The organism is Aeromonas sp. Y318-1 (assembly GCF_027706125.1).
Lineage (GTDB): Bacteria > Pseudomonadota > Gammaproteobacteria > Enterobacterales > Aeromonadaceae > Aeromonas > Aeromonas hydrophila.
In genome coordinates, this window is the sequence record NZ_JAPDCM010000009.1 from 166853 (window position 1) to 219491 (window position 52639).

74 protein-coding genes, 1 tRNA gene and 1 pseudogene (1 of these 76 only partly in view) are annotated in these 52639 nt (G+C 59.6%); 49 read left to right on the top strand and 27 right to left on the bottom strand.

Features of this window, described 5'->3' with window-relative positions; genetic code table 11:
* Positions 1–46: 46 nt before the first annotated feature.
* Positions 47–823 carry a TatD family hydrolase gene (locus OKB87_RS14955; RefSeq protein ID WP_270827859.1) on the bottom strand — a complete coding sequence of 259 codons (777 nt, stop codon included), beginning with the start codon at positions 821–823 and terminating at the stop codon, positions 47–49.
* 40 nt (positions 824–863) lie between these two features.
* Between OKB87_RS14955 and tppF the strand changes: the two genes are divergently transcribed.
* Positions 864–1478, top strand: a complete 615-nt coding sequence (tppF, locus tag OKB87_RS14960) for a type IVa pilus pseudopilin TppF (protein ID WP_233270757.1) — start codon at positions 864–866, stop codon at positions 1476–1478.
* On the opposite strand, the gene OKB87_RS14965 is transcribed toward tppF, so the two are convergent.
* The 20 genes and pseudogenes from OKB87_RS14965 to OKB87_RS15060 all read right to left on the bottom strand — a co-directional run bounded on the left by OKB87_RS14965 (position 1447) and on the right by OKB87_RS15060 (position 20068).
* Entirely contained in the window at positions 1447–1629 is a 183-nt protein-coding gene (locus tag OKB87_RS14965) for a DUF5363 family protein (RefSeq protein WP_270827860.1), read from the bottom strand. The genes tppF and OKB87_RS14965 overlap by 32 nt on opposite strands.
* A gap of 148 nt (positions 1630–1777) precedes the next feature.
* Positions 1778–3130 carry a 23S rRNA (uracil(1939)-C(5))-methyltransferase RlmD gene (gene rlmD, locus OKB87_RS14970; RefSeq protein ID WP_270827861.1) on the bottom strand — a complete coding sequence of 451 codons (1353 nt, stop codon included), beginning with the start codon at positions 3128–3130 and terminating at the stop codon, positions 1778–1780.
* Between the two features lie 324 nt (positions 3131–3454).
* Positions 3455–4891 (bottom strand): ammonium transporter, encoded by a 1437-nt coding sequence (gene amt / locus OKB87_RS14975; RefSeq protein ID WP_016351995.1) that lies wholly within the window; start codon positions 4889–4891, stop codon positions 3455–3457.
* 1445 nt (positions 4892–6336) lie between these two features.
* A complete protein-coding gene (locus OKB87_RS14980) occupies positions 6337–6627 on the bottom strand; it encodes an addiction module antidote protein (RefSeq protein ID WP_270827862.1) in 291 nt (96 codons plus the stop codon).
* Positions 6624–6923: a type II toxin-antitoxin system RelE/ParE family toxin gene (locus OKB87_RS14985; RefSeq protein WP_270827864.1), complete on the bottom strand. Its 300-nt coding sequence runs from the start codon at positions 6921–6923 to the stop codon at positions 6624–6626. Before OKB87_RS14985 ends, OKB87_RS14980 begins: the two co-directional genes overlap by 4 nt.
* A 510-nt stretch (positions 6924–7433) precedes the next feature.
* Complete coding sequence (locus OKB87_RS14990; protein WP_270827865.1) at positions 7434–10337, bottom strand: DUF927 domain-containing protein; 2904 nt, start codon at positions 10335–10337, stop codon at positions 7434–7436.
* Positions 10324–10608: a hypothetical protein gene (locus tag OKB87_RS14995; RefSeq protein WP_270827866.1), complete on the bottom strand. Its 285-nt coding sequence runs from the start codon at positions 10606–10608 to the stop codon at positions 10324–10326. The genes OKB87_RS14990 and OKB87_RS14995 overlap by 14 nt, the downstream gene beginning before the upstream one ends.
* Positions 10605–10901 (bottom strand): hypothetical protein, encoded by a 297-nt coding sequence (locus OKB87_RS15000; protein WP_270827867.1) that lies wholly within the window; start codon positions 10899–10901, stop codon positions 10605–10607. The genes OKB87_RS14995 and OKB87_RS15000 overlap by 4 nt, the downstream gene beginning before the upstream one ends.
* Positions 10898–11173, bottom strand: a complete 276-nt coding sequence (locus OKB87_RS15005; protein WP_270827868.1) for a hypothetical protein — start codon at positions 11171–11173, stop codon at positions 10898–10900. Before OKB87_RS15005 ends, OKB87_RS15000 begins: the two co-directional genes overlap by 4 nt.
* Positions 11170–11343, bottom strand: coding sequence for a hypothetical protein (locus OKB87_RS15010; RefSeq protein WP_270827871.1), 174 nt, complete (start codon positions 11341–11343; stop codon positions 11170–11172). Before OKB87_RS15010 ends, OKB87_RS15005 begins: the two co-directional genes overlap by 4 nt.
* 412 nt (positions 11344–11755) lie before the next feature.
* On the bottom strand, positions 11756–12457 hold the full coding sequence (locus OKB87_RS15015; RefSeq protein ID WP_270827872.1) for a hypothetical protein: 702 nt from the start codon (positions 12455–12457) through the stop codon (positions 11756–11758).
* Positions 12458–12461: 4 nt separating this feature from the next.
* Positions 12462–13889, bottom strand: coding sequence for a GPO family capsid scaffolding protein (locus OKB87_RS15020; RefSeq protein ID WP_270827873.1), 1428 nt, complete (start codon positions 13887–13889; stop codon positions 12462–12464).
* A gap of 31 nt (positions 13890–13920) precedes the next feature.
* Positions 13921–14175: an ogr/Delta-like zinc finger family protein gene (locus OKB87_RS15025; protein WP_270827874.1), complete on the bottom strand. Its 255-nt coding sequence runs from the start codon at positions 14173–14175 to the stop codon at positions 13921–13923.
* 2 nt (positions 14176–14177) lie between these two features.
* On the bottom strand, positions 14178–14417 hold the full coding sequence (locus OKB87_RS15030) for a helix-turn-helix transcriptional regulator (RefSeq protein WP_270827875.1): 240 nt from the start codon (positions 14415–14417) through the stop codon (positions 14178–14180).
* Between the two features lie 126 nt (positions 14418–14543).
* Positions 14544–15488 carry a hypothetical protein gene (locus tag OKB87_RS15035; protein WP_270827876.1) on the bottom strand — a complete coding sequence of 315 codons (945 nt, stop codon included), beginning with the start codon at positions 15486–15488 and terminating at the stop codon, positions 14544–14546.
* A gap of 36 nt (positions 15489–15524) precedes the next feature.
* Positions 15525–16739 (bottom strand): tyrosine-type recombinase/integrase, encoded by a 1215-nt coding sequence (locus tag OKB87_RS15040; protein ID WP_270827877.1) that lies wholly within the window; start codon positions 16737–16739, stop codon positions 15525–15527.
* A 387-nt stretch (positions 16740–17126) separates the two neighbouring features.
* Positions 17127–18179, bottom strand: a complete 1053-nt coding sequence (locus OKB87_RS15045) for a site-specific integrase (protein ID WP_103858631.1) — start codon at positions 18177–18179, stop codon at positions 17127–17129.
* Positions 18176–19423 carry a BRCT domain-containing protein gene (locus OKB87_RS15050; protein WP_270827878.1) on the bottom strand — a complete coding sequence of 416 codons (1248 nt, stop codon included), beginning with the start codon at positions 19421–19423 and terminating at the stop codon, positions 18176–18178. The genes OKB87_RS15045 and OKB87_RS15050 overlap by 4 nt, the downstream gene beginning before the upstream one ends.
* Positions 19424–19518: 95 nt before the next feature.
* A pseudogene (locus OKB87_RS15055) lies at positions 19519–19674 on the bottom strand (LexA family transcriptional repressor); the annotation flags it as partial.
* 13 nt (positions 19675–19687) lie between these two features.
* The gene (locus tag OKB87_RS15060) at positions 19688–20068 is read right to left on the bottom strand and encodes a hypothetical protein (protein ID WP_010673014.1); all 381 of its coding nucleotides are present in this window, start codon (positions 20066–20068) and stop codon (positions 19688–19690) included.
* Between the two features lie 31 nt (positions 20069–20099).
* Here OKB87_RS15060 and OKB87_RS15065 point away from each other — a divergent pair, with 31 nt between their 5' ends.
* Together OKB87_RS15065 and OKB87_RS15070 are read left to right on the top strand one after the other, a co-directional pair.
* Positions 20100–20408 carry a hypothetical protein gene (locus OKB87_RS15065; protein ID WP_270827879.1) on the top strand — a complete coding sequence of 103 codons (309 nt, stop codon included), beginning with the start codon at positions 20100–20102 and terminating at the stop codon, positions 20406–20408.
* Positions 20409–20484: 76 nt separating this feature from the next.
* Positions 20485–20751 (top strand): hypothetical protein, encoded by a 267-nt coding sequence (locus OKB87_RS15070; protein WP_010673012.1) that lies wholly within the window; start codon positions 20485–20487, stop codon positions 20749–20751.
* Here OKB87_RS15070 and OKB87_RS15075 read toward each other — a convergent pair.
* Together OKB87_RS15075 and OKB87_RS15080 are read right to left on the bottom strand one after the other, a co-directional pair.
* Positions 20729–21049: a hypothetical protein gene (locus OKB87_RS15075; RefSeq protein ID WP_010673011.1), complete on the bottom strand. Its 321-nt coding sequence runs from the start codon at positions 21047–21049 to the stop codon at positions 20729–20731. The two genes, OKB87_RS15070 and OKB87_RS15075, sit on opposite strands and share 23 nt — an antisense overlap.
* Positions 21050–21107: 58 nt before the next feature.
* Positions 21108–21797, bottom strand: a complete 690-nt coding sequence (locus OKB87_RS15080) for a LexA family protein (protein WP_270827880.1) — start codon at positions 21795–21797, stop codon at positions 21108–21110.
* A gap of 100 nt (positions 21798–21897) precedes the next feature.
* On the opposite strand from OKB87_RS15080, the gene OKB87_RS23605 reads away from it, so the two are divergent.
* The 19 genes from OKB87_RS23605 to OKB87_RS15175 all read left to right on the top strand — a co-directional run bounded on the left by OKB87_RS23605 (position 21898) and on the right by OKB87_RS15175 (position 30286).
* Positions 21898–22194, top strand: coding sequence for a Cro/CI family transcriptional regulator (locus tag OKB87_RS23605; RefSeq protein WP_333563326.1), 297 nt, complete (start codon positions 21898–21900; stop codon positions 22192–22194).
* Between the two features lie 5 nt (positions 22195–22199).
* Positions 22200–22484, top strand: a complete 285-nt coding sequence (locus OKB87_RS15090; protein WP_270827881.1) for a hypothetical protein — start codon at positions 22200–22202, stop codon at positions 22482–22484.
* Positions 22485–22512: 28 nt separating this feature from the next.
* Entirely contained in the window at positions 22513–23028 is a 516-nt protein-coding gene (locus OKB87_RS15095; protein ID WP_270827882.1) for a phage regulatory CII family protein, read from the top strand.
* An 11-nt stretch (positions 23029–23039) separates the two neighbouring features.
* The gene (locus tag OKB87_RS15100; protein WP_223956158.1) at positions 23040–23339 is read left to right on the top strand and encodes an ogr/Delta-like zinc finger family protein; all 300 of its coding nucleotides are present in this window, start codon (positions 23040–23042) and stop codon (positions 23337–23339) included.
* Between the two features lie 24 nt (positions 23340–23363).
* Positions 23364–23822, top strand: a complete 459-nt coding sequence (locus tag OKB87_RS15105) for a hypothetical protein (protein ID WP_270827883.1) — start codon at positions 23364–23366, stop codon at positions 23820–23822.
* Positions 23823–23888: 66 nt separating this feature from the next.
* A complete protein-coding gene (locus tag OKB87_RS15110) occupies positions 23889–24065 on the top strand; it encodes a hypothetical protein (RefSeq protein ID WP_164882026.1) in 177 nt (58 codons plus the stop codon).
* A 2-nt stretch (positions 24066–24067) separates the two neighbouring features.
* The gene (locus tag OKB87_RS15115; RefSeq protein ID WP_010673004.1) at positions 24068–24241 is read left to right on the top strand and encodes a hypothetical protein; all 174 of its coding nucleotides are present in this window, start codon (positions 24068–24070) and stop codon (positions 24239–24241) included.
* Complete coding sequence (locus tag OKB87_RS15120; RefSeq protein ID WP_103858625.1) at positions 24238–24435, top strand: hypothetical protein; 198 nt, start codon at positions 24238–24240, stop codon at positions 24433–24435. The genes OKB87_RS15115 and OKB87_RS15120 overlap by 4 nt, the downstream gene beginning before the upstream one ends.
* Positions 24432–24641 carry a hypothetical protein gene (locus tag OKB87_RS15125; protein ID WP_039040893.1) on the top strand — a complete coding sequence of 70 codons (210 nt, stop codon included), beginning with the start codon at positions 24432–24434 and terminating at the stop codon, positions 24639–24641. The genes OKB87_RS15120 and OKB87_RS15125 overlap by 4 nt, the downstream gene beginning before the upstream one ends.
* Positions 24638–25066 carry a hypothetical protein gene (locus OKB87_RS15130; RefSeq protein ID WP_270817439.1) on the top strand — a complete coding sequence of 143 codons (429 nt, stop codon included), beginning with the start codon at positions 24638–24640 and terminating at the stop codon, positions 25064–25066. Before OKB87_RS15125 ends, OKB87_RS15130 begins: the two co-directional genes overlap by 4 nt.
* A complete protein-coding gene (locus tag OKB87_RS15135) occupies positions 25063–25377 on the top strand; it encodes a hypothetical protein (RefSeq protein WP_270827886.1) in 315 nt (104 codons plus the stop codon). Before OKB87_RS15130 ends, OKB87_RS15135 begins: the two co-directional genes overlap by 4 nt.
* A complete protein-coding gene (locus OKB87_RS15140) occupies positions 25374–25631 on the top strand; it encodes a hypothetical protein (protein WP_270827887.1) in 258 nt (85 codons plus the stop codon). Before OKB87_RS15135 ends, OKB87_RS15140 begins: the two co-directional genes overlap by 4 nt.
* A complete protein-coding gene (locus OKB87_RS15145; RefSeq protein WP_442866084.1) occupies positions 25628–27961 on the top strand; it encodes a replication endonuclease in 2334 nt (777 codons plus the stop codon). Before OKB87_RS15140 ends, OKB87_RS15145 begins: the two co-directional genes overlap by 4 nt.
* A 2-nt stretch (positions 27962–27963) precedes the next feature.
* Positions 27964–28455, top strand: coding sequence for a hypothetical protein (locus tag OKB87_RS15150; protein WP_270827888.1), 492 nt, complete (start codon positions 27964–27966; stop codon positions 28453–28455).
* Positions 28456–28457: 2 nt separating this feature from the next.
* On the top strand, positions 28458–29060 hold the full coding sequence (locus OKB87_RS15155; RefSeq protein WP_270827890.1) for a 3'-5' exonuclease: 603 nt from the start codon (positions 28458–28460) through the stop codon (positions 29058–29060).
* Positions 29057–29251 (top strand): hypothetical protein, encoded by a 195-nt coding sequence (locus OKB87_RS15160; protein ID WP_270827891.1) that lies wholly within the window; start codon positions 29057–29059, stop codon positions 29249–29251. Before OKB87_RS15155 ends, OKB87_RS15160 begins: the two co-directional genes overlap by 4 nt.
* Positions 29248–29601: a DUF4406 domain-containing protein gene (locus OKB87_RS15165; RefSeq protein WP_270827892.1), complete on the top strand. Its 354-nt coding sequence runs from the start codon at positions 29248–29250 to the stop codon at positions 29599–29601. Before OKB87_RS15160 ends, OKB87_RS15165 begins: the two co-directional genes overlap by 4 nt.
* Entirely contained in the window at positions 29598–29948 is a 351-nt protein-coding gene (locus OKB87_RS15170; RefSeq protein ID WP_270827893.1) for a hypothetical protein, read from the top strand. Before OKB87_RS15165 ends, OKB87_RS15170 begins: the two co-directional genes overlap by 4 nt.
* On the top strand, positions 29945–30286 hold the full coding sequence (locus tag OKB87_RS15175; protein ID WP_270827894.1) for a hypothetical protein: 342 nt from the start codon (positions 29945–29947) through the stop codon (positions 30284–30286). Before OKB87_RS15170 ends, OKB87_RS15175 begins: the two co-directional genes overlap by 4 nt.
* 441 nt (positions 30287–30727) lie before the next feature.
* On the opposite strand, the gene OKB87_RS15180 is transcribed toward OKB87_RS15175, so the two are convergent.
* A complete protein-coding gene (locus tag OKB87_RS15180; protein ID WP_270827895.1) occupies positions 30728–31801 on the bottom strand; it encodes a phage portal protein in 1074 nt (357 codons plus the stop codon).
* Positions 31801–33561, bottom strand: coding sequence for a terminase ATPase subunit family protein (locus tag OKB87_RS15185; RefSeq protein WP_270827896.1), 1761 nt, complete (start codon positions 33559–33561; stop codon positions 31801–31803). Before OKB87_RS15185 ends, OKB87_RS15180 begins: the two co-directional genes overlap by 1 nt.
* A gap of 147 nt (positions 33562–33708) precedes the next feature.
* Between OKB87_RS15185 and OKB87_RS15190 the strand changes: the two genes are divergently transcribed.
* The 26 genes from OKB87_RS15190 (at position 33709) to OKB87_RS15315 (ending at position 51239) form a co-directional block, all read left to right on the top strand.
* Positions 33709–34530 carry a GPO family capsid scaffolding protein gene (locus tag OKB87_RS15190; RefSeq protein WP_270827897.1) on the top strand — a complete coding sequence of 274 codons (822 nt, stop codon included), beginning with the start codon at positions 33709–33711 and terminating at the stop codon, positions 34528–34530.
* A 12-nt stretch (positions 34531–34542) separates the two neighbouring features.
* Positions 34543–35562 (top strand): phage major capsid protein, P2 family, encoded by a 1020-nt coding sequence (locus tag OKB87_RS15195; RefSeq protein WP_270827898.1) that lies wholly within the window; start codon positions 34543–34545, stop codon positions 35560–35562.
* A gap of 9 nt (positions 35563–35571) precedes the next feature.
* The gene (gene gpM / locus OKB87_RS15200; RefSeq protein WP_103858615.1) at positions 35572–36345 is read left to right on the top strand and encodes a phage terminase small subunit; all 774 of its coding nucleotides are present in this window, start codon (positions 35572–35574) and stop codon (positions 36343–36345) included.
* A gap of 99 nt (positions 36346–36444) precedes the next feature.
* Positions 36445–36915 (top strand): head completion/stabilization protein, encoded by a 471-nt coding sequence (locus tag OKB87_RS15205; protein WP_102949082.1) that lies wholly within the window; start codon positions 36445–36447, stop codon positions 36913–36915.
* A complete protein-coding gene (locus tag OKB87_RS15210; RefSeq protein WP_010672984.1) occupies positions 36915–37118 on the top strand; it encodes a tail protein X in 204 nt (67 codons plus the stop codon). The genes OKB87_RS15205 and OKB87_RS15210 overlap by 1 nt, the downstream gene beginning before the upstream one ends.
* A gap of 17 nt (positions 37119–37135) precedes the next feature.
* Positions 37136–37366: a TraR/DksA C4-type zinc finger protein gene (locus OKB87_RS15215; RefSeq protein WP_103858614.1), complete on the top strand. Its 231-nt coding sequence runs from the start codon at positions 37136–37138 to the stop codon at positions 37364–37366.
* 15 nt (positions 37367–37381) lie between these two features.
* Positions 37382–37744, top strand: coding sequence for a putative holin (locus tag OKB87_RS15220; protein ID WP_010672982.1), 363 nt, complete (start codon positions 37382–37384; stop codon positions 37742–37744).
* Between the two features lies 1 nt (position 37745).
* The gene (locus tag OKB87_RS15225; RefSeq protein ID WP_010672981.1) at positions 37746–38054 is read left to right on the top strand and encodes a phage holin family protein; all 309 of its coding nucleotides are present in this window, start codon (positions 37746–37748) and stop codon (positions 38052–38054) included.
* Complete coding sequence (locus OKB87_RS15230) at positions 38051–38875, top strand: N-acetylmuramidase domain-containing protein (protein WP_182926954.1); 825 nt, start codon at positions 38051–38053, stop codon at positions 38873–38875. The genes OKB87_RS15225 and OKB87_RS15230 overlap by 4 nt, the downstream gene beginning before the upstream one ends.
* A gap of 144 nt (positions 38876–39019) precedes the next feature.
* Positions 39020–39487: an Rz-like lysis system protein LysB gene (gene lysB / locus OKB87_RS15235; RefSeq protein WP_270827899.1), complete on the top strand. Its 468-nt coding sequence runs from the start codon at positions 39020–39022 to the stop codon at positions 39485–39487.
* Entirely contained in the window at positions 39381–39608 is a 228-nt protein-coding gene (gene lysC, locus OKB87_RS15240; RefSeq protein ID WP_232097862.1) for an Rz1-like lysis system protein LysC, read from the top strand. The genes lysB and lysC overlap by 107 nt, the downstream gene beginning before the upstream one ends.
* Complete coding sequence (locus OKB87_RS15245) at positions 39583–40062, top strand: phage tail protein (protein ID WP_103858609.1); 480 nt, start codon at positions 39583–39585, stop codon at positions 40060–40062. The genes lysC and OKB87_RS15245 overlap by 26 nt, the downstream gene beginning before the upstream one ends.
* The gene (locus OKB87_RS15250; RefSeq protein ID WP_102949075.1) at positions 40035–40493 is read left to right on the top strand and encodes a phage virion morphogenesis protein; all 459 of its coding nucleotides are present in this window, start codon (positions 40035–40037) and stop codon (positions 40491–40493) included. Before OKB87_RS15245 ends, OKB87_RS15250 begins: the two co-directional genes overlap by 28 nt.
* Before the next feature lie 62 nt (positions 40494–40555).
* Positions 40556–41128 (top strand): phage baseplate assembly protein V, encoded by a 573-nt coding sequence (locus tag OKB87_RS15255; protein ID WP_270827900.1) that lies wholly within the window; start codon positions 40556–40558, stop codon positions 41126–41128.
* Entirely contained in the window at positions 41125–41484 is a 360-nt protein-coding gene (locus OKB87_RS15260) for a GPW/gp25 family protein (protein ID WP_270827901.1), read from the top strand. Before OKB87_RS15255 ends, OKB87_RS15260 begins: the two co-directional genes overlap by 4 nt.
* On the top strand, positions 41481–42380 hold the full coding sequence (locus OKB87_RS15265) for a baseplate J/gp47 family protein (RefSeq protein WP_270827902.1): 900 nt from the start codon (positions 41481–41483) through the stop codon (positions 42378–42380). Before OKB87_RS15260 ends, OKB87_RS15265 begins: the two co-directional genes overlap by 4 nt.
* Complete coding sequence (locus tag OKB87_RS15270) at positions 42377–43015, top strand: phage tail protein I (protein WP_270827903.1); 639 nt, start codon at positions 42377–42379, stop codon at positions 43013–43015. Before OKB87_RS15265 ends, OKB87_RS15270 begins: the two co-directional genes overlap by 4 nt.
* Entirely contained in the window at positions 43012–44070 is a 1059-nt protein-coding gene (locus OKB87_RS15275; RefSeq protein WP_270827904.1) for a phage tail protein, read from the top strand. Before OKB87_RS15270 ends, OKB87_RS15275 begins: the two co-directional genes overlap by 4 nt.
* A 2-nt stretch (positions 44071–44072) precedes the next feature.
* Positions 44073–44477 (top strand): tail fiber assembly protein, encoded by a 405-nt coding sequence (locus OKB87_RS15280; RefSeq protein ID WP_270827905.1) that lies wholly within the window; start codon positions 44073–44075, stop codon positions 44475–44477.
* Positions 44478–44648: 171 nt separating this feature from the next.
* The gene (locus OKB87_RS15285; protein WP_270827906.1) at positions 44649–45827 is read left to right on the top strand and encodes a phage tail sheath protein; all 1179 of its coding nucleotides are present in this window, start codon (positions 44649–44651) and stop codon (positions 45825–45827) included.
* Positions 45828–45839: 12 nt separating this feature from the next.
* Entirely contained in the window at positions 45840–46358 is a 519-nt protein-coding gene (locus OKB87_RS15290; RefSeq protein ID WP_270827907.1) for a phage major tail tube protein, read from the top strand.
* Between the two features lie 63 nt (positions 46359–46421).
* Complete coding sequence (locus tag OKB87_RS15295; RefSeq protein ID WP_270827908.1) at positions 46422–46706, top strand: phage tail assembly protein; 285 nt, start codon at positions 46422–46424, stop codon at positions 46704–46706.
* 8 nt (positions 46707–46714) lie between these two features.
* A complete protein-coding gene (locus OKB87_RS15300; RefSeq protein ID WP_270827909.1) occupies positions 46715–46846 on the top strand; it encodes a GpE family phage tail protein in 132 nt (43 codons plus the stop codon).
* The gene (locus OKB87_RS15305; RefSeq protein ID WP_270827910.1) at positions 46843–49566 is read left to right on the top strand and encodes a phage tail tape measure protein; all 2724 of its coding nucleotides are present in this window, start codon (positions 46843–46845) and stop codon (positions 49564–49566) included. Before OKB87_RS15300 ends, OKB87_RS15305 begins: the two co-directional genes overlap by 4 nt.
* Before the next feature lie 12 nt (positions 49567–49578).
* Positions 49579–50070, top strand: coding sequence for a phage tail protein (locus OKB87_RS15310; protein ID WP_270827911.1), 492 nt, complete (start codon positions 49579–49581; stop codon positions 50068–50070).
* Complete coding sequence (locus tag OKB87_RS15315; RefSeq protein WP_270827912.1) at positions 50067–51239, top strand: phage late control D family protein; 1173 nt, start codon at positions 50067–50069, stop codon at positions 51237–51239. The genes OKB87_RS15310 and OKB87_RS15315 overlap by 4 nt, the downstream gene beginning before the upstream one ends.
* Positions 51240–51384: 145 nt before the next feature.
* Here OKB87_RS15315 and OKB87_RS15320 read toward each other — a convergent pair.
* Positions 51385–51469, bottom strand: a tRNA-Leu gene (locus OKB87_RS15320).
* 143 nt (positions 51470–51612) lie between these two features.
* Between OKB87_RS15320 and OKB87_RS15325 the strand changes: the two genes are divergently transcribed.
* Positions 51613–52134: an RDD family protein gene (locus OKB87_RS15325; RefSeq protein ID WP_164927748.1), complete on the top strand. Its 522-nt coding sequence runs from the start codon at positions 51613–51615 to the stop codon at positions 52132–52134.
* Between the two features lie 153 nt (positions 52135–52287).
* On the opposite strand, the gene lptG is transcribed toward OKB87_RS15325, so the two are convergent.
* A protein-coding gene (lptG, locus tag OKB87_RS15330; protein ID WP_011707420.1) for an LPS export ABC transporter permease LptG crosses the window boundary here: on the bottom strand, positions 52288–52639 show its 3' end. It continues 719 nt past the right edge of the window; 352 of the gene's 1071 nt are visible here — the last part of the coding sequence; its start codon lies beyond the right edge, outside the window; the stop codon is at positions 52288–52290.

Consider the following 52639-nt stretch of genomic DNA (forward strand, 5'->3'; position numbering starts at 1 on the left):
CCCCGTTTTTTATCATGCCGCTATCAATAGTTAATCAGCTGTTAATTTATGACTTGCCCAGTTGGAAAGCCTGCAAAGTGGATTCACGTAACACCGAGGCAACATGGGCAAGCGGTTGTTGCCGCAAATCGGCCAGCAGTTGCGCAATTTTCGGCAGGTTGGCGGGGGTGTTGGGCGCTCCCTGCTGACCCTGCAGCGGCATGTCGGGGGCATCGGTTTCCAGCAGCAAGGATTCCAGCGGCATGTCGCGCACCGCCTCTCGGGTCTTGTTGGCCCGCTCGAAGCTGATGACTCCGCCGATACCGAGCCGAAATCCCAGTTGCCAGAACGCCTCTGCCTGCTGCAGGGAGCCGCTGAAGGCGTGGATGACGCCCCCTCTGGCCGGACGCAGGCGCCTGAGGATCTTGGCCACCGTGTCGTTGGCGCGCACCGAATGGACGATCAAGGGCAGCTCATGCTCCATGGCCAGCTTGATTTGAGCCTCGAACATCTCGAGTTGCCCCTCCTGCGGCACATGAGAGCGCAGATCCAGCCCGCACTCCCCCACCGCCACCAGCCCGCGTGGACGCTCGGCCAGCAGTCGCCGCAACCGGGTCAATACCGCCGGAGTCTGGCCCCCCACATACCAGGGGTGCACACCCAGGGCATAGGAAATACCGTCGTACTCTGCCGCCAGCGCCATCACCCGGCCCCAGTTTTCCTCTCCCACGGCGGGGATGATATACTCGCTCACCCCCAGCTGGCGGCACTCGGCCAGCAGCGCCGCCCGATCGGGATCGAAGACCGGAAAATCGAGATGGCAATGGGTGTCGATCAGTTGCATGTCGCTCTCACCTGTTTGTCGTAATTAATGGGTCCATATCATGATGAAACGCACAAGCCACGGCTTTACCCTGATAGAACTGGTGCTGGTCATCATAGTGCTGGGGATCCTGGCCGTCACCGCCCTGCCCCGTTTCATCAATCTCAAGGATGATGCACTCAAGAGTACGGTCGCCACCACCGCCACCAGCTTCGCCAGCGCGGTGCAGCTGGCCCATGCCGGCTGGGCGGTCAAGGTAAAGGGAGAGCCGCTAGCGCTCTACAACTTCAGCGGCATGGGAAAACAGGATCTCGATATCAACAGCCGCGGCTGGCCGGTGGGCACCAAGGAGGATCAGGGGGGCCAAGCGCCAGACACCCCCTTCCCTGGTGGTGAGAGCGACCAGATCTCCGTCAGCAGCCCGGACGACTGCGAAAGTCTGTTCGACGGTCTGCTCAATACCGACCAGACGGTAGCTGACGAGAGAGATGCAGCCTCGACCAGCGACTATGTCTCGCGACTCATGACGGCCGATGACCAACTAGAAGGCAATCTGCGCCACGACAACTGCCGCTATACCCTGCGTGACTCCATCGGTCGCTTCCCGGCCTATCCGGCTGGCCTCTCCTTCGATTACAACAGCGTCACTGGTGCCGTGACCCGCAATTTCCAGTGAGCGCTTCCGACTCGCCCTGCAGCTCCGTCTGCGGCGCGTCATCCTGCTCGCGGCGTACCGGCACGCAGCTGCGCCGGTTCTCCGGTGTGAGTCCCCACTCTTCGCACCAGCCATCGTAGCGAGCCAGCCAGCGTAACAAGATGCCTTTCATGGTCTGTTCCTCGTCTCTGTCGTCCCCTTGCCGTTTCTGCCTATCTGCTCCGAATCCGCTAATGCCACGACTCGATACCGGAATGACAGGTATAAAAAAACGACTCCATTTGGAGTCGTTTTTATCAGAGCTATCTGGCTAATTCAATTCACGCCTGGGTGGGCAGGCTCAGGCGGGCAACCGCTTCCACGTGCATGGAGTGCGGGAACATGTCGACCGGCTGCACCTCATCCAGCACGAAGCCCTGCTTGACCAGCCAGGCGAGATCGCGGGCCAGGGTCTGCGGGTTGCAGGAGACATAGACCAGCCGACGGGGCGCCATGGCGACCAGGGTCTGCAGCACAGCCTTGTCACAGCCCTTGCGGGGCGGATCCATGACGACCACGTCAGCGGTCACGCCCTGGGCGTGCAGCTCGGGCATCAGCTGCTCGGCCTTGCCGACGTGGAATTCGGTGTGCTCGATGCCGTTGAGGGCGGCGTTGCGACGGGCATCGCTGATGGCGCTCTCCACCGACTCGATCCCCACCACCTTGGCAGCCTTGCCAGCCAGGAACAGGGAGATGGTGCCGATACCGCAGTAGATGTCGAACACCGTCTCGTTGCCGGTCAGTTCGGCATACTCGAGGGCGCTGGAGTAGAGCACATCGGTCTGGCTCGGGTTGTTCTGGAAGAAGGAGAGCGGCGAGATCTCGAACTCGAGCTCGTGGATCTTGTCGCGGATCACCCCTTCGCCCAGCAGCACCCGGTTGGTGGCCCCCAGGATGCGGTTGGTGCGTTCCTCGTTGATGTTCTGCACCAGGGTGGTAACCGGCAGATCGCTTAAGCCCGCCAGCAGCTCGGCTTCAAACGGCAGCTCCTCGCCCAGGGTCACCAGCACCACCATCAGCTCGCCGCTCTTGAAGCCCTTGCGGGTCATCAGGTTGCGTACACAGCCGGTGTGGTTCACTTCGTCATAGGCGGCGATGTTGTGCTCGCGCATCCAGTTGCGTACCCGGGCGTTCAGCTCGACGTGCAGGGAATCTTGCACCGCGCAGTCATCGGCGGTGATGAGATCGTGAGAGTGTTTGCGATAAAAGCCGATCTCGGCGCCGGCGTCGCAACCGCGCACCGCATATTGGGCCTTGTTGCGATAGGCAAACGGGCTGTCCATGCCGAGGATGGTCCTGACGGTGGTATCACCCAGCCCGGCCTGCTCCAGCGCACTCTCCACCAGCGCCTGCTTGAGCTTGAGCTGGGCCGGATAGGCCAGCGGGCGCACCTGGCAGCCACCGCATTCGGTGTTGGGGCAGAAGTCGGCGACCCGATCGGCGGAGGGCTGGAGCAGCTCGGTCACCTTGCCGTGCAGATAGTTGGGCTTGACCTCGGTCAGCTCCACCAGCGCCTGCTCACCGGGCAGCAAACCTTCGACAAACAGGGGGCGGTCGAACAGGCGTCCTTTGCCATCTCCTTTGTCGGTCAGTTCCAGGATCTCGATCTGGTGTTGATGTCCCACTAACGGCATGAGCGGCTCCAAAAGTACATATAAAAGAGGGGTGATGGAACCGGCCCGGCCAGCCCCATCAAGAAAAGGTGGCAGAGTTTAGCGGAGATCCGGCCAAATTGCAGGCATAAAACAGCAACAAGACCGAGGACATTGCCCCGCCTGGCGTTATCTGCCGAAAAAGCCGGAGTCCCCCGGCGCGATTCAGGGGTTGTCCTAATAAGAGGGCATGGTGACCACGGATGGGCTATCACCCCGACGGCCCAGATATCAAACCCCGACAATCCGACATAAAAAAGCCGCCGGCATGGCCGGCGGCAATATTGCTGACTAACAGATGGCGGATTACAGGCTGTAGGCCTTCTCGCCGTGGGTGGTGACATCCAGCCCCTCCCGCTCCGCGTCTTCTTTCACTCGCAGGCCGATCAGCAGATCCACCAGCTTGTAGGCCACCACCGAGATGATGCCGGACCAGAGGATGGTCACGCCGACCCCGATGGCCTGAATTTTTACCTGCGCCAGGATGGAGTAACCCTCCGCCACCTGGTTGGTGACGTAGTCCCACACCCCGGTACCGCCCAGATCCGGGCTGGCGAAGACGCCGGTCAGCAGCGCCCCCAGGATGCCGCACACCCCGTGCACGCCGAACACGTCCAGACTGTCATCGGCGCCCAGCAGCCGCTTGAGACCGTGGACCCCCCACAGCCCGGCAACACCGCTGATGAGGCCCATCACCAGACCACCGCCCACTCCGACGAAGCCGGCCGCCGGAGTTATCACCACCAGCCCGGAGACGGCGCCGGAAGCCGCGCCCAGCAGGGAGGGGCGACCCTTCATCACCCACTCGGCCAGGGTCCAGGAGAGGGCCGCCGCCGCCGGAGCCACCCAGGTATTGATGAAGGCCAGTGCCGCCGTGCCGTTGGCTTCCAGTGCGGAACCGGCGTTGAAACCGAACCAGCCGAACCAGAGCAGGGAGGCCCCGATCATGGTCATGGTGAGGCTGTGCGGGGTCATGGGGTCACGGCCATAGCCCAGGCGTTTGCCCACCAGGTAGGCACCGACCAGACCGGCCACCGCCGCGTTGATGTGCACCACTGTGCCGCCCGCAAAGTCCAGCGCACCGTGCTGGAACAGATAACCGGCGGTCGCGGTGGCGGCTGCCGCGGCATCGGCCGTGGTATAGGCATCCGGCCCCGCCCAGTACCACACCATGTGGGCCAACGGGATATAGGCGAAGGTGAACCAGATCACCGAGAACAGCAGCACGGCGGCAAACTTGATGCGCTCGGCGAAGGCCCCCACGATCAGACCGCAGGTGATGGCGGCAAAGGCGCCTTGGAACACCACATAGATGAACTCGCTGATGCCGACCCCCTTGCTGAAGGTGGCGGCGATGGAATCAGGGGTGACTCCCTTGAGCAGCGCCTTGCTGAAGGAGCCATAAACGCTGTTGCCCTCGGTAAAGGCCAGCGAATAGCCGTAGAGGATCCACAGCACGCAGATGAGCGAGAACAGGGTGAACACCTGCATCAGCACGCTCAGCATGTTCTTGCTGCGCACCAGGCCGCCATAAAACAGGGCCAGGCCCGGAATAGACATCAGGATCACCAGGGCTGCCGACAGCAGCATCCAGGTATTGTCCCCCTTGTTGATGGTCACAACTGCCGGTGCCGCAGCCTGCACGACCTCGGCTGAGGCGGCCACCACCTCTTCAGCCCAGCTGGGGGCGGCCAGCAAGGCGGCAAGCGCCAACAGGCCAGTCATCACGAGTCTCTTGAGCATACAGCCATCTCCTTCCCTGTCGTCCCGGCTCCCGGCCGGGTCCATTTCCTGATATGAACATCGAAACCGACGATTCACGTACATCCACATTCGCTACACACTGGTGACCACCCCGCCCATCATTCCTCGGATGAGCGGCATCATGGCGACATAAGTGCTTCAAAGCACAAAGCAGGCCAACTTAATAAATAGTTTTAAATCATTAAGTTATGCTTACCACAGCGAACTGATGCACCAGATTGGCGCACGGGACGCGCTAACTTGAGCAAGTGCGCACTTCCGCTGTGCACACACATACTGCCGCACCGAAATAGCGCAGAGGGAGGTCATGCGGGGCATAGACGAGCAAGCCGGCCTGTCGATATCAGCCAGAAAACGGAAGAGCGATGAGAAAGGGGAAAGGGGAAAAGCGGAAAAACAAAAGGCCATCATTGCTGATGGCCTTTTGTCTTGGAATTTGATGGTGCCGGGGTCTCTATCGAAACGACGATTTAAGTCTTTGTTTTTATTGCGATATGACCAGTGTAATTTTGCTTTGTGCCCCCAAAAAGGCCCCCAGACTGAATTTCATTATGCCCTAAGGGACGGCCAGCCAGAAGAACGATCATGGTCGGCAGCGCTCCAAGCACCCAAGACAACCCGCAACGCATCAGCGACCGCCTGAGAGCCCCTGAGCGGCTTCCTGCACCATCGGCCGCGCCTGATGCACATTGGATCCTGGCCGCATGGCTGCACCTCACGGAATCCACGTAAAACAGCATGCTGCCAGGTCACCATTTCTTGGTTCTCATCACTGGCTTTTGCGTCACAGTGACCAAAATCTTTTAGCCTCAAAATTTCACAATTGAAATTTTTCATCGAGAGCACAAAACCGCAACAATTTGATTTATATGGATTTTTATCAACCTCAAACACTATCCGAAACTGAACGTAAAAAATACAAATCCACGCAAAACACCAAAAACAAACTGTATATCAATAACTTAAAAGTGCTCGTGTGATTTTTACCCGTGATCGTTTTGTGCACTTTTCTTCAAAAATTGAAATTCTGTGAAATTTTGTTTTCGACCCTTCTGCCCAGGATCTGCGTGCCCTGGCGGTATGATTTGCACATTTTTAAAATTGCAAAATTTTTTTATATGAACCGCGCAGGCGGGAGCGGTTGAGCGCGGTTTCCGTGGCGTGGGCGCGTCCGTGTTGATTTCATGGCGTCTTGGGTATGGGATGCAATGCCCATAGCGTCCGATACGCTCCTGAGCGTTCCTGTGCGGTCTGTGCTAGCGCATTGGCTTCACGTATGATGCCGACCTGTCTGTGGGCCGCCTTATCATGCGGCGCCCTTCCTTGGCCATGCTCTGGCGCTCACAGGCAGACAAGAAGAGGGCCCCACAATGTGGGGCCCTCTTCGCTTGGATGCTCGGTGGCTACTCGATGATGGGGGGGGGTTATTGCGTGTGCGGCCTGGCAGTCAAATCAACGCCTAGCGCCCGCATCACTGCCAGCATGGTTTTTAGTGTCGGGTTGCCGCGCTCGCTGAACGATGTGTATAGCTGCTCTCTGGCTAATCCTGTTTCCCTGGCTAGTTCTGACATTCCCTTGGCGCGTGCTACCACGCCCATGGCCTTGGCGATATAGGCGGCGTCTCCAGTGTCCAGGGCATCCGTGAGGAATACGGCTATCGCCTCAGGACCATCCAGCGCTTGGGCCGGGTCGTACTCATAGATTGGTTCGCTCATTGCGGTCTCCACTCATGTGCCAGGCGTTTCGCCGTATCTATGTCTCTGGCCTGGCTGCTCTTGTCTCCGCCACATAGCAGGATGACGATTTCAGTCCCACGCTGCTGGAAGTAAACCCGGTAGCCAGGGCCGTAATGAATTCTCAACTCACTTATCCCTTGCCCAACGGGCGACACGTCTCCGGGCAGCCCGTTAGCCAGACGGAAGATCCGGGCGGCAATTGCTGCCTTTGCTCGCTGATCCTTCAGCTTGCTTTCCCATGCCATGAAGGTGGCGGTTTGTTTGATTTCGATCATGCATCAACTGTAGTTTATAAATCACAAACTTTCAATTCAGAACGAGCCACCCCGCAAGACGGAATGCAAAAATAAATTTCGCCAGCCAGAGAAAAAATGTATTGACCAACATCGGGGATTTTTGCTACTCGCGCACGCACCTGCGCACACCTGACTCAAAAAACCATGGGAACTGTGGGAATGTGGGAACATTGCCCTCTAGGCCGCGCCATTGCTGGGTTTCTCTGTTCCCATCCAAGGCTAGCTATGATGGGAACAAAATTAGGTGGTGGGTACACATGAATAGCTTGTTCCCATCTGTTCCCATAGTGTTCCCATCAAATGGCAGGTGTAGTGGGAACGTTGCAACACCTTATTACACAAGGCTTTCAATGGTATTTATATATAACGTTCCCACTGTACCCATTGTTTTTGTTGTTCCGTGCGGGCGGCTGTGCGCGCACGAATACATTAACCGCATATAAAAAACAAGGGCCGCATGTAGCGACCCTGATCGTTCTTCTGGCTGGCTTATTCGTCTTCCAATCCATCTGCCACATCTGCCAGCACTTGCCCGGTCAGCACATAGGCCCAGCTTGGGGCGTCCATGCCTGGCAGCCTAACTTTGCGTTGAAATCGCTTCTTGTCTTTCGACGTCAGCAGATAACCCGCCTCAAAGCACAACTGAGCCGCTCGCTTTGGATCCCGCCCCTTGGTGATCTCCGCCCAAGCCGACGGCAACACGATAAAGCTCACTATGCCCCCCTCCACCTTGCGGTAACCCACCATGTTAGCCGGGCGGTGATTAGGGTCGTACCAGTCCGCAAAGCGGCTGAACTGGTGAGCAACCATAAAGCCCCGAACCTGATCCCGTGCTGCCTTGTCTTCCTTGTTGCCCAAGTGCCCCCGCTCATCGAGCCACGCCTTGAGGCATACCCGCACCGACCTTGTAGCCTCCCCCTGGGGCCAACCGGTGATCCCCAGTTCGCTCGCCAGCTCACCCGCCGCCGCTACTAGGGCAAAGCGGTTGATGGCCCGCCCGACCTGATTACCGGCATCCTCCGGAGTGAACTCATGCGCCAAACGCTTCATATCCGCCTTCAGCCGCTCCCTGTACGCTTCCAGCCCTGCGGCCAACGCTTCGGCATAGGCACGGAATGGAGTGCCATAGTGGCGCTTACAAGCGTCATTGAGCGCGTCCGCAAAGCCTCGCCCGTCCGGCTGGCTGTGCAGCTCCTCAAACGCCCCATGCTTGCCGGTGCTGCTCGGGATCTGGATAGTCCGCACCTCCATCCCTGCCTGGGTGCGCTTGCCTGCCTCGGCGGCATGATCTTCAAGGGAAAGCTCACCGGTCGAGAGGAACAGCAGCCGCCACGCTTTGCGCTCGCGCAATTCGCCATCCTGACGGCTACGCCCCTTGCCTTGCCCGTTCGCCAGCATGTAGGCCACTTGTCCGGCCTCACGCCCATCCAGTTCGCCCAGCTCATCGAGACACAGCAGCGCATCATTACGCCGCCCAGCGATCCCCTCTATGGCGTTACCCGTTGCCCGCCAGGTGTGGCTATAGCGATCAGGCTGGCCGTAAACACTCGCTGCCGCCTTCATGATGGTTGACTTGCCATCTGTACTCTCGCCCTTGAGGTGGAACCCCCCCCCCTCAAGCCCTACCAGTGACAGCAGGGGCGCGGCAAAGGCCAAGGACAGGGCAAACCCTAGCCGACTGTTGCCAACGGCCACAGCGGCGATCTGGCGCTGCCAATCGGCCAACTCCCCGGCGCTGGTAAAGTCACTGTCCACGTAACCACCCGATTGCAAGATCACATCACCGGCATTCGGCCCAATGCCGCCGCTTGGCAGCACATACGTCCCATCATGCCAACCGGTGTGCTCAACACAGGTGATCTCGCGGCTAGGCTGGCACATCATCAGATAGCGGGTGAACTTGTTGCGCTTCTCCATGTTCACGAACCCAAGCCCGCCATCAACCAGCGACACTATCGCCGCCTCACCCCCGCGCTGGATCAGCCTTTCCATGGGCATAGCCCACTGACGCAAGCGGCCCCGGCTGTCCTGCCATTCCAGCAGCTTGCCATGACCATAGCCCCGCTCATTGGCCGTACGTGCCAGGACACGCACAACCGGCGATAACAGCACCTCCTCACGCCGTGCCTCTTCACCGCGCCCGACCCACTCAATTCCGTACAGCCCGCCATGTTTGATAATGAACCCTTCCGGCAGATCATCGTTTTCATCGTGTGCCTGCGGTGCTGGATCCTCTTGCTGATCCGGCAGGAAGCCGGGATCCCCTTCTTGCACCGCGCTTACTGGGTTTGGCTCAGTGCTCACCCCCTGTGCGCTGTCCGGGGTTGCCTGCTTGGCCGCCTGCTGGCCCTTGGGCTTCTTCTGGCTGGCCGCCTTTGGCTTGTCGGTCTCCGGCGATACAACGGGGATCACCCCCATGATCGCCGCCTTGGTGTCATCGCGCCCATAGGCTTGGTGATAGTCGTTCCAATCACCTGGGGCAGGCGGTAGCGACACCAGCCCCCCCACGGCTTGCGCGGCCTCCTCGGCCTTGACCTTGCCTGGGTTGCTCTGCTTGGCTATGTCGTTGTCACCACACACCAAGATCATCGCCTGGGGATGTTGCCGGCGAGCTGTGCCGGCAACGTTCACCAGGTTGCCGGCGTCCATCGCGCAATAGACCGTTGCCCCGGTCACCAGGTGCACAGATAGCCCGGTGGCATACCCCTCCACAACGGCAATCAGATCCCCGCCATCGATGCGGTGATAAGCCCCTTGTTTCTGACCGCCTGCCAGATAGCTCTTGGATCCGTCATGCCGGATAAGCTGCACGTTCACCAGGTAGCCGCCTTCATCGGTCAGTGGAACCACGGTTGAACCATGGGGAAAGCTCTCCTTGCCAATGGCGATCACCGTGCGCGTCATCAGCCCATGTGGCCACCTCACGCGCTTACCGACCAGATAGGGGGAATGCCCCTTCTGGCTGTCCTCCACGATGTCAGCGGCCCGCCGGGCGGCCTTCTTGCGCATCAGCTCGCTTTGCTTGCGCTCCTGCGCTTCCCTGTTCTGCTGTTGCTGCTGCAAGCGCTCACGTTCTGCAGGGTCCATCCCCGCACCATTTAGCCCCACCAGAGGGGCCACCATAGCGGCGGCCTCCTTGATTGGTTTGCCGGTTACTTTGGCAACCAAGTCCAGCCCGTCACCCGCGCCGCACTCGTTGCAAATGAACGTGCCGCGCCCCCCTTTGTCATCGAGGCGGAAACGGTCTTTACCGCCACAAGCCGGACAGGGGCCATGCTTGCGCCCGCTAGGAACATCAATGCCCAGTGATGCCAAGACGCCGGGCCAGTGCCCACAGGCCGCCGCAGCGACATCAGAGACCGCGCTCGCATGGTTGTTGTTATTCGCGCTCATGGCTTTCCCCTTGTTCTTGTTGTTTCTGTCGCTCCTCTTTGCAGATCTTGGCGACCTCAATCACGAATATCTCTGCCCGCAGAATTTGCGCATGTGTCTCAGGCTTGAAGCGCACCACGGTCTGATAGTCGCCAAAGGCACCATGATGCAGGCGATAGTCAACCGCATGGGTGAGCTCCATCAGCCAGCCAGGCAGCATTTCGACAGGAAGCGGCAGCGGCAATTTGATGGTCTGCATGGGATAGCCGTTATCTTGCTCAAATTCGATCATTGGACACCTCCTACCATCGCTTTCCGTTGCTGCTCCTGCCGTTCTTCCTGGCAAATTTTGGTTATCTCAATGGCTAACGCTTCCGCTCGGATGATTTGGTCTCCGGTCGTCGGTTTGAAACACACCAGCGATTCATTAAAACCACCTTGCTCCACGCCCCTGTAAGTCCGGATTTCATACGTGATATCCATCAGCCAGCGCGGCAGCATGTCGAAATGGACAAGAAAGGGTAATTTCAGGCCCTGCATTGGGTAGCTCGCCCCCTGTCCGTTCTGCTCATTGCTCTGTCTCATCGCTCACCCCCTGCCATCTCATCAACCAGCAGATCGACCAGTTCACGAAATGCCCGGTCATCTAAACCGGCCTTCAACTGGCGGGCCTCTTTGGCGGTCACGGCAACAGCCGCCCCTTGGGTCTTGGCAATGAATTCGGCTCGGGCTTTACGGGTAGGGAAGGCGCTCAGGCTGCCCGCTTGCGAGCGTTTGCCGGTGCGTGGATTGATAGGGCCAATGAAGCCGGGTTCGCTGGCTGCCGCCCATGCAAAGAAAGTGAATGGCATTCTCATGCGGCCACCCCCTTGTTGCTCGGGATGCGGGACATGAACACCAGGGGCAAACCCGCCAAGGCGGCGCGCGCCTGGGCTTCGTTCTGACCAAAGGCGGAAATGGTGCGGATACGGGACAGCTCCACCACGCGACAGGCGCGGGAGCGTTGGATCAGGAAGGTATAGATCATGAGGGTAATTTCCATCGAGTTTGACACGATGGCGGATCGGGTAGCCGCAAGACAGCGCCCCTCGATGGATAGGCGCAGCCGGGGCGTTTTCTTTGGCTCCCGACCCATGCCCCGAAACTGGATAAACCTCCGGCGCAGTGGCCGAAGTTTCGGGATATGAGGCATATTTTCATCGAGTGATTCTGCTTGCGGGTGTCTAATCCGCCAGCCATGCCACCACTTGTCTAAGGTGGTAGCAATGAAGATCGTACCGTGTCGCACCGTATCAGGCAAGCCCGCTTGCGAGCGAAATAGTGCTTTGGTCAGATCTTGGTCTTTGATAGAGTGCATTTTAATCAATCTCTCATCGGGTTGATTGAATAGCGGTGGGATAGTACGAAGTGAAGTGGGGGCCATGGGTTGGCCCCCATTTTTATGCGCTCATTTCGCGGCGAAAACGCTGCATCTTGCCTGGGGTGTCGCACAGGTCGAAAAGGTCAGCGGCACTCGGCGTGATGTCCATGGCCAGCAGTGCCATAGCGGCTTCGTTCTCGTCTGCATATTCCAGCATGTCACTGCCTAGCTCCTGACGAAATGCCCCCATCAATTCACCGTTTACCCAGTCATATGCCATCCCAACCCCTATAACACGGCCCTTGGTATTGGTGATGGCCGCCAGCTTCTCCAGGTGCGGCCTAAGCGCCTTGAGAATGCCCTGTGCCTCAGCATCCAGCACCTTGGCGTAACAACGCTCCACGGCCTGACGGCTTATGACAACGGCCTTATGAGCCTCATACAGCGGCAAGATAAAACGCCGCTCCTGTTGTTCTGATTGGTTAATAGCCAGTTGACCATCCGCGATAAGCTCGCCAAGCTCACGATACTCATCGTCAGTAGCTTTCTGGCTCTGTTCACCGCGCACCAGCCCATCTACCCGGCCTTGGCGGATCTCATCACGGCGCACCTGGGCCTGTGCCATCCGCTCCAGCAGTTGCTGGCGATTCTCCCGCAGCGCCTGCACCTCACGATCAATCCCCGCCATCATGTTGTGCTCACGGCGACAGGTGGCGATGCACTCATCCAGCGCAATAGGTGCCACGTCCTGTACTTCCTGGGTATGTTGTATCTGTTCCATGGGGTCACTCCTTGGTAGTGATGCTGATGTCGTCAAAGGCGGCGTAGGCGGTTTTATCGCCAAGCTCATATGTCTGGGATCTGATATACCGCAAACCCCAGCTATTGATGTCGCCAAGTTCATCTGCATTGAGGCGGTGGGTATGGCTGGCGCTGATGATTTGCAGGTTCTCTGGGAAGGTCACGGCCAGGTAGTTGCCCGGCATGCGCTGGTGCGACAGTACAGGCATATCGGCGATCTTCATCTGCTGGTCTTTGCTACGCACCTGACCAGGCTGCAAATAGGCCTGCTTGTGTGCCCGTAGCAGCTCGCCGCCCACCATGACCCGCAAACGTGGATCATTGCGATATGCCGCCGGTAGCTTGGCTATCAGGGCATAAGCCATGGTATCGAGGTCGACATAGTCGCCGGTGCCTTTGGTATCGAATGTGACAGCAGAGCGCACCACCCGTTCACCACCAGGATCGGCAGCCAAAGCAATGGCATGCCATCCCGGCATCACGTCCTCACCGTTGGGGTTCGCAACCGGGTCGGTGTTATCGGCAGCAAATTGACCGTGGAAGCCAACGCGCAGCAGATCATCACCAAAGGCAGCCAAGGCCAATGATTCCAGCAGCTCGTTGGCCTGGGTCTGGCTCAGCCCTGACAACATCTGAGCAAGCTGGCGCCATGTCCAGACGGCGCTACTGTCTATTTCATGGAAGGTCAGATCGCGCTGGCTTGGGCGTGCAGGCACGATGAAGCGCTCGCCATCCTTGCGACCTGAGCGCAGCCCGTCCGTCATAGGGTCAAAGAGCGGCGCAGTATGGTCGTCTACGTCCAGAAACGTCAGCAGTTCCAGCATAGGGGTTGCTTGCACAATGGCAGAGCGCAGTAAGCCGCTGCCGGTAGGGTCAATACGAAATTCTTTATCAGCCACCTGCATGGATAGTATGCTGATATTATTTATTAAATCTGTATAGCTTATCGGTTGATTTTTCATATATGTCTCTGCTTTGTTAGTCCAGCATTGTGACTGCCCAATAAGGGCATTATTTTTGCTGAATTTCATGTGTGTAGTGCCGACGCTCGCTGGTTCGTCGGTAACTCCTAGTGCTGGCAAATACCATTTACCAGTGCCAGCGAAATCAGGCTCTGGCTCGATGGAACAAAACATATAACGGGATGCCTTGTTATATGTGATAAGTTCAAGCGATGGCTTGATGATGGCAAACAGCTTGACGATACCATTCACCACTTCTGATTTGAGTGCATCGACACTGCCAAGCGATTTAACGCGGTAATGGTCAGGCCATAGGCACGCTGTATAAAACTCCTTATTATAGGTTGCGGCCATTTGGGTTAGCCATTCAGGCTTTATCTCCCGTCCATCAATGGTTTTGCCAGCCGTGGCGATACATACCCAGTCTGTTTTTAATTCAGATGTACTCATTGAAAACCCCAAGTATTGTTATGAGAAAGCACTATTTTGCTTTTGACAACTCGATAATGATTTGTTTTTTATCCTCAGGTGACAACGAATCTATGAGCTGCAATATCAATGCACTAACCTTATTAGCAGATGGCCTTATCGTATGTTTATATGCGAGCACAGAAACCCAGGTATGCCCACAATCATCCGATTTGCATCGACAATACAAATTAGAGACGTTTTCAGACATTCGATCAGTCTTGGTGATAACACCAACACCACCACAATGATGGCAGAGCACGCGCATTGCTATGAGTTTGCTTGGTTACTGACAGGTTGATTGATGGTAGCGCTTTTCGCTGCAATCCAGGCACGCACTTCGGCGACAGGCCAACCGGTAACTTTGCCAGAAATCTTGACCGGCTTAGGGAACTTGCCAGCCGCAGACCAGCGCCAGACAGTTCCGATGGAAATGTTCAGCGTGTGGGCTACTGTGGCAACCCTTACAAAGCCTTCTTGCGGTAATGCATGGGGGGATGTGGTTTTCATGGCGTGTAGCTCCAATGCGTGGCTTTACGTGTTGGAGCTATGAAAACATAGATTTGCTGATTTTCAGCGGCAGGTAGCGTCTACCTGATGTTGGGTAGCGTCTACCTGACGTTGGTTAGGCGCGGGCTACTTGCTCTTATGCACCTTTCCCGTATTTATTGCAGCACCTAAAAGTTTTGATATTTTTTCACGGCTAAGGATCGGATTATCCGACCCAAAAAGAAACTGAGAATGGTTACATATAGCCTCTGTTATTTTATTTGCAGCAACTCCCTGTAGCTGCTCACTGTTGACACCAAGTTCATCAGACCAGTTAAATAATGCATAGAATGCGGCAGCGTAAATTTCCTCTCTCTTTTCCTCATGATGATTACGTTTATTTTTATGCATTTTTTCAAATGGTGACAATTCCGATGCGTCACAATCAAATTTCTTGCCGCGCACGATATGATATTGCAGCTTCTTTACCTCTTCATATTCAATGACCAATGAATTTAATAACTCTCTGCCATCCATCGATAAAGTGAAATGCGCAAAATTTGAATCAGCTACACTAACCCCATCTAGATAGGCACCAATATAAAATTCATCAACACATTCACCTTTAATTAAATGATTAATACCTTTATTGTCGATGAGGGCGAAAAAATACCCAAATGGGGAAATTTCTCTTTTTGGCTCTAAATGGTCATAGCAAGGATCTTTAGTAGAACGAATGAAAATATCAACAATGGAATACCCACCTCTTCCTATCCATTTCATTTTTTCGTCACGGCAAGTCATTCCGAAAATATGTATTGATTTATTTAATTCATTTTCCGCATGCCATTCAGATAAAATGCCAATGACGTCTTCCCTTGTGTTTACTCCTTCACAAACATTAAAAGGAATATTATTTGTTTCGGCACTAATTAATTTGTAGCGTCTTCCTGTTTCATGGAATATTATGTTCAAGTGAGTAGCACCTGTAAGATTCCAATGAAGAATATCTTCAATTTCGCATCCTAATATATCGGCTGCCCTGTCAATTTTAAAATATTCAAGTGGTGGTATAGTACGCAATTCAACCATAATTAGTATTACCTCACTGTTATCTACAAAATGCGATTATCCTGCTCTGTTAAAATTAATAGGCCGTACATTGCCACCCTGTTGTGACTCGTAGAAATCGGCCAGCCACTGCAACAACTTGCGACGGTCGTCCAGGTATTCGGCACGGTGATACGCTGCCCTCACCTTGTTGCGCTCTGCATGGGCTAATTGGCGCTCTATCACGTCAGGGTTAAAGCCCTCTTCGTTCAGTGTTGTAGAAGCTAGCGCCCTGAATCCATGCGGTGTGGCTGTCCCCTTGTATCCCATGCGGCCCATGGCATAGCTCAATGTGTTCTCACTGATTGGGGTAGTCAGACGGCGCTCACTGGGAAACAACAGCTCACAATGCCCCGTCAGGCCGCGCAGCTCATCGAGCACGGCCAGCGCCTGGCGGGATAGGGGAACGAGGTGCGGGGCTCGCATCTTCATACGCTCAGCGGGGATCCGCCATTCTGCCCGCTCGAGATCGAACTCATCCCAACGGGCAAAGCGCACCTCACCTGGGCGGGTCATGGTCAACATCAGCAGATGGAAGGCGAGGCGGGTTGCCTGATTCATTGGCTCAGCGGCCAAGCGCCGATAGAACTCCGGCAGCTCAGCCCTGGGCAGTGCGGGGCGGTGCTCTTTCTTGGCGGCTACAAGCGCCCCCTTGAGGTCTTGCGCTGGGTTGCTGCTCGCTCGTCCTGTCTGAATGGCGTAGCGCATCACGGCGCTGATCCGCTGCAACACGCGTCCGGCGGTTTCAGACGCGCCGCGCTTCTCCACCTTGCGCAACGCATCGAGCATCATGGGGGCTGTCAGTTCGGTAACGGGTACAGCACCGAGATCAGGGAATGCGTCAGCCTCCAGTGACTCGATCACCCTGGCGGCGTGGCTTGGGCTCCATCGCGCCAACTGGCCTTGATGCCACTCCCTGGCGAGCACTTCAAAGCAGTTCTCCCTGACTATCTGCCCGGCGATCTTGTCCTGCTTGCGGGCAAGGCCAGGATCAACACCTTCAGCGATAGATCTCCGGGCGTCGTCTCGCCTGGCTCGCGCCTCTTTTAGCGACACCTCAGGGTAGACCCCAATGGCTAGTTTCTTCTCCTTGCCAGCGAATCGGTATTTCAAGCGCCAGTACTTGCCTGACTTGTTGACCAGCAGGAAAAGCCCCTTCTCATCGGTCAGCTTGTCCCCACTTGGTTTGCCGCTCCATTTGGCTTGTCTTGCTGTGATGTCGTTCAAAGGCATTGGGGGCCTAAATCTCCAATGTTGGGGGCACAAATCGTTATCAGTGGGGGCCTAAACTTTTTTCGTGCAGCCCTTACGCGGCAACGCTTGGCCGGTATTCTGGGGGCCTAAATTCACTCGTAGAAATTTAGGCCCCCAAAAAGGCCCCCAGATTTGGGGGCATGTATCGACACGATATGATACGACAAGACACAACAAAAAACCCGCAGAGCCTTACGCTATGCGGGTTTGGGATACCGTATGACACGATATGATATGAAAAAATGGTGCCCGGGGTCGGACTCGAACCGACACGGTTATTCACCGGCGGATTTTGAAACCATCGCCAGCCGTTGTGAATCAATGAGTTGCCGTGTTTTCGCGGGTTTGCTTGGGGATGGGTGGGGGTTATTGGGTGTCGCTGGTGAGCGCTGCCGCCACTTTGCCGCCATTTTTCATCGCGGTGATCGGGTTGAGTTTGACCGCGTCTTCGAGGTGGTCCGGGGCGAAGTGGGCATAGCGCATGGTCATCTTGATGTCGGTATGGCCGAGGATGCGCTGCAGCACCAGGATGTTGCCGCCGCCCATCATGAAGTGGCTGGCGAAGGTGTGGCGCAGCACATGGGTGCGCTGGCCAGCAGGCAGGGTGATCCCGGCGCGGCGCAGCGCCTTCTCGAACTCGGCGTAGCAGTCACCGAACAGGCGGCCGGTTCGCTTGGGCAGCAAGGCCAATAGCCAGCCGGCCACCGGCACTGTGCGGTTCTTCTTGCCCTTGGTGCGGGTGAAGGTCAACCGGCCGATGCCGACCTGTGAGCGGGTCAGCTTTTCTATCTCAGACCAACGCGCACCGGTCGAGAGGCACAGCATCACGATCAGCCACAAGTCGTTCAGCCCCGCGCACGCTGCCAGCAGCTGTTCGATTTCATCCTGATTGAGGAACGCCAGCTCGGATTCTTGCACCTTGTACTGGCGCAGCACCTCGAGCGGGTTGCCGTGGGCCCACTCCCCCAGGCGGCCGAGCTCGTTGAACACGGCCTGCAGGTAGAGCAGTTCGCGGTTGATGGTGGTCGGGGAGACCTGTTTGCGCTGACCGGGCACATAAAGTTCACCCGCCAGTCGCCGCTCACGGTAGGCCGCAAACTGCTGGGCGGTGAACTCGGTCGCCAGGGGGTTGCCCAACGCCTCCGCCAGCCAGACCAGCTTGTCACGACGGCGGTCGCCATCGGTCAGGGTCTGGCCGTGGCGACCATACCAGAGTGCCACCAGGTCGCTCAGCCGCCGTTCATCCACATTGCTCGCCTCTGGCTGTTGCCAGGGCTGGGCCAGCATGTGTTTTTCCCACGCCAAGGCTTCGCCCTTGGTGGCGAAGCGCTTGCGCTTGCGGGGGCCGTCACGGCCTTGGGGGTAGACCTCGACAAGCCAGAGCTTAGGCTTGTCGTCATCGAGTTTACGGACGGTCATACTGTTTCAAGTTGATGAGCCTGCTCATGTAAGCCATCTCGCTCAAATGGGTTGTAAATCTCGATCGAGGATGAGCCATCTGGTAGTGATATTGCTCGCGTGAAGCTTCCATTTTGGAGAAGCGCGACAAACTCAACTTGAGTAAGGGTTATGCGCTCAATCTCGACCAAGCGCTCACCATCTGGCTGAGATACAGCGACCGTTACAGTCCCCTCATCATAGGTTTGAGAATTGATAGCCAAAGGGATTCGGTCTTGTGCTCGTTCACCCTGAGCAGAGCTTGCATTATTCCTACGCAGAACCCCGGTAAATTCACCCTCTATGCGATCAACAGTGTCATACCCTGCAGGGGTTGAAAACTTAACCGACAGCGCTCGTTCATTTGTCATTTTTACAAATTCAGACCATGGGCCTCGATGGCCTGAGATGTGACTGCAAATCAGCTCACCACCGATAAAGTTAAAAGCGTGGCCTTGAGTCCAAACACTCTTCGAGATCTTTTCTTTAGGTTTGTCTGAGTTAGAGGTAGATATAGCTGTCAACTTAATATCTAAAGATGGTCGGTGAGCCTCATGGACACAAAAACGCCATCCAGCTGCATAGCCGTCAATGAAGCGAGCGATGAGGCATTGCCGCCTTGGCAAAGTGCGCCATGTTGTAAATGTGTCACGAATATAGTCTATGTCATTACTTGGCTCATTACCTGTAGAGCCCATAATGAGATCATATTCGCCTACCTCTGGGAGCTCACCAGTAGTAATGAGGTCTATGAACTGTTGCTCGGTTAATGCGAGAGCGCCAGCATCCCGTGCTTTTGCTGTTTTAGACGGGCCTGCATTGGGACCGCAACAGAGGTAAGAGAGCCGTTTAGTCACGTCTTTCTTAATAGTTAGGCCAGCGCTTTCAGCTTGGGTTTCTAACCGATCTCTATCAGATTTTGAAAATCCAGTGAATGCAATTTCAGCTTTAGCTGTAGATTGCTTCGGGCGAGATTTTGACAACCTTGGCTGTGATGAATCGAGCAATGATGGCACGTCTACAGAAAGCAATTCATTTTCGCTGCTGAACATGCCCAGTATTCTGTCAATGCGGAAAGTTCTGAACTGTTTTTTGGGTAACGCAACGCCTTGCAAATGATGGTCACTGACACTGATATTAACAACATGATAGCCTTCAGTGCTTCCATCTGATTTTTCGTAGATAAAGAATGCCTCTTTATCAATTATCTTGCTGTTGTCAAACATTATAATTCCCTTTAAATGAAATTCATTGAATTAAAATGGCCGTAGACATAAGGCTGTTAACAAATTTCAATTAGCAAATAGGGCGCTTTAGCGCCCTATCGTTTTCTAAAAATGCGGTGTTCGACCATCACGCCGATGATTTCGATGTGCTGCCGGTCGGAGTGCATGGGCGGGTAATCGTCATTAAGCGGGACCAGCTCAAACACCTCTTGCCCGTTCTCATCGATGCCGCGGGGACGATACGCTGTGAAGTTGCCGTCATTGCTACTCATCATCGACTGCTCTCAGGTCAACCGTGATCTGCCGAACCGGCCCATTGCTTAACTCTTTGGCCAAGGCTGTCGCGTTCTTGGCGCTAAGATTGTTGATTTCAATCTGCTTGCCTTCGACGATAGCTTTGACACTGCAACGGTTAAAACGACTGACAAGCGCAACGAGCACCGCGCATATTGCTTTTACCTGCTCAGGGTTTTGTGCAATCCAGTCAAACACTTCGATAAAATACTGAGCACCGTCGCTGTAGGTTGCGATCGCGCCACCGTTTTCAACCCCATGCTCTTCCAGCAACGCGGTTAGCGGTGTCGCATCATGACCCTGTATGTTCAGATACAGGCTGCCAGCTTCTCGGTAACGAATTTTGCTCATTTAACGTCCCGCCTATTAGGAGATGTCCGCCATGTTCACCGTTATCTGCCACTCTTATCGGTTGGCGCACTTTGAGTCTTCCGATCGTTTCGATGCCGTGGTGCTGACCCACACCCCGACCGGGTTGCGCCAGCGGTTAAGACAATTTTTGAACATGATGTTTTTTGCACTAGCAACCCTCTATACCCGTCACGCAGACTTGGAGGTCAACGGCAAATTGTATCCGCTCGCCCTGTCTGGTCAGCGCTGGTATACCTTCGACCAGCTCCAACACTTCGCCCTGCAATGCTTGTTGCTCGACCGGGCGCGGTTACTGATCCTGTCACAGGACGCCACCTGACCCTCACCCACCCCGCCGACAATTCAGCCAGCTATCTGGTAACATGCCGTGAATATCCCCCCTTTCAGGAGCCACGATGAGCCACTTAAAAACCGAGCGCGGCCAACGCTTGCGCGACTCAGCGCTGCCAACGGACTTTAAATTAGCCCTAGCAGCTACCGACTACTTCAACGCGCTGAAACACCCAGGGTTCACCGACGAATGGGGGAGCGCTGCTGATTTTCACCACGACCTGCTGATCTTCATTGAGCTGTACTGGCAAACGTACAAAAAGAAGCCTGAGCATGATCCGTTATATTCAAAACTCGAAGCGGTGAGGCTTAATCGGCAGCCTCGGGGTTAATCGCCAGAATGCTCTGCACCACGCGCAACCCCCAATCCGTTGGGTATACCTGCTCGATATAGCGATCCACTCCAACCGCCTCAGCCAAATCAGCGGCATCGCTGGCTTGATCAGAGGGCCAGCCGCATTCAACCAAGATGTCATATATGGGGTGATACGTGAGTGCGTGGCCGTGACTCAGCAAGGCCTTAAACAGTCCAATGGCCTTCGATTTATCTATTGGGTTCGCAACCCCGCTGATGGGTGTCAGGCTTTGGGCTAATCGCTTGATTGCCTGTTCAAGCACACTCTCGGTCATACCTGCTCCATGCTGATGCCAATTCATTCGCGTTTTCTAAAAATCTGGTGCTCTACCATTACCCGCCCCGTTTCAAAATCCGGCGGTGCTCGACCACCACGCCGATGATGGCGATGTGGGTTTGGTCGGTGCTCAGGGTTTCATGGTCATCATTGAGGGGCACCAGCTCGAAGCGAGGGCGGCCGTCGTCGTATTCACCACGGGAGCGGTATTTTTTGAAGGTGGCCTCTTCGCTGCCGTTCTTGGCGATCACAAAGTCACCCGCCTTGGGAGCCTCGTCAGGGTCAACGATCAACAAGTCGCCCTCTTTGAAGTCCGGCTCCATGGAGTTGCCGCGCACCCACAGACCAAACGCGCAGCTGCCGACACTGACACCCGCCGCGACATACTCCAGGCTGCCATCAAACGCCGTGGCCTGTTCGCACATTTCGCGCCACTGGCCTGCCTGCACATAACTGAGAATGGGGACCCGCGTTCCTTGTGGGATCTCGGCGGGTTCGACGTTGCGGTAACCCGGGAACGGGGGCTCCGAGACGCCCATGGTGCCTTCTTCTTTCCCCGTCAGCAGCCAATCGACAGACACACCAAGCGCAGCCGCTAAGTCGTTGAGGTAGCGGCCTTTTGGCTGGTTTTGCCCTGACTCCCACTTACCGACCGAAACATCAGTGACGCCGACGGCTTTGGCTAGAGCGGTTTTGGAGAGGCCAAGGGCTGACCTTCTACTGAAAATACGATCTGAGATGTGCATGAAGCTAGCTTAACCTCGGCATTCCGATCTTAAGCTTGCTTGTGATTCGAGCATAAGATAGGATTAACTCAATTCGAACTTAAGATCGGGATTGGGGAGTATGAAAAAAGCAGATGCCATCAACTACTTCGGTTCAGCGGCTGAGCTGGCGAGGAAGCTGAACATTTCAGAGGCGGCCGTTTCCCAGTGGGGCGACACCATCCCCCAGGGCCGCGCCTACCAGATCGAGGTGGTGACCGGCGGTGCGCTGAAAGCCGACCCCGCTGCCCCGTCTGGCCAACAGCGCCCCTATCAGCGCGTCGCGCCGGGCACCCCGCTGGAGGCGATCCCCAGCGTCCAGCGGGCGACGGCCGCCGCCAAGGATTCCCCCACCAAAGCACAACCAGGGAAGGCGTAACCACCATGCCACCCCGTCATATCAATCCAGCCGCCAGGCCGACCCAGGCTCCCGCCGTCAGCGCGATCAATCTGGTGATCTCGGCAGACCTCCCGCCGCTGATGCCCATCGCCAAGTTTGCCGAGTGGGTCGGTGTGTCTGTCGATACCGCCCGCCACTGGGTCAAAACCGGTCGGCTCGATGTCATGGAAAAAACGCGCGCCAATGAGCTGGTGATGGTCAAGGTGCATGTGTTTATCGCCAAGCAGATGGCGGGACACTCGTCGTCCCTGTTCACTCTCGCCAGCTAACCATAGCGACCTTTGGAGGGAAATCAGAGTGTCAAACCAGTCCCGCATTTCACACAACCACTTTTCGGCGGCCTGCGATCTCTTCAAGCAGGCGCACAACCTCAGCGAGCTGGAGCGCGAGTTCGGCCTGCCAAAAGGGACGCTGCACAACAAGTTCAACCCCGCCAGCGAGAAGCACAAGCTTTCCGCCCTCGATCTTATCGGCCTCTACCAGGCGACCGGGGACGACACCCTGTTTGATGGCCTGCTGTTTGACTGTGGCCTGACTGCCGTTCGTCTGCCGGGGGCGGCCCCGATTGCGCCAGAAGCCCGCGCCCAGCAGGCGCTCAACGCGGGCGCCCAGATCATGGGCGTCACCGCCCAAGCCACCACCCTTCTCGCCGGTGACCGCGTCACCAAGTCACACCGAAACACCGTCGTCGGCGGCTTGTGGGCAGGCATCGAGCACCTGGTGCTGCTGGCCACCGAGGTCGAAGACAGATTTCACGCCATCCCCAGCTTGGCATGCGCTGCGGATATGGCCCGCGCCGCCCTCGGCGCCTAGGAGACCAGACCATGAGATTACGTTGCCCCCACTGCAAGAGCCGTATGACCAGCCGCACGACTCGCCCAATGAGCCTGCTGTCTTTCGAGTCATATCAGCGATGCTCCAATGTTGAGTGCAATTTCCGCTGCAAGGTGTTGGCCGAAATTGTGGCAGAGCTGAAACCGGCAGAACTGAGAAACCCGGCGGTGGTACTGCCGGTCGTGCATACCGCCCAGCCCATCCCAACCCACCCTCGCCCGTTCCCCGCCATTGAGGCGCTCAAGCAGGCCGGGGTCGCAGAAACCGCTGCAGAACAGGAAGGGGCCTAGGCCCCATACCGCAAGGAGAACCCCATGCAAACGCAACGCATCGACCATGAACAACGCAATTTGGCGGGGCTGACCCCCGATGAGCAAGTGGCCATGAACACCGCCGGCTGCCAGATCCTGCGGGAGTTGTTCGGCAAGACCGGTTCCAGCTTGAACACCGACTGGCTGGCCCTGAGTCAGGCAAAGAAAGCGGCCATCTGTGCCATCGCCCGCCAGCCACGGGGCGAGCTGATGACGGCCACCTTGTCCGCCCTGCCCCACGCGCAGCGCGAGGCGATCCGGCTCGCGGTGATCGCGCTGGAGTACCAGGGGGAGTTTCGCGGCGGCTGTGACACCCAGGTGTGGCACCCGGCGCCGGTCACCCGCGCCATCGGGGATATCGAGAGAGAGAAGAGGGAGAGAGCCGCCCAGCTGCGGATGAAGCGGGCCGTGCTGGCGGCCAACCAGATGACACAACGCGGCCCGCGAGCCATCGGGCAATAAAAAACCCGCTATCGGTGCACCAACACCAGCGGGCTTTCATCAGTCACTTATCGACTAGGAGGTCGAATGCCAACTTTAGCCATTCTCGACACCGTGCGCAACCTGCGCCTGCAAAACCGCAAGCTGGCCCGCATGGGCAGCCGCTACAACTCCAGCCCTGACCTGATCCATGCCGTAGAACGCCCGGCCGCCATGGCCTGGCGTGCGGTCTGGTCATGCGTCAACAGCCGTGGGGGGATCTGATCATGGCCGCCGTTATCACGCGTCATACCGAACCGACTATCAAGGCCGCCAGCGCCTATCTGGTCCGCCGCGGTTACATCAACTGCGGCACCACCTGGCTGCGCGGCCAAAACGGGTACGCCCGTATGGAGCGCCTGACCTCTGGCGCTATCCGCATCATCGAGGGGGTGGCATGAACACGCTGTTACAGCCGGTCAACCGGCAAACCGCCATTGCCGCCGTGCACGAATTGACGGCGCGGCTTCGCGCCAGCACCGATTACTCCTACCTCTACCGTGGGTCGGAGGGTAAGTCCCTGATGGCCCAGGCCAAACAGAACCAGCGCTGGCATCAGCTATTCCACACCATGAACCGGAGGGCCCATTCATGAGCATCGACGCCATTCACATCGCCAAGCGGGCAGAGCGGGCCGTGTTGCCGCTGCTGACCGAGCTGCTGGCCACCGGCGAGCAGGAAAACCGCATCGCACTGGGCGAGCTCTACTCCGGTGATGAGTACATCCAGGTGCAACTGGTCGTGACCAGCCGCCCTGCCGATCTGCTCGATGACGACTCCGTGATGGGGGATGAGGCATGAGCGAAGTCTATGTAAACCCAATGGCAATGCGGGCCCGTCTGGCCGCAGAGCTGGCTGTGCTGGATTTGTATGGGGTGGTCAAAACCACCGCCGCCAGCCTGAGCGACTGGGTCGGCGTTAACGGCGATTCGCTACCAGAGCCGCTTGTCGGTGAGGTAAACACCAGCCTGGTCGCCATGTCGGCCGCCGCTCATTGCATTGGCTATAGGTCAGCCGACGAGCTGAGCAAGCGGCTGGCTGCCTTCGAGGACACCGGCGAGCTGGTCGTGCAATTGCTGGCAGAGCTGAACCAGGGTGATGGCCTGCGGCGTGAGGATCTGGTTGTCACTCGCTCAGCAGTGCTGCTGCTGGCGATGTATGGGCTGCTGGCACTGGCCAGCCGCGAGGCCAATGCAGACCGCGACGACGAGGAGACGCTGGCATGACAGACCTGTTTGAACTGGAGGCCCCGCAGGATGACCAGGGCACCACAGAGGAAGGCCCCACCCATATGCAGCCGCCGGCGCCGGTCAGCCCGCTGACCAAGCACTGGGAGGCGGCACAGGAGGAATTCAACACCTCGGGCTGCGACGCCAAGCGCAACCGCAATATCACCCAGGAGCTGCTGGCTCTGGGCGCCATCCGCGCCGTGTACTGGCTGGCGCTGGGTGGCGGTGAGGTGGCGCTGGCCAGAGAGATCGCCGAGTGGTGGGCAGACTGCGAACCGCTCCACGGGCTGGGGGAGACCATCAAATGAGCCACCGCCTGATCACCGACCTGCAAACCCGTGTAGATAGATGGTTCGACACCATGATGGGCGACGAGGCCCGCCTGCGCAGCTACCAGCGCGACCTGCTGGCCATGCGCCAGCTATCACCTCGCCCCCGCTGCACGGTCGCCCTCACCCTGCGCCAGTGTGTCGCAGCCAGAAAGATGGCGAGGCATGCCCGCCATGCGCTGACCTCATGCCGGAACAACATCAAAGCGCTGTCGGGTAACCATCACCAATGAACCACCAGAACAACACAGGGCCGGCCGCCGAGGCTGGCCATCTTGGTTTTGCCATCAGCCGCCTGCCGACGCCAAAACGCAACCAGCTGCCGCTATCCAAGAAGACCCTCAAGGCCCGTATCGACGCCCTCGCCAATGCCATGCCAGGCACCAAGCTGGAGGCAGCCTTTGTCGGTGCCCCTGGTGAATCCGATCTGGTCTGGGCGGTGCAGCTGCTCGATGGCCTCTCCATGCAGTTCACCCAGGTGCTGTTCAAGCAGTACGTGCGCCGCCGCAAAGATGGCACCACCCGCAACTGCCGCAGCGCAAACATCTGGCTGCGGGAACGGGTGAAGTGGGTCCGCTCCCTGGTGATGGCCCTGCCGGTCGATGCCCAGCACCTGCGCGATGATGACGGGCGCAAGCGGGTGGCCCACCAGTTCGCCAACCAGACCGCCGCCATCTGGAAAAACATCGAGCAGAACAGCACCGCCGGCGAACTGGACCTGATGGAGACATGGGAATCCATCAAGCAGCCTGCCGACCAGTGGGGGTTCATCGGCAGGATGCCGGACTTCAAAACCAGAGAGGCGCGGGAAAACTGGATCCTGAGCGTCATGGTGCGCCTGCTCTCCGCCAAGTGGTGGGAGAAGCGAGTGAACCGCTGCTGGGATCGGCTGCAAGAGCACATCGCCATCCTGCTGGGCAAGGTACGCAAGGGCGTCTCCGCCTACGTCTCGAACGCCACCATGAAGGTGGTGCGCGAGCGCAAGCAGGCCATGATGCGCTGGTTGGCTGAGTCGGAAGTGATGAACGGCCAGCATGACCTGGTGATCTCGATGAAGGATTGCTGGGAGGCCAGCATCTCCAACCCGGTCAACCGCCGCAACGAGATGATGACCCGCATGCGGGGGTTCGAGGACTACGCAGAGCAACAGGGCCATGTGGGGGTGTTCTTCACCTGGACGGCCACCAGCCGATTTCACGCCTGGAAGACCGGCCGCAACGGCAAGACCATCGAGAACGACAAGTACCAGGGCGCCACCCCACGCGAAACCTGCGCCTATCTGGCCAAGCTCTGGAGCCTGACCCGCGCCTCACTCAAGCGCAATGAGTTACCTGTCTACGGCTTTCGGGTATGCGAGCCTCACCACGATGGCACCCCGCACTGGCACATGCTGCTGTTTATGCGCCCGTCAGACCGCAATGCGGTGATCAGCACCCTGCAGCACTACGCCCTGACCGACGACAAGAGCGAGCTGGTGCGGGTCCCCATGGCCGCCCCCACCTTTACCGATATCACGCCCCGGTTCGACTGGAAGATGATCGACCCGGCCAAGGGCGATGCAACCGGCTATCTCGCCAAGTACATCGCCAAGAACATCGACGGCGCCTATGTCGGTGACGACGAAGAGGCAAACACCCCAGCCGACCAAGGCGCGCTGCATGCGTGCGCATGGGCCAGTTGGTGGGGGATCCGCACCTTCCAGCAGATCGGCGGCGCACCGGTCGGGGTATGGCGCGAGCTGCGCCGCATCAGCAACGCCAAGAAGAACGGCGATCTGGTGGGGCCACCCAAGCCCGTGCTGCAAGACCCGCGCTTTGAGGCGGCCCGCTATGCCGCCGATAACGCCATCTTTCGCTGCTACCTCGAAGCCATGGGCGGCGCACTGGCCACCCGTGCCGAGCACCCCATCAAGCTGGCCCACCTCATCGAAGAGCAGGCCAACAGCTACGGCGAAGACATCAAGCGCCTGATGGGGTTGCACACCGCTCGCTTGGGTATCAAGACCCGCCTGCAAGGGTGGGAAGTTGTTCCAGCAGGCACCTTTGAGGCCGCCAAGGCCGCCGGGGCTTCGGTGGGGGGTGTTGGGGTTAAGACGGGCGACAGCCCGGCACCTTGGAGCTCTGACAATAACTGTACGCAGCCGGATCCTGAGGCGTTTGCGGATCAGTTAATGGCAGAGCAATGGGGTTTATCTCCCTTCTCCATCGGGCGTTTACGGGCAGGCGCCAGCGTCAGCGCGGACGGCTTCACCCTCTGGCTGGAGAACGGCCAGGTGCAGTCGAGCCGGGCGATCCCGAGCGAGCCGGATTGGCAGCCAGAAGGCCAGGTGCCAGCCGAACAGGGCCAGCCGGATGAGTACGCGGTACCGGAAGGCGATCAGGACTGGCCGATGCTGGTTGAGCTCTGCGGCAAGGTTTACCAGGCGCAGGGCCACGCCGGGGCGCACCGTTGGATAGAGATGCTACCGCAACCCTATCAGTCCGAGATGTGGCGCGTGCTGGAAGGGCTGGACGTGCCGGAGTGGATGCAGGAACAGGACGACTACAGCGAGGAGTGGGCATGAACATGAGTTGCACACAGACCATCAGCCGCGAAGAGTACCGCCGCCTTGATAATCGGGTGACCTGCATTCTCCAGCAGCGCTGGCCAGCCAACGAGATCAGCCAGTGGGTGGAGATGCTCAAGGGCAAACAGCAGGCTGTGGCGTGCGCCATTCTGCGCCGCCGCCACCCTCGCCCCGTATCGCTGGCCCTGCCAGCCATCGCCACCGAGGTACCGACCCCGTATCAGGGCAGAGCCAACCGCCCCACCGTGCCGGTGCTGACAGCTGATGGCCGCTCGGTTGGCCGCCGCCATATCGTGGACGGACTGACCCCCGTGGCCATCGACCAGAGCGGTACCATCCGGTGCGCCGTCACCGGCCGCACCCTCTTTATCGCCCCGGGCAGCGCCATCGACCGCGCCAACCCGGGCGCCGCCGAACAGCTCAACAAAACATACCAGCCAGCACTGCACCAGGTAGTGGCTGACCACCGTCAAGTCGAAGCAGGAGAATAACCATGAATAACGTAATGCTGGATCTGGAAACCATGGGCAAAGGACCACACGCGGCAATCGTCACCATCGGGGCCGTGTTCTTTGACCCGATGACCGGTGAACTGGGCGCCGAGTTCGAGGCGCATATCGACCTACGAGATAGCGCAAGGTTTGGGGAGATAGACCCTGACACCGTGCTGTGGTGGCTGGGGCAGAGTGATGAAGCACGAGCGGCCATTGCCTATAACGTAGATGGCGAAAAGCGGATGGCGCTTCTCCAGGCACTGCAAAAGTTTCAGGAGTGGCTGATGCAAGAAGGCAAGCGCCCCTGTGTATGGGGTAACGGTGCTGGGTTTGACTGCACCATCATGGCCAGCGCCTATGATGCGGTGAACAAAGTGCGTTTTATTGGCTACTGGAACGGATTTAAGGATCGGGATGTGCGCACCGTTGTTGATATGGGGCGTGACCTTCTGGGCTTTGACCCTAAGAAAGACATGCCATTCGAGGGTGTGGCCCATCGCGCTCTGGACGACGCCAAGCATCAGGCCCGCTACGTAAGTGCCATCTATCAGCGAATGCAGGCAGCGATGAATGGCTGCGGCATGGTAGGGGGTAAGGCATGAACATCACCAAGCTGTCACTGGCCATTGAAATCGACGGGGAGGCTTTCTTCGTCAAGACCGAGAAAGACCACTATCAGCTCATCCTGACGATGGTTCAGGGGTTGTCGCCGACTGGAAAGCTTGAAGTTGTCAGAGCCACAGCTGACTTCAAGTTCACCACCATGGCCGAGCATCGCAAGGGGACAGCATGACCCAGCCAAACAAAGTGAAGGTCTATATCGCTGGGCCAATGTCTGGGCTGACGGGGGAGAATCGGCCCGCCTTTTTCAAAGCGGCGGATCTGCTGAATCACCCATCATTCAACAACATCGTGTTGAACCCGGCGATCCTGCCTGATGGTCTGAGCCAATCGGAATACATGGCTATTTGTATGCCCATGGTGATGATGGCGGACACCGTGCTGATGCTGGAAGGATGGGAGCACAGCGAGGGGGCTACCGCCGAGTTTGCGCTCGCCAAGAAGCTGGGCAAGCAGGTCAGGTTTACAGTGCCGCCGGTATGCCCGCTCTGCCGCCATATGATGAAGGTGGCAGCAGCATGACCGCCCTCATCACCCGCACCGATATCGAACGCCTGCAGCCGCACTGTCTGCGGCTCTGGCCCCTCATCCAGCAGCACCCGCCGGGATCGGCAGGTCGTTCCGCCATCACCCGCGAACTCGATGCCCTGCCGACCGCTGACCGCCACCTCTGTGATCGGTTGCTCGACCGGCTGGAGCGGGTCATCCGCTTCAAGGATGACTGGTTCCCGCTCTACCTGGGCGAGGTCGACACCCTCACCCCACCGGTGAAGGCCAAGCGGGTGCTGCCTGTCGGTCCAGCTCCCAAGCAGGTATGGAAAGCCACCCGGGCGCGACAGGGGGCATTTGCCAGAAGGAGGGCTGTATGAGCAAACCAAAGGAGGCGAGGGAGCGAAAGCAGGCCCAGCGTGCGAGACAGTCAGCCATAGGCATCACTCGTGTTGAGGTTAGGATGTCAGAACGGGAGCGCCAACAACTCAATCACCTACGCATTGTTCGGGCTGGCAGCGGTCAGCCTTATTCTGCCGACGAGTACATCAGCACCCTGATCAGGCGGGACTGGGAGAGGTGGCTGGAACAGGAGGCCGAGCTGAAAACGCAAACATGCCAGCACTGCGACTGTGAGCTGCCGCAAGGATGCGGCGGGACATTCACTGGCCAAACAGAATGCTGGCACACCCAGGGCGACAAAGCACTGGCGCTGTAATGGTAAAAATCACTAAATGTGTCCGGTCACGAAACCTCAATCGTGACCGGACACAACTGGTTAAAGCCGTGTTTTTCGCTCCCAGAATACGGGGATCGCAAAAGTGAAAGGATCTGACGGAAAATGAAGGATCGCAAAAAGGATCCAAAATCCCGCGCGCGGCCAGCGCTGGCGCGGGGAAGCATTCCCCGACCACAGTCGTTCACCTGCATGAAAATCGACACATAAAGCGTGCAGGCGAGGCGGGGTCCCGATTGCGCGCCAGCGGTGCTGGCAGGGGGCGGCAGGCTGCGCCTGTCGCTCCGGGTGCTCGCGGAAGGATCCGCGAGGGTGCGAGGGTAGCCCGCATCAGTGATGCGGCAGCGGGCCGCTGATGCGCCCAGATGCGGGGCAAAAGAAAACCCCGCCAGGTGGCGGGGTGGTCGGGGTGGGTTGGCCGGGTCAGCGCAGCTGATCACCCTGGCTGGCCTGCTCGGTACCGGCTGCGAGCTTGTACGGGTTGAACCTGATGATCTCCTCCCCTGCCCAGTCGTTCATCGCCAGCAGGCTGGCCTTGATACTGTCGATCTCGTTGACGCCGAACACCTGGGCGGCCTCCGTCACATTGCCAAACCCACCAGTGCTGTTCGGCATCACCCCCATCAGTTGGGGTGGTACCCGATGGGTGGCCAGCTGGTCATCCCGGCTCACGTTCTTGATGCTGAGAAAGTCATCCTTCGCCGCCACCTCTGCCACCGGGATCAGCTTCACCCCGTCCTTGCTACCACCCGGGGTGTAGAGCAGCAGGTTACGGAAGTTGCCGGGCCCCTTGCTCTGACGCAGCGCCTCTTTAAGATCCTTGATATCCTGCTCGTTCTGCGTTGGGTCGGTGATGTGCATGATGAAGCCGGCATGGCTGCCGTTCTCATAGTAGCGGCGACGAAACAGAGTGGCCGACTCGTTGAGCAGAGTGGAGTTGAGCCCGCCGACATAGTCGGGGATGCCGTAGATCTCCTGGTTGATGTCGCTCTCCATCACATGGCCCACTCGCCCGGCCGGCAACGCTTGCTCTTGCCCGGGCTGGGCAATCCACCAATAGGTGTCCAAGTCCAGAGCGCGCCGGGTGTACTTGGCCCGCAGGTGGTCATAGCGCAGCACCCCACCGATCCGGTTCTGCACAGCCTGCAGGTAGCCGTTGCCGAAGATCAGGTAGTCCAGCGCAAGCCCGGTGAAGCCCGCCAGACTCAATTTCGGGTGCGGGATGAAGCACGAGCGCAGGATGTTGCGCTTCACCTGGATGGCCGAGGCATGGTGCACCCCGGCCCGATAGACCCGTGATAGCCCGTTGAGGGAGAGCGGCGGCTCATACCAGCGGCCGTTGTGCATCGACTCAAGATAATCGAACACCTCCCGCTGCGATAAAACCGGTACCGGCTCGCCAAAGGTGAATGCCTCCATGGATCTTCCGGGTTGTTGGGTTGCCATCACCGGTGGCGTGGGGGATGAAGAGGGTCGACGAGTGCGGCGTTTGCTCATTAGAAAAACTCCATAGAACTGGTATTGGCACCGTTGGCACCTGCCAGCGGCTCGTGTAACAGGGCCTGCATCGTTGCCCAGGCAATGTCGGCGTGACTGGTTTCCTCTGACCGGCTGGCCTCAAAGGTCGGCATCTTGCCGGGAGTCACCCCCCGGCGGATGCTCATAAAGGCGGCGGCCAAATCATTCCAACCGCTGTCGAACTCAAGCCGCCCCTTGTCGATCACATCCATCGCCTTCATCACCATGCGGATCTTGATGCTCGGGTTGTACTGAATTTCCGTCACCGCGGGATAGAACTGGCGCACCAGCTGCAATACCCCCTCCCCGATCCCGGTCGAGTCGATACCGATATAGGCAGCGTTGTAACGGATCGTCATCTGGCGGATGGCCTCCGCTTGGGCGGCAAAGTCCATCCCGCTCCAGCGGTGGCGCTCAAGCACTCGGAACTTGCCACCGGGTAACGCCGGCGGGGCCAGTACGACGCATCCGGCGCTATCACCTTTGCCACCCTTGGCCGGGTCATAGCCGATCCACACAGGCCGGCTGCCGAGCGGGCGCAACGCAAACGGCTTGTAGTCATCCCACTGCTCCCAACTATCCACCATGCAGCGCTGCAAGCTGGCGAGCGGGAACACGCTGGCCGTGTCGTCCATGAACTCGCACATCAGCAGGTTGCGGTATTCCTCCTCGGAGTACTCACCGCGCAGCTGATCCAGGTCGAACAGGTCGCAGCCGCCGCGCACCGCATCCTCGACCGTGACGATCTGCCGCCATTGGCCATCGGCGCAGAGCTTGCCGCCGGACAAATTGGCGTGGCTCAGGTCTATCTCGACCCGGTCAGCCTTGGGCTTGCCCCGGTTGAAATTGGCGCCGGACCAAAACGAATAAGCGGGATGGGAAAGGCTGGACGGGGTGGAAATGTAGGTCTGGCGCCACTTCTTGTGCATCGCCATACCAGAGGCCACCTTGCGGAACTCAAGGAAGCCATGGATCCAGAAGTACTCATCCATGTAGATGTTGCCGTGGTAGCTCTGGGCGGTGCGGGCGTTGGTACCGAGAAAATAGAGGTGCGCCCCGTTCGGCAGCACCATGGGGTCGCCTTTCAGCTCAACCCCCTCATCCTTGGCAAACTGGATGATGTACTGCTTGAACACATGGGCCTGAGCCTTGCTGGCCGACAGGAAAATCTGGTTGCGCCCAGTGACCAGGGCGTCGATGAACGCCTCGAAGGCAAAGAAATAGGTTGCCCCAATCTGGCGCGACTTGAGCAGGTCGCGGATCCGGTGCAGCTTGCCCGCCTCGTACCAGGTGCGCTGATAGCCAAACATGGTCGACTCGAACCGCTCGATTAGGCGCTCTTGCTGTTCGGGCTCCACCACATTGCGCTCGGGCGCCTTCTTCGGCCCCTTGTTGCGGTTCGCCACCTTGGGATTGAGGTCGGCCTCGTTGCCGCCGTTGCTATACCGGTTGACCCGGGCGACCCGCTCCAACTGCCTGCCCAGCAGGTCAATCTCCTTGAAGTCGCCGCCGGTTTTCACCTCCTTGGCGATCAGCTGACACATCCGCGCCTCCAGCGCGAAATCGACCCGGTCGATGGGTTTGATGTCATCCCAGCCGTCGCGGGATTTCCAGGTGCCGACCGTCCCCTCCGGGGTCGCCAGCAGCTCCGCAATGGCTCGGATCTTGTACCCCTGGAAGTACAGGTGCATGGCCTGCCTGCGGGGTTCGATATGGGGGAAGAGTAAGGGTGCTGTCATGGCGCCAGTCTACCCAGCACGCCAAACACAAAGCGCGCGCCCCAGTTGTATACAGCGGTTTTACAACAGCCACAGATTGAAGGATCTGGCGCACAAACCAGACCATGAGCCCGACCAGAAACCCAATTACCAAAGGGATCACAGCTCATGGCTAAGTCCAAGTTTTTCCGCGTTGCCGTCGAAGGGGGCACGACAGACGGGCGCACCATCACCCGCGAATGGATTGAACAGATGGCCCAGCGCTACAACCAATCCACCTACGGCGCGCGGGTCAATATGGAGCACATCCGGGGCTATGACCCCAACGGCCAGTTCAAGATGTACGGCGACATCACCGCCGCCAAGACCGAAGAGGTCGACATGGAAGGTGAAAAACGCCTGGCCCTGTTAGTGCAGATCGACCCGACCCCCGAGCTGGTCGAACTGAACAAAAAGCGCCAGAAGGTTTACACCTCCGTCGAAATCCACCCCAACCTGAACGAAAAGGGCGCCTACCTGATGGGGCTGGCCGTCACCGACAGCCCGGCCAGCCTTGGCACTGAAATGCTGGAGTTCTGCAGCAAAGCGAAGGTCAACCCGCTGGCCGAGCGCAAGTATCACCATGACTGCCTGTTCACCGAAGCGCTGGAAACCGTCATCGAATTCGAAGACGAAAGCGACAAAGGCCCCGGCCTGCTGGAGCGGGTTACCGCGCTGTTCTCCACCCACAAGAAGCAATCCACCGCCGATTTCAGCGACGTGCACCAAGCCGTCGAAACGGTGGCAAAAGAGGTCACCAGCCTCGATGCCGGTATGCAGAAGCAATTTGCCGAACAGGCCCAGACCATCACCGAGCTGACCAGCAAGCTGGAAGACACCGCCAAGGCACTGGCAGACCTCACCACCAAGCTGGAAGGCCAGGAAGAGCTCAGCCACAAGCGCCAGCCAGCCACCGGTAGCGATGGCGCCACCATTCAAACCGACTGTTAAGGAACATGCCCAATGCGTAACGAAACCCGCCAGAAGTTCAACGAGTTCACCGGCCAGGTGGCCAAACTCAACGCCATCACCAGCGCCATGGTGCAGTTCAACGTGCAGCCCAGCGTCCAGCAGACCCTGGAAACCAAGATGCAGGAGTCCGTCGCCTTCCTCTCCATGATCAACATGGTGCCGGTGGATGAACTCAAAGGGCAGAAGGTCGGCATCGGTATCAGCAGCACCATCGCCGGCCGCACCGACACCGCCACCAAAGACCGCCAGCCCAACGATCCGACCTCGTTGTACGCCCACGACTACGAGTGCGCCCAGACCAACTACGACACCCTGATCGGGTATGCCCAGCTCGACGCCTGGGCCAAGTTCCCCGATTTCCAGACCCGTGTCCGTGACGCCATCATCACTCGCCAGGGGCTGGATCGCATCATGATCGGCTGGAACGGTACCAGCGCCGCCAAAGACACAGACCGCAACGCCAATCCGCTGTTGCAAGATGTGAACGTCGGCTGGCTGGAGCACATCCGCCAGGATGCACCGGCGCAGGTCATGCAAGAGGGCGTGCAGGGCAGCGGCAAGATCTACATCGACCCCGCCGCCGGCGACTATAAGGATCTCGACGCACTGGTGTTCGACGCCGTGAGCGAGCTGATCCAGCCGTGGCATCAGGACGACACCGAACTGGTGGTCATCTGCGGCCGCAAAATGCTCTCCGACAAATACTTCCCCATCATCAACGATGCGGGTGACAACCAGAACAAACTGGCCGCCCAAGTGCTGGTCAGCCAGAAGCAGATCGGCGGCCTCAAGGCCGTGCGTGTCCCCTTCTTCCCGGAAGACGCCCTGCTGATCACCAAACTCAGCAACCTCTCCATCTATTGGCAAGACGGCGCCCGCCGCCGCCATATCGAGGAAGAGCCCAAGCGCAACCGCATCGTCAACTACGAAAGCTCCAACGATGCCTACGTCGTGGAAGACTACGACTGCGCCGGCCTGGTCGAAAACATCGTCATCGGGCCTCGGCCGTAAGGGGATAGCATGACACCCGCCCGTCGCCACCGCGAAAGAGTACTGGCCGCCCTGCAAGGGGCGGCCAATCCCCAATTCGACCAGATGCGCGCCAACGCCTACGAGCTGCAGCTGATGCAGCTGGCCGAACACCGCCGCACCCTCAAGGGCATCCAGAGCATCGAGCGCAAGATCGACGCCAAGCGCACCATGCTGCCTGTCTACAAGCCGTGGATTGATGGCCTGCTGGCCGCCGACCGGGGCGGACAAGATGACGTCCTGGTCACCGTCATGCTCTGGACCCTCGACACCGGCGATCTCGAAGGGGGCTTCAACATGGCTGACTACGTGATCCGCCATGGCCTAAGCACCCCGGACCGCTACGAGCGCACCGCCGCCACCCTGATCGCCGAAGAGGTCGCCGACACCGCCATCAAGCTGCAAGAAGCAGGCGCGGGCCCCAGTTATGGCCTGCTGTGCGCTTACCTCGAGCTGCTGACCGACTGCGACATCTTCGACCAGGTGCGCGCCAAGTTGCACAAGGCCGTGGGCCGCGCAGCACTGGCCGAAGGCTTCAAGGAGCAAGCCGCCGAGCACTATCAACGCGCCATCGAACTGCACGACAAGGTGGGCATCAAGAAAGAGCTCGAAGTGCTGGAGCGGGAAATCAAGAAGCAAAAAGCCGCAGAGCTGCCAGTCGCCAGCGACGTAAGCGCCGCCTCTGTTACGGCACCGGCCAATGCCGAGGCCTGCCAAGAGCACGCCACCGAACAGCAAGGCCCCGCCCCCGGCGAGGCCAGCTAACCGAGCGAACCCCGCACCCTGGGCGGCTCGGGCCTGACGAATGCCAACGGCATACCAGACGGCCCGACCACCGCCCAACCACCGGGGGAAGGAGCAGCCATGACCTCAGGATTCATCCCCACCAATCCGGCCAGCAAAGACGAAGGCGAGATCAGCAGCGCCCCGTTCTGGCCGGTCATCAAACTGGCCGACCTGCGCGCTATCATGCGTACCGATGGCACCATCACCACCGAGCGGCTGCGCCATGCCGTGATCGACGCCATCGCCGCCGTCAACAGCGACCTGAGCGGCTGGGCCATCAACCGTCAGGGCGACGGTTACACCGCACTGGCCGACGTGCCATCAGAGAGCATCGCCACCGAATCCGTGCTGGTGCACTGGTATCGCCGCGCCGTCTACAGCATGGCCCGCGCCAACCTATACGAGCGCTACCTCGACAGCACAGCCACTGCTGACGCGGTCAAAGACGCCGAGCCGCGCAACCTCACCGCCGACGACCTCTATCGCGACGCCCGCTTTGCCATTCGCGACATCCTCGGCACTACCCACACCACGGTCGAGCTCATCTGATGCAGTTGCGCGCCCAACAGGGGGAAACCCTCGACCTCATCATCAACCGGCACTACGGCTACACCGCGGGCATCACCGAACAGGTGCTGACGCTCAACCCTCGGCTGGCAGAACTGGGGCCCATCCTGCCGATGGGTACCCTCATCACCCTGCCAGATGCCCCCACCCAGGCCGAAGCGCCCCTGATCCAGCTATGGGACTGACCCATGAGAGCACTGACATGAGCCGCCTCGACGACGAACTTGAACGACAGGCCGAGATCAGCGAGCTGCAACTCGCAGCCCGCATCCATGCCGCCCGCATTGCGGGCACCGGCCCCCACGACTGCATCGACTGCGACGACCCGATCCCGCAGGAGCGCAGAGAAGCGATCCGGGGCTGCGAACGCTGCACCGACTGCCAAACCATCCATGAGTTTCAAACCGCCCGCCACTACGGCGGCCAGCGATAACAACAGGAGAGCACGATGCCCGAACCCATCTCATCCAGTGCAGCAACCAGCACCCTCACCGGGCTGGCTCTGCTGTCACTCTTCCCCGGCGTAGATCCCGGCGTGCTCCTTGGCGCATTTGCCGGGGCGCTGGTCTTTATTGCCACCACCGCCGAACTCGGCAACCTGCGTAAGGCGGGCCTGTTCATCGCCGCCTTCGTTACCGGTGCACTGGCGGCCCCGCTGGTTGCCACCGTACTGGCCAGCGTCCTGCCGCAAAGCGTCGAAGTGCCCAAAGCAGTAGGCGCCCTGCTCGCCTCGGCGTTGGCCGTCCACCTGCTGCAGTGGGCCTTGCGCAAAGCGCCGGAAGACCTGCTCAAACTCCGCAAAGGGGGCTGACATGCTGACCATCCTCTACGCCATGATCTGCGCCGCCATCGCCATCCGACTGGCCACCTTCAACCGTAACGGGGGCGACTATCGCCCCATTCCAGCACTGTTGGCGTGGCTGCTCACCGTCGCCGCCGGGTCCGTGCCGCTGCGCGCCCTGCTCGGCGTGCTGCCTGTACCTGACCCCGCAGCCGTGTTGTTGGCAGCCATGGTGCTCACCGCCCTGATCGGTTCCCGCGGGTCCGTCATGCGCCTGCTGCCAAGGCGCCGTCAACACCCCACCACAGCCAGCCACCTGAACGGGAGGTTTCAACCATGACCCTCAGAAAAGGCGCCATCGGCGCACCGGTGACCGAACTGCAGCAACTGTTGGCGCGCGCCGGCTACCCGGTCGAGCCGGATGGCTGGTTTGGCGGTGCCACCGAGCAGGCCGTGCTCGCCTTCCAACGCGACCACCTGATTGTCGCCATCGGGCAGGCAGGGCCCCGCACCCTGGCCGCCCTGCGCGGGGCCGCCATCGGCAATCAGCTCACCCTCACCGATCTGCAGCACGCCGCTGAACGGCTCGGCGTCGAGCTAGCCAAACTCGCCGCCTTCGCCCAGGTCGAGGCCGCCGGCGAAGGGTTCGACGACTGCCAGCGCCCGCGCCTGCTGTTCGAGCGCCATGTGTTCTTCAAGCAACTGGTCAAACACCAGGGGGAAGCCGAAGCCAACCGCATGGCTGGCCTGTATCCGGCCCTGTGCAACACCAAGCGCGGCGGATACCAGGGCGGCCCGGCCGAATGGGCCCGCCTGCAAACCGCCATGACCTTGCACCGCGCCGCCGCCATCGAGTCGGCCAGTTGGGGGATGTTCCAGGTGATGGGCTTCCATTGGCCCGCGCTGGGCTACGCCTCGGCAGACGACTGGCTGGCCGCCATGCAGCGCAGTGAAACGGAACACCTACGCGCCGTGGTCGGCTTTATCGAGCAGGACCCGGTGCTGCACAAGGCGCTCAAGGCGGGCAAGTGGGCCGACGTGGCCCGCCGCTACAACGGCCCCGCCTACAAAGAAAACCGCTACGACACCAAGCTGGCCGAGGCATACGACCACTTTACCAAGGTCTATCCGGTGAAGGAGGTGGCAGATGCCTCGGCCTAAGTGCGGTCACTTGGTAGGGAAAACCTGCACCAAGCTGGATGCGAAGTGTCTGGAATTGCGCTGGCTTGGTGGCTGCATGGTCTGCCCGTTCAGAGGATGTAACCAGAATAAGCCACAGCCCACCCCACAACCGAGGAAACCGTAATGTCATTACTACGCTCCCCCCTCACCTGGTTGCTGCTGGCCCTGACCGTCGCCCTGGGCGGTTGGGGCTGGTCTGCCACCTCAGCCGCCACGGCCAAAGGCCAGGTCACCACCCTGCAAAGCGACCTCAAGGCCGCCAGCGACAGGGCCAAAGAAGCAGAGCGGCGGGAACAGCTCAAAGATACCGCCATCACCACCCTCACCACCGAACTGACGGCCCGTGACGAGGCCACCCAGCAGCTGCAGGGCCAGCTCGACCAGCTGGCCCTGACCGCCGCCACCCGCGCCGATACCATCAAGAGGCTCAAACGTGAAAATGCAGAACTCAAGGACTGGGCAGCTCGCCCTCTGCCTGCTGCTGTTGTCGGGCTGCTCCAGCGCCCCGCCCTCACCGGCGCCGCAGATTATCAGGCTCACCTGTCCCGCCCCGGCACCCTGCCAGCTACCGCTGGCGGGCCCGGTCAATAACGGCGACCTGCTCGACATGCTGACCGCCACCGAATCCGCCTGGGCCACCTGCGCCGCCCGGGTCGATGCCGTGATCCAGTGCCACCGGAGGAACCATGCTCAAACCAGCCGCCATCCGTGACGTGATTGCCCGCTGCGTACCGCAACTGGCGCAGAATCCCGAAGGGCTGATCCTCACCGTGGGCGATGGCCGCATCGTCGCCACCGGCGCCCGTTCCCTCTCGTTCGAGTGGCAATACCCGCTTTCCATCGGCGTCATCGACTTTGCCGGCCACCCGGATCAGCTGGTCGTGCCGCTGCTGGCCTGGCTGCGCCAACACCAGCCAGAGCTGTTCACCAACGCGGAGAAGCGTGAGGATGCCATCAAGGTCGAGTCGGAGCTGCTGGCCGGGGATCTCTACGACCTGCTGATCACCGTCCAGCTCACCGAACGGGTTATCGTCACCAAAACGGAAGAGGGGATCGGCTGGGAGCACGTACCGGAGCCGCCAGAAGACCCCTACGACGGCATCACCTGGGAACTCTTTATCAACGGGGAGCATCAGCCATGGCCGCCGACGCCCTCCAGCAACTAGGCCAGCAAGCCGCCGCCCTGCTGGGCCAGCTCTCCGCCAGCGAACGGCGCAAGCTGGCCGCCGACCTTGCCCGCACCATGCGGGCCACCCAATCAGAACGGATCCGCGCCAACAAACAGCCGGATGGCTCCGCCATGACCCCGCGCAAGCCACAGCCCAAGCTGCGCGGCCGCAAAGGCGCCACCCGCCGCAGGATGTTCACCAAGCTGGTCAAGCCGGCATGGCTCAAGGCCACCGCCACCGCCAGCGAGGCCACCGTGGCATTCACCGGCAGCGCCAACCGGCTCGCCACGGTTCACCACTTCGGCCTGCGCGACAAAATCAGGGGCAAAACCGTGCAATACCCGGAACGCCAGCTGATCGGCATCACCGACGCCGACATCGACCGCATTGAAGACGCCCTGTTCAAACACCTCACCGCCTCGTTGTAAAACCGCCGTTTACAACGCCAGCCGATAGCAAAGGGGGGCTGTGCCAAAACACACTCCCCCACATGAGCGCAAACCTGATCGACCTACTCCGCAAAATCGACGACCTGATCCGCATCGGCACCGTGACCGAGGTGCGATCCGGTGAATGCCGCGTCGAAACCAAGGGCAACCACACCAACTGGCGCCCCTATCTGGTGCTGCGCGCCGGTCGCACCCGCCGCCGCATGCGCCCGAGCGTCGGCGAACAGGTGATCCTGCTTAGCCTGAGCGGTGACCTGCGCAACGCCTTTGTGTTGGCAGGCATCTACCAGGACGCGCACCCCGAGCCACTGGCCGACGACGACAACGGCGACCTCGACCGCATCGAATACCCGGATGGCGCAGTCATCGAGTACAACCCTGCCACCGGGGCGCTCAATGCCAGCGGCATCAAGAGCGCCACGCTCTCGGCCTCCGTCACCGTCAAGCTGATCACCCCCCTGGTGGAATGCACCCAGGCGCTCAAGGTCGGGAGCACCATCACCGCCGGCGGCAAGATTACCGCCCCCACCGCCAACATCGGCGGCATTGAAGTCACCACCCACAAACACGGTGGCGTCAGTACCGGCGGCGGCCAGACAGGGGGCCCGCAATGAACTGGCAGGGCATGAATGCCGACAGCGGTCGCACCCTCAGCGAGGCCGCCCACATCCTGCAATCGGTGCGCAACATCCTCACCACCCCGATCGGTACCCGCGTGATGCGCCGCGACTACGGCAGCGAGATATTCAGCCTCATCGACCAGCCCCAGCACGGCGCCACCCGCCTGCGCCTGATGGCCGCCACCGTGCACGCCCTCACCCTCTGGGAGCCGCGCATCCGCATCACCAAGGTCGAGATTGGCGCCCCTGAACTGGGCGGCGGCTGTGCGATCACTCTCACCTGGCGCCGCGCCGACAACGGCCTGCTCGAATCCGGCACCGTCCAGCTACCGACCGGAGCAACCCCATGAACATTATCGACCTCTCAGCACTGGCTGCGCCGAATGCCGTCGAACCGCTCGACTTCGAAACCCTCTTTGCCGAGCGCAAAGCCGCCCTGATCGCCCTCTACCCGGCAGACCAACAGGCCGCCATCGCCGCTACCCTGGCCCTCGAGTCAGAGCCGATGACCCGCCACCTGCAAGAGAACGCCTATCGCGAGCTGATCCTGCGCGCCCGCATCAACAACGCCGCCGTGGCCAACATGCTGGCATGGGCCGCAGGCACCGACCTCGATAATCTGGTGGCAAACTGGGATGTCGAACGGTTGACCGTACAGCAGGGTGACGACACCGCCACCCCGCCGGTCCCCACCATCATGGAAAGCCATGAGGCCCTACGCGAACGTGCCCTGATGGCATGGGATGCCATGAGCACCGCCGGCCCGCGCGGTGCTTACGAATTCTGGGCCCGCTCGGCCGATGGTCGCATCATCGACGCCAAGGCCATCAGCCCCAACCCGGCCGTTGCCGTGGTCACCATCGTGAGCAGCGAGGGCGATGGCACCGCCAGCGCAGAACTGATCGCCAGTGCCACCACCGCCTGCAGCGATGAAGACCGCCTGCCGGTCGCCGACCGGCTCACCGTCCAGACCGCCACGATCCTGCCCTACACCATCACCGCCAAACTGCACATGGACCTCACCGGGGCCGAAGCAGAACTGGCCCTGACCGCCGCCCGTGAAGCCTTGGGCACCTGGGTCAACCCGCGCAAGCGGATCGGCGTGCGCATCGCCCGCTCAGGCATCGACGCCGTGCTGCATGTGCCTGGCGTGTCCTGGGTCGAGCTGGTCGGCTGGGACGACATCATTCCCACCGACACCCAGGCCGCCTACTGCACCGGTTACACCGTCGAGGTGGCGGCATGAGCGACCTGCTACCACCCAATGCCACTCAGACAGAGCGCAGGCTGGCCACCGTAAACGCCAAAGCCTGCGACCTGCCGGTTGATGTGCTGCGCACCCTCTGGAACCCGCACACCTGCCCGGTCTGGCGCCTGCCAAGTCTGGCCGCAGAGCGGTCAGTAGATCGCTGGGATGAAAACTGGCCGGAAGCAACCAAGCGCAAAGTCATCGCCAACGCGCCTTTCGTTCACCGCCACAAGGGCACAGTCGGCGCCATCCGCCGCGCCGTCGAACCGCTCGGCTACCTGATCCGGGTGCTGCACTGGTATCAGCAAACCCCGAACGCCGAGCCGGGCACCTTCAAGCTCGATGTCGGCGTGCTCGACACCGGCATCACCGCAGAGATGTACGCCGAGCTGGAGCGGCTCATTGACGACGCCAAACCGCTGACCCGCCACCTGACAGGGCTCGCCATCAGTCTGGAAAGTAGAGGCAAAGCCTATCTGGGCGCCGCCTGCTATCTGGGGGAGGAACTGACCGTTTACCCATACCAGCCGGGGCCCATCGTGGTCTCTGGCCATAGCTGGCACGGCGGCATCACCCACACCATCGACACCATCACCATCAACCCACTTACCAACAACACGAGGACAGCATGAGCAACTTTGGAGCCATCCTGACCACTGCCGGAGCGGCCAAACTCGCCAACGCCATTGCGCTGGGGGTGCCGCTCAAGCTCACCCAGATGGTGGTGGGCGATGGCAACGGCCAACCGGTAGCACCCGATCCGGCAATGACAGCCATCCCGGGCGAAAAACGCCGCGCCGCCATCAACACCCTGTTCGCCGACCCGCTCGCCGCATCCCAACTGGTTGCAGAGCAGATCATCCCGGAAGACGTGGGCGGATGGTGGATACGCTGCGTAGGCCTGTACGATGACAGCAACACCCTGATCGCCATCGCCAATGTGCCGGATACCTACAAGCCGCTGCTCACCAGTGGCGCGGGCCGCACCCAAATCATCCGCATGGTGCTGATCGTCAGCGACACCAGTGCCGTCGAGCTAAAGATTGACCCGTCAGTGGTGCTGGCAACCCGCAAATATGTCGATGACGTGATGAAGGCGCATAAGGAAAGCAGAGATCACCCTGACGCCAGCGAAACAGCCAAAGGATTCACCCGCTACGCCACCCAGGTAGAAGTGAATGACTCCGCTGCTGCGAGTGCTACTGCCGTGGTCACGGTAAAAACGCTGTGGGGGTGGGTAAAGCAGGCCACCGAAACCGTGCTGGGTATGATGAAGGTCGCATCACAAGATCAGGTGATAGCAGGTACAGCAGATGATGTTGCAGTAACCCCAAAGAAATTGCGAATGGGATTCGCAATGAAAATTGGCACGACTGGGTATTTTTCATGCCCTGTATGGCTTGGGTCATTTATTTTGCAATGGGGTAGTTTAACTGTTCCTGCAGGGACGGTAGGAGGAATAAAGGCAGACATAATATTCCCCATTTCCTATCCAAACGGGGCATTCGGGATCGCGACCGCATCAGGTGTTGACATAGGTAGCTTGGATACCAACTCAGAATACCGCTTGTGCCGTCAGGATTTTAGCGTGGGAATTCCGACACAAACAGGCGTGTCAGCTCAGGCATTTGTAGAAAACTACGCGCTTCACTCTCGCCGTTTTTACTGGATATCTTTGGGACGATAATTATGAGCTATTACTACTCATTCACTACCAATGGATTTTATAACGATAAAATCAATGAGATTCCAGATGATGCCGTTGAGCTGCACAAAGGTGATTATGACACGCTCATTGATGGCCTAAGCAACATGATGGATATCGTTGATGTAGAGGGATATCCGACCTTAAAGGAGCGGGAACCACAATCGGAACACGAAAAAGCATCCGCCGAGCTTAACTCACGTATGACGCTGGCAAACCAGCAAATCGCCATCATCAAGCCCGCTGTCGACGGCGGATATGCCAAGCCGGAACATACCCAGCTGCTGGCAGACTGGCAGCGCTGCCTCTACGAGCTGACGCTGGTGCCAGAACAGCCTGGCTGGCCGGATGAACCACAATGGCCAACCGAACCGGAAAAGGTAATCTGACCAACCAACACCCCGCCCTGTGCGGGGTGTTTTCTTTCTGCCTGCCGTCACCCTACCGCTGTTGTAAAGCGGCCATTTACAACGGCACCAGCTCGCCCGCCGTGCGCCGCCCCTGCATCCTGACCGTGCTCACATTGATCACCTCCGTCCGGACACAGGAGAACCGCCACCATGGCACTCGACAGTTACCACCACGGCGTGCGCGTCGTCGAAGTCAGCGAAGGCACTCGCACCATCCGCACCATTGCCACCGCCGTGATCGGCCTGCTGGGCCATGCGGACGATGCCGACGCGGCCACCTTCCCGCTCAACACCCCGGTCATCATCACCGACGTGCAAAAAGCCGTTGGCAAAGCCGGCACCCAGGGCACCCTGGCCAAAGCACTCCAGGCCATCGCCGACACCGTCAACACCCTCACCATCGTGGTGCGGGTGGCCAAGGGTGCCACCGACGAAGAGACCACCTCCAACGTCATCGGCACGGCGCTGCCCGATGGCAGCTTCACCGGCCTCAAAGCCCTGCAACGGGCCAGCTCCGCCACCGGCGTGACCCCGCGCATTCTCGGCGCGCCGGGGCTCGATACCCTGCCGGTGGCCACTGAGCTGGCGGCCGTGGCGGTCAAGCTGCGCGCCTTCACCTACGTCTCAACCCACGGCTGCAACACCCCGACCGAGGCGCTGGCCTATCGCCAGAACTTCGGCCAGCGCGAGGTCATGCTGGTGCACGGTGACTTCAAAAAGTGGGATACCACCGCCAATGCCGAGGCCGCTATCTGGGCCACCGCCAAAGCCTTGGCCATGCGCGCCAAGATCGACAAAGAAGTGGGCTGGCACAAGACACTTTCCAACGTCGCCGTCACTGGCGTGGAAGGGGTAACCAAGCAAGTATTCTGGAGCCTGCAAGACCCCGACACTGACGCGGGCCTGCTCAATGCCAACGATGTCACCTGCCTGATCCAGTCAGAAGGGTTCCGCTTCTGGGGCTCGCGCACCTGCTCTGATGATCCCCTGTTCCAGTTCGAGAACTACACCCGCACCGCCCAGATCCTCGCCGACACCATCGCCGATGCCCACATGTGGGCGGTCGACAAGCCGATGACCCCCACCCTGGTCAAAGACATCATCGAAGGCATCAAGGCCAAGGGCCGCGAGCTGGTCAGTCTCGGTTATCTCATCGGGTTCGACTGCTGGTACAACGAGGAGGTCAACGACAAAGACACCCTCAAGGCCGGCAAGCTCTACATCGACTACGACTACACCCCCGTGCCGCCGCTTGAAAACCTCATGTTCCAGCAGCGCATCACCGACCGTTACCTGGTCGACTTCGCCGCCCGCGTGGCCGCCGCATAAGGAGCATCAACAATGGCACTCCCTCGCAAACTCAAGCGCTTCAACATGTTCGGCCAGGGTGAAAACTGGATCGGCATCGCAGAAGAATTCACTCCGCCGAAACTCAGCCGCAAGTTTGAAGCCTATCGCGGCGGCGGCATGCCGGGCATAGCAAACATCGACATGGGGCTGGATGATGGCGCCCTCGATGTCGATTTCACCATGGGCGGCTATGGCGATGAAGTGATCGGCCTGCTCGGGGAGCCGAAAGTAGACGGCACCCTGATCCGCTTCTCCGGCTCGGTCCAGCGCGATGACACTGGCGAAGTCAGCGCCGTCGAAATCGTCTGCCGTGGCCGGGTCAAAGAGATCGACCGTGGCACCTTCAAGGCAGGCGACAACACCCAGGCCAAGGTCAGCATGACCTGCACCTACTACAAAGAGACCATCAACGGCGCCGTCATCCACGAAATCGACACCGTCAACTTGATCGAAATCGGGCCGGATGGCGTCGACCGCATGGCCGAACACCGCAAAGCCATGGGCCTCTAATCCACCCCACCACCACTGGGCGGCACTGCCGCCCGTGACTACATACAGAACAGGGAACATCCGATGAAAAAGAGCACCATCACCCTCGATACCCCCATCCAGCGCGGCGAAACCACCATCACCGAGCTGAACGTGCGCAAACCGCAATCCGGTGAACTGCGCGGCCTCAACCTGACCGACATCCTGCAGATGGACGTCAACGCCCTCACCAAGCTGCTGCCGCGCATCACCAGTCCGGTACTGACCGAGGCAGAAGCCAGCGCCCTCGATCCGGCTGACCTGATGCAACTGGGGCAGGAGGTAGCCGCTTTTTTGTTACCCAAGAAGCTGGCTTACCTCACTGCGTAGACGACCTGATGGCGGACCTCGCCATTATCGCCCACTGGCCGCCGTATGAAATGGCGGCCATGGAGCTCGACGAGCTGATGGGCTGGCACCAACGCCTGGTTGAGCGATACAACCACATCAACGGGGCAGACGAATCATGAGCACCCTCAAGTTACAAATCCTGCTCGGGGCGGTAGACAAGCTCACCGCCCCCCTCAAGGCCGTCACCGGCCAAAGCCGCATCACCGCCAAAGACCTCGCCGACACCAAAGCCAAAGTCCGCGATCTGGAAAAACAGAGTGCCAAGATTGACGGCTTCAAGCAGCTCGGCGCCCAGCTGGGCGTCACCAATGCCAACCTGCAAACAGCAAAAGACCGCTTCGAGCAGGTAAAGCAGACCATCGCCGCCACCGCCAACCCGACCAGAATGATGGTCAATGAGTACAACAAGGCTGAGAAGGCAGTGAAGGAGCTATCAGCCAAGCAGGCTGAAATGAACTCCAAATATGAGGGAGTAAAACTCTCGCTCCAGACGGCGACCATGGGGACAAAAGACCTTGCCAAGACGCAGGAACGCCTGAAAAACGCTACCGCTGCAGCCAATGAGAAGCTGAAACAACAACGGACCGATCTCGATCGCATGGCGGCCCAGCAAAAACGCCTCGCCCAGGTAAAAGCCAACTACGACAAAACCATGTCTATGCGGAACACCATGGCAGGAGCGGGGGCGGCCGGGTTGGCCACCGGTGCGGCGGGACTCTACAAAATTAACTCCATCGCCTCGGTCGGCCTCGACTTCGACGCGCAAATGTCCAAGGTGCAGGCCCTCACCCGCCTGCAAAAGGGCAGTGCCGACCTCGCCATGTTGCGCCAACAAGCGCGGGATCTCGGCGCCTCGACCAGCTTCACCGCTATGGATGCAGCACAGGCTCAGGGATTCTTGGCAATGTCGGGCTTCAACCCGAAACAGATTAAGGCGGCAATGCCGGACATGCTCGACCTTGCCAAAGCCTCTGGCGTGGGGCTGGACCAGACCGCCGACATCGCCTCTAACATCCTCAGCGCCTTCAAGATGGAGGCGGCCCAGATGGGCAGGGTCAGCGATACGCTGGCGCTCACCATGACCACCTCAAACGTAGACCTCAACATGTTGGCGGAAACCATGAAATATATGGGCCCCATCGCCAACAAGGCAGGCATGAGCCTTGAAGAAGCGGCCGCCGCCGCTGGCTTACTGGGGAACATCGGTATTCAAGGGTCAAACTCGGGTACCGCCCTTCGCGCCATGCTGAACCGGCTGGCTGGGCCGACCAGCAAAGCCGACAAGTTGATGAAAAGTCTGGGAGTGACCACCAAAGACGCCAGCGGCAACATGCTCAACATCGTGGACATCATGGCCCAGGTCGCCAAGCAAACAGAAAAGATGGGCAACGCTGACCAGTTGGCCGCGTACAAAGAGATCTTTGGCGAAGAGGCGGCATCGGGGATGGCCGAACTCATCGGCCAAGCCGGGGCCGGCGGCTTCGCCAAATATGCCGCCATGATCCGCCAGCAGAGCAAAGGGGTCGCCAAAGAGATGGCAGCTGTGATGGGTGACAACGCCCGCGGCGATCTGGACAACATGACCTCGGCATGGGAAGACCTCAATATCCAGATGCTGGAAACCCAGAACGGACCACTGCGCGGCCTGATCCAGCAGGTGACCAACATGACTCAGGCAGCAGGTGCCTGGATGCGAGCCAACCCTGAGCTCACCGCCACCCTCACCAAAGTGGCTGCCATCACCGCCGTCACCGCTGCCGTGGGCGGTGGTCTGCTGTTGGTGCTGGCCGGCCTGCTGGGCCCCATTGCCGCCATCAAGATGGGTCTGGGCATGATGCTGACCATGGGCGGGCCCCTGCTGATCCTGCTCAAGGGACTGTCCCTGGGCTTTCTTAAGCTGGGGGTTGCCATCCTCACCACCCCCATCGGCTGGATTATCGCGGGCATTGCTGCCGTCGCCGTCGGCGCTTACCTCATCTACAAAAATTGGGACCAGCTCGGGCCGTGGTTCAAGTCCACCTGGGAGAAGTGCAAAGCGGCCACCGGTGAATTCTGGGACTACCTGACCACACTGCCATCCCGGGCGCTCAACGCGGGTAAAGCCCTCATAGATGGGCTGATAGGGGGCATCTCGGCCAAATGGGAAGAGCTCAAGGCCAAGGTGAATTCCATCACGGACATCCTGCCGGACTGGATGAAAGGGGGGTCACCAACAAAAGTAGCCGTACAGCACTCATCAACAGCACCAGCCGTACAGGCCAAAAAAGAGGGTGGGTTCGCGGGCTTCTACGATAAGGGCGGTCTGATCCCGGCTGGGAAATGGGGTATCGCTGGGGAACATGGGCCAGAAGTGGTAAAAGGCCCCGCCAGCATAATCAGCCGTCGTCACACTGCAGCCATGGCATCAGCGGCCATGCTGGCCAGTATGCCACTGGCTGCCATGCAACCGCATCAGGATGCCACCCGCACCATCCGCGAGCAGGTCATGCCTGCTGAACTACGCCAACCTGTTGAGGCTGCCAGAACCATACGCGAGCAAGTAGTGCCTGCCGAGCTGCGCCAGCCTGCAGATACGGCCCGCACCATCCGCGAACAGGTAGTGCCTGCAGTGCTACGCCAACCGTCTGACGCCATCAGGTCAAGCCCTCGCATCATAGACACACCCAAGCTGGCACCGGCCAGAGGTGGCGGGTCAACCCAGATTCACGCCCCCATCAGCATCGTGCAGCAGCCGGGGCAATCAGGCGCCGATGTGGCGCAAGAGGTACGCCGTGAACTGGACCGCCGCGAACGGCAAGCATCAGCGCGCACCCGCGCCAGCCTGCGCGACACCAACTAAGGAGGCACCACCATGATGATGACCCTGGGCTGGTTTGTGTTCCAGCGATCCACCTTCGCCCCCCAGTCACAACAGGATGAGCGCGCATGGCGCCACCCGGGCAACCCTCGGGTGGGTGCCCGTCCGGCCTACCAGTTCACCGGACCGGATGATGAAACCACCGTGTTCTCTGGCACTCTTTACCCTGAACTGACCGGTGGGCCGGTTTCCCTCGACCTGCTCCACGAAATGGCTGCCACCGGCCAGGCCTTCCCCCTGATCCAGGGGGATGGCGTGATGCGGGGCTATTTCGTCATCGAGCGCACCAGCGTCACCCGCTCCGAATTCTTCTCTGACGGTACAGCCCGCAAGCTGGAATTCACCATGAACCTCAAGCGCGTGGACGACGACGAATCGAGCCTGGGCAACAAACTGTTGGGCCGCGCCATCGGTGGCATTGCCAGTCGGCTGGGCATCAGCAACATCGTCGGCACCGTAGGCAACAAAATCGGGGGCCTGCTGTGAGCCTGATAGATAACGCGCTCTCTGCTGTCAGCAGCAACCTGACCAGCCAACTGGGGCAATTCAGCATCACCGGTGCCGACCACAAGGCCCCGGCTTACCAGCTGCTGATCGACGGCAAGGATGTATCCGCAACGATCCGTCCTCGCCTCGGTAGCATGACCATCACCGACAATCGCGGCTTTGACGCCGACACCATCGACATCGAACTGGACGACAGCGACGGTCAGCTGGCCATGCCGCGCCGGGGCGCAAGAATGCGCGCCCTGATCGGCTGGCAGGGGCAACCGCTGGTTGATAAAGGGGAATTCACCATCGACGAGGTGGAGCACTCAGGCACCCCGGACAAGCTCACGATCCGGGGCAAGTCAGCTGACCTGCGCGGCGACCTCAACAAGCTGCGCCAGACCAGCTATCACCAGCAGACCGTCGGCAGCATTGTCGATGCCATCGCCAAGCGCCACGGCCTCACCCCCGCCTGCGCCGAGCGCTTCAAGGGCATGCAGATCGACCACATCGACCAACAGAACGAAAGCGATCCCGCCTTCCTCACCCGCCTGGCCGGCCAATGTGGTGCCCTGAGCACCATCAAATCGGGTCGCCTGCTCTTTATCGGCCAGGGAAAAGGACTCACCGCCAGCGGCAAACCGCTTCCCTCCGTCACCATCACCCGCCAGGACGGCGATCAGCACCGCTTCGCCGTGGCTGACCGTGACGCTTACACCGGCGTGTCAGCCAACTGGCACGACCCGAAGAAGGCCACCACCAAAGGCTCAACCCTCAAACGCAAACGCAAGACCAAGCCAAAGCAGGAGCAGGCACTGCCCAACGACACCACCGTCGACAAGGAGGGCCGCGAACTGCTGATCGGCGACAGCGAGAACGTCAAGGTGCTGCGCCATATCTACGCCAACCAGACCAACGCCCTGCGCGCCGCCCGCGCCGAGTGGGAGCGCCTGCAGCGTGGCGTCGCCGAGTTCGAGATCACCTTGGCCACCGGCCGCCCCGAGCTCTACCCGGAACAACCCACCACCGTCAGGGGATTCAAGCCGCAGATCGACGAGGCAGGCTGGGTACTGACCCGGGTCGTGCACAGCCTGACCAACAGCGGCTACACCAACAACATCAGCCTCGAAGTAGCCATCGACGACCTGCCAGAAGTGACCGAGTAACAGCAGCAAAAACAAAAGGCGACAGAGCCAACGCTCTGCCGCCTTTCTCGATCATCAAATTTCTCTGCCGCCACTTTGCCGCCACTAGACGGCGGAAAAACTTAAGGCCACCCGCTTTGGTGGCCTTAAGTCATTGAATTCTAAATGGTGCCCGGGGTCGGACTCGAACCGACACGTATTGCTACGGCGGATTTTGAATCCGCTGCGTCTACCGATTTCGCCACCCGGGCAACTGCGAGGGATTATACGAATGGCGCTTGGGCATGCAAGGTGTTTTTCTTGCTCTCACAGTTGTTTGCTCATTTATTCAACGCCTTGCCGATGCTGGGTCAGTTACATAGAATGCCCGCATCATATTAATGGAATAAAAACGATGGCCAAGCGTAAATCCGTCCAACCGACACCGACCCCTCCCGCGACTGCGCGCTACCCTTCCGCCGGCCTGCTGCGCCGGCTCGGCGCCCTGCTCTATGACTATCTGGTGGTCATCTCATTGCTGATCATCGCCGGCTTTATCGGGATGGGGGTGGCACACTTGCTGCTGGCAACCGGCATGGCGACCGTGCCCGAAGGCAAGGACGCCGCCTGGCTGCTGACCAGCCCCATCTACAGCGCCTGGCTCGCCTTCATCATCTGCGGTTTCTACACCTGGTTCTGGACCCGCGCCGGCCAGACCATCGGCATGCGGGCCTGGCGTCTGCGCATCCAGAATACCGACGGCAGCAACATTCGCATCACCCAGGCCCTGATCCGGCTGGCCACGGCGGCCTTCGGCCTCGGCAACCTGCTCTGCCTGTTCAACCACAAGTCACCCCGCGCGTTTCAGGACATCTGGTCCGAATGCGAAGTGGTGGTGCTTGGCAAACAGGAAAACCTGGAACAGCTCAATCGCTGATCCTGTGGCAGCAACGAAAAAGGGCACCCTGAGGGTGCCCTTTTTGCTGGCCGACACGCTTATTGCTTGCGACTCAGGATATAGACGTAGATGCCACCAAACAGCAGTGCAGCAGGAGCGATGGCCGCTTTTTGTCAGCAGCCCTTCAGGCCGCTACTGCTTGCGGCTCAGAATATAGAAGGAGATACCGCCAAACAGCAGGCTCGGTGCGATGGCTGCCAGGATCGGCGGTACCGCATACACCAGGCTGATGGGGCCAAACACCCGATCGCTGACGTAGACGGCGAAGCCGGTCATGATCCCCATCAGCATCCGCGCCCCCATGCTGACCGAGCGCAGCGGGCCGAAGATGAAGGAGGAGGCCAGCAGGATCATGGCCACCACCGAGAGCGGTGACAGCAGCTTGCGCCACATCTCCAGCTTGTAGCGCCCGGCATCCTGCTTGTTGGCATCCAGATAGCCGATGTAATCCAGCAGTCCCGCCACCGGTAGGTTTTCAGGATCG

Coding starts and splice junctions, on each gene's coding strand:
- OKB87_RS14955 (WP_270827859.1), bottom strand. CDS start 823: ATGCAACTGATCGACACCCATTGCCATCTCGATTTTCCGGTCTTCGAT.
- tppF (WP_233270757.1), top strand. CDS start 864: ATGATGAAACGCACAAGCCACGGCTTTACCCTGATAGAACTGGTGCTG.
- OKB87_RS14965 (WP_270827860.1), bottom strand. CDS start 1,629: ATGAAAGGCATCTTGTTACGCTGGCTGGCTCGCTACGATGGCTGGTGC.
- rlmD (WP_270827861.1), bottom strand. CDS start 3,130: ATGCCGTTAGTGGGACATCAACACCAGATCGAGATCCTGGAACTGACC.
- amt (WP_016351995.1), bottom strand. CDS start 4,891: ATGCTCAAGAGACTCGTGATGACTGGCCTGTTGGCGCTTGCCGCCTTG.
- OKB87_RS14980 (WP_270827862.1), bottom strand. CDS start 6,627: ATGAGCGAACCAATCTATGAGTACGACCCGGCCCAAGCGCTGGATGGT.
- OKB87_RS14985 (WP_270827864.1), bottom strand. CDS start 6,923: ATGATCGAAATCAAACAAACCGCCACCTTCATGGCATGGGAAAGCAAG.
- OKB87_RS14990 (WP_270827865.1), bottom strand. CDS start 10,337: ATGAGCGCGAATAACAACAACCATGCGAGCGCGGTCTCTGATGTCGCT.
- OKB87_RS14995 (WP_270827866.1), bottom strand. CDS start 10,608: ATGATCGAATTTGAGCAAGATAACGGCTATCCCATGCAGACCATCAAA.
- OKB87_RS15000 (WP_270827867.1), bottom strand. CDS start 10,901: ATGAGACAGAGCAATGAGCAGAACGGACAGGGGGCGAGCTACCCAATG.
- OKB87_RS15005 (WP_270827868.1), bottom strand. CDS start 11,173: ATGAGAATGCCATTCACTTTCTTTGCATGGGCGGCAGCCAGCGAACCC.
- OKB87_RS15010 (WP_270827871.1), bottom strand. CDS start 11,343: ATGATCTATACCTTCCTGATCCAACGCTCCCGCGCCTGTCGCGTGGTG.
- OKB87_RS15015 (WP_270827872.1), bottom strand. CDS start 12,457: ATGGAACAGATACAACATACCCAGGAAGTACAGGACGTGGCACCTATT.
- OKB87_RS15020 (WP_270827873.1), bottom strand. CDS start 13,889: ATGAGTACATCTGAATTAAAAACAGACTGGGTATGTATCGCCACGGCT.
- OKB87_RS15025 (WP_270827874.1), bottom strand. CDS start 14,175: ATGCGCGTGCTCTGCCATCATTGTGGTGGTGTTGGTGTTATCACCAAG.
- OKB87_RS15030 (WP_270827875.1), bottom strand. CDS start 14,417: ATGAAAACCACATCCCCCCATGCATTACCGCAAGAAGGCTTTGTAAGG.
- OKB87_RS15035 (WP_270827876.1), bottom strand. CDS start 15,488: ATGGTTGAATTGCGTACTATACCACCACTTGAATATTTTAAAATTGAC.
- OKB87_RS15040 (WP_270827877.1), bottom strand. CDS start 16,739: ATGCCTTTGAACGACATCACAGCAAGACAAGCCAAATGGAGCGGCAAA.
- OKB87_RS15045 (WP_103858631.1), bottom strand. CDS start 18,179: ATGACCGTCCGTAAACTCGATGACGACAAGCCTAAGCTCTGGCTTGTC.
- OKB87_RS15050 (WP_270827878.1), bottom strand. CDS start 19,423: ATGTTTGACAACAGCAAGATAATTGATAAAGAGGCATTCTTTATCTAC.
- OKB87_RS15060 (WP_010673014.1), bottom strand. CDS start 20,068: ATGAGCAAAATTCGTTACCGAGAAGCTGGCAGCCTGTATCTGAACATA.
- OKB87_RS15065 (WP_270827879.1), top strand. CDS start 20,100: ATGTTCACCGTTATCTGCCACTCTTATCGGTTGGCGCACTTTGAGTCT.
- OKB87_RS15070 (WP_010673012.1), top strand. CDS start 20,485: ATGAGCCACTTAAAAACCGAGCGCGGCCAACGCTTGCGCGACTCAGCG.
- OKB87_RS15075 (WP_010673011.1), bottom strand. CDS start 21,049: ATGACCGAGAGTGTGCTTGAACAGGCAATCAAGCGATTAGCCCAAAGC.
- OKB87_RS15080 (WP_270827880.1), bottom strand. CDS start 21,797: ATGCACATCTCAGATCGTATTTTCAGTAGAAGGTCAGCCCTTGGCCTC.
- OKB87_RS23605 (WP_333563326.1), top strand. CDS start 21,898: ATGAAAAAAGCAGATGCCATCAACTACTTCGGTTCAGCGGCTGAGCTG.
- OKB87_RS15090 (WP_270827881.1), top strand. CDS start 22,200: ATGCCACCCCGTCATATCAATCCAGCCGCCAGGCCGACCCAGGCTCCC.
- OKB87_RS15100 (WP_223956158.1), top strand. CDS start 23,040: ATGAGATTACGTTGCCCCCACTGCAAGAGCCGTATGACCAGCCGCACG.
- OKB87_RS15105 (WP_270827883.1), top strand. CDS start 23,364: ATGCAAACGCAACGCATCGACCATGAACAACGCAATTTGGCGGGGCTG.
- OKB87_RS15110 (WP_164882026.1), top strand. CDS start 23,889: ATGCCAACTTTAGCCATTCTCGACACCGTGCGCAACCTGCGCCTGCAA.
- OKB87_RS15115 (WP_010673004.1), top strand. CDS start 24,068: ATGGCCGCCGTTATCACGCGTCATACCGAACCGACTATCAAGGCCGCC.
- OKB87_RS15120 (WP_103858625.1), top strand. CDS start 24,238: ATGAACACGCTGTTACAGCCGGTCAACCGGCAAACCGCCATTGCCGCC.
- OKB87_RS15125 (WP_039040893.1), top strand. CDS start 24,432: ATGAGCATCGACGCCATTCACATCGCCAAGCGGGCAGAGCGGGCCGTG.
- OKB87_RS15130 (WP_270817439.1), top strand. CDS start 24,638: ATGAGCGAAGTCTATGTAAACCCAATGGCAATGCGGGCCCGTCTGGCC.
- OKB87_RS15135 (WP_270827886.1), top strand. CDS start 25,063: ATGACAGACCTGTTTGAACTGGAGGCCCCGCAGGATGACCAGGGCACC.
- OKB87_RS15140 (WP_270827887.1), top strand. CDS start 25,374: ATGAGCCACCGCCTGATCACCGACCTGCAAACCCGTGTAGATAGATGG.
- OKB87_RS15145 (WP_442866084.1), top strand. CDS start 25,628: ATGAACCACCAGAACAACACAGGGCCGGCCGCCGAGGCTGGCCATCTT.
- OKB87_RS15150 (WP_270827888.1), top strand. CDS start 27,964: ATGAGTTGCACACAGACCATCAGCCGCGAAGAGTACCGCCGCCTTGAT.
- OKB87_RS15155 (WP_270827890.1), top strand. CDS start 28,458: ATGAATAACGTAATGCTGGATCTGGAAACCATGGGCAAAGGACCACAC.
- OKB87_RS15160 (WP_270827891.1), top strand. CDS start 29,057: ATGAACATCACCAAGCTGTCACTGGCCATTGAAATCGACGGGGAGGCT.
- OKB87_RS15165 (WP_270827892.1), top strand. CDS start 29,248: ATGACCCAGCCAAACAAAGTGAAGGTCTATATCGCTGGGCCAATGTCT.
- OKB87_RS15170 (WP_270827893.1), top strand. CDS start 29,598: ATGACCGCCCTCATCACCCGCACCGATATCGAACGCCTGCAGCCGCAC.
- OKB87_RS15175 (WP_270827894.1), top strand. CDS start 29,945: ATGAGCAAACCAAAGGAGGCGAGGGAGCGAAAGCAGGCCCAGCGTGCG.
- OKB87_RS15180 (WP_270827895.1), bottom strand. CDS start 31,801: ATGAGCAAACGCCGCACTCGTCGACCCTCTTCATCCCCCACGCCACCG.
- OKB87_RS15185 (WP_270827896.1), bottom strand. CDS start 33,561: ATGACAGCACCCTTACTCTTCCCCCATATCGAACCCCGCAGGCAGGCC.
- OKB87_RS15190 (WP_270827897.1), top strand. CDS start 33,709: ATGGCTAAGTCCAAGTTTTTCCGCGTTGCCGTCGAAGGGGGCACGACA.
- OKB87_RS15195 (WP_270827898.1), top strand. CDS start 34,543: ATGCGTAACGAAACCCGCCAGAAGTTCAACGAGTTCACCGGCCAGGTG.
- gpM (WP_103858615.1), top strand. CDS start 35,572: ATGACACCCGCCCGTCGCCACCGCGAAAGAGTACTGGCCGCCCTGCAA.
- OKB87_RS15205 (WP_102949082.1), top strand. CDS start 36,445: ATGACCTCAGGATTCATCCCCACCAATCCGGCCAGCAAAGACGAAGGC.
- OKB87_RS15210 (WP_010672984.1), top strand. CDS start 36,915: ATGCAGTTGCGCGCCCAACAGGGGGAAACCCTCGACCTCATCATCAAC.
- OKB87_RS15215 (WP_103858614.1), top strand. CDS start 37,136: ATGAGCCGCCTCGACGACGAACTTGAACGACAGGCCGAGATCAGCGAG.
- OKB87_RS15220 (WP_010672982.1), top strand. CDS start 37,382: ATGCCCGAACCCATCTCATCCAGTGCAGCAACCAGCACCCTCACCGGG.
- OKB87_RS15225 (WP_010672981.1), top strand. CDS start 37,746: ATGCTGACCATCCTCTACGCCATGATCTGCGCCGCCATCGCCATCCGA.
- OKB87_RS15230 (WP_182926954.1), top strand. CDS start 38,051: ATGACCCTCAGAAAAGGCGCCATCGGCGCACCGGTGACCGAACTGCAG.
- lysB (WP_270827899.1), top strand. CDS start 39,020: ATGTCATTACTACGCTCCCCCCTCACCTGGTTGCTGCTGGCCCTGACC.
- OKB87_RS15245 (WP_103858609.1), top strand. CDS start 39,583: ATGCTCAAACCAGCCGCCATCCGTGACGTGATTGCCCGCTGCGTACCG.
- OKB87_RS15250 (WP_102949075.1), top strand. CDS start 40,035: ATGGCCGCCGACGCCCTCCAGCAACTAGGCCAGCAAGCCGCCGCCCTG.
- OKB87_RS15255 (WP_270827900.1), top strand. CDS start 40,556: ATGAGCGCAAACCTGATCGACCTACTCCGCAAAATCGACGACCTGATC.
- OKB87_RS15260 (WP_270827901.1), top strand. CDS start 41,125: ATGAACTGGCAGGGCATGAATGCCGACAGCGGTCGCACCCTCAGCGAG.
- OKB87_RS15265 (WP_270827902.1), top strand. CDS start 41,481: ATGAACATTATCGACCTCTCAGCACTGGCTGCGCCGAATGCCGTCGAA.
- OKB87_RS15270 (WP_270827903.1), top strand. CDS start 42,377: ATGAGCGACCTGCTACCACCCAATGCCACTCAGACAGAGCGCAGGCTG.
- OKB87_RS15275 (WP_270827904.1), top strand. CDS start 43,012: ATGAGCAACTTTGGAGCCATCCTGACCACTGCCGGAGCGGCCAAACTC.
- OKB87_RS15280 (WP_270827905.1), top strand. CDS start 44,073: ATGAGCTATTACTACTCATTCACTACCAATGGATTTTATAACGATAAA.
- OKB87_RS15285 (WP_270827906.1), top strand. CDS start 44,649: ATGGCACTCGACAGTTACCACCACGGCGTGCGCGTCGTCGAAGTCAGC.
- OKB87_RS15290 (WP_270827907.1), top strand. CDS start 45,840: ATGGCACTCCCTCGCAAACTCAAGCGCTTCAACATGTTCGGCCAGGGT.
- OKB87_RS15295 (WP_270827908.1), top strand. CDS start 46,422: ATGAAAAAGAGCACCATCACCCTCGATACCCCCATCCAGCGCGGCGAA.
- OKB87_RS15300 (WP_270827909.1), top strand. CDS start 46,715: ATGGCGGACCTCGCCATTATCGCCCACTGGCCGCCGTATGAAATGGCG.
- OKB87_RS15305 (WP_270827910.1), top strand. CDS start 46,843: ATGAGCACCCTCAAGTTACAAATCCTGCTCGGGGCGGTAGACAAGCTC.
- OKB87_RS15310 (WP_270827911.1), top strand. CDS start 49,579: ATGATGATGACCCTGGGCTGGTTTGTGTTCCAGCGATCCACCTTCGCC.
- OKB87_RS15325 (WP_164927748.1), top strand. CDS start 51,613: ATGGCCAAGCGTAAATCCGTCCAACCGACACCGACCCCTCCCGCGACT.